Source organism: Sphingomonas endophytica (assembly GCF_014199415.1).
GTDB lineage: Bacteria > Pseudomonadota > Alphaproteobacteria > Sphingomonadales > Sphingomonadaceae > Sphingomonas > Sphingomonas endophytica.
In genome coordinates this window covers 55345-109825 of sequence record NZ_JACIJN010000009.1, presented here as the reverse complement: position 1 = coordinate 109825, position 54481 = coordinate 55345, and the positions used below count along the sequence as shown (strand labels likewise).

Annotated in this window: 58 protein-coding genes, 1 tRNA gene and 1 riboswitch (2 of these 60 running past the window's edge); of the genes, 28 read left to right on the top strand and 31 right to left on the bottom strand. The window is 69.6% G+C overall.

Going from position 1 to position 54481, the window contains the following annotated elements; genetic code table 11:
- The 11 genes from rph to FHS97_RS13560 form a co-directional block, all read left to right on the top strand.
- On the top strand, window positions 1-155 hold the 3' portion of the coding sequence (gene rph / locus FHS97_RS13610) for a ribonuclease PH (RefSeq protein ID WP_184038870.1). The gene continues 559 nt to the left of window position 1, outside the view; only the last 155 of its 714 coding nucleotides appear in the window; the start codon falls outside the window, past its left edge; it ends in the stop codon at window positions 153-155.
- The gene (gene rdgB / locus FHS97_RS13605; RefSeq protein ID WP_184038867.1) at window positions 152-778 is read left to right on the top strand and encodes an RdgB/HAM1 family non-canonical purine NTP pyrophosphatase; all 627 of its coding nucleotides are present in this window, start codon (window positions 152-154) and stop codon (window positions 776-778) included. Before rph ends, rdgB begins: the two co-directional genes overlap by 4 nt.
- Window positions 779-890: 112 nt before the next feature.
- Window positions 891-1805 carry a cytochrome c oxidase subunit II gene (gene coxB, locus FHS97_RS13600; protein ID WP_343053461.1) on the top strand — a complete coding sequence of 305 codons (915 nt, stop codon included), beginning with the start codon at window positions 891-893 and terminating at the stop codon, window positions 1803-1805.
- Complete coding sequence (ctaD, locus tag FHS97_RS13595) at window positions 1802-4327, top strand: cytochrome c oxidase subunit I (RefSeq protein ID WP_184038863.1); 2526 nt, start codon at window positions 1802-1804, stop codon at window positions 4325-4327. Before coxB ends, ctaD begins: the two co-directional genes overlap by 4 nt.
- The gene (locus tag FHS97_RS13590; protein ID WP_184038861.1) at window positions 4324-4731 is read left to right on the top strand and encodes a hypothetical protein; all 408 of its coding nucleotides are present in this window, start codon (window positions 4324-4326) and stop codon (window positions 4729-4731) included. Before ctaD ends, FHS97_RS13590 begins: the two co-directional genes overlap by 4 nt.
- Window positions 4728-5381, top strand: a complete 654-nt coding sequence (locus FHS97_RS13585) for a cytochrome c oxidase assembly protein (protein WP_184038859.1) — start codon at window positions 4728-4730, stop codon at window positions 5379-5381. Before FHS97_RS13590 ends, FHS97_RS13585 begins: the two co-directional genes overlap by 4 nt.
- On the top strand, window positions 5378-6445 hold the full coding sequence (locus FHS97_RS13580) for a c-type cytochrome (RefSeq protein WP_184038856.1): 1068 nt from the start codon (window positions 5378-5380) through the stop codon (window positions 6443-6445). The genes FHS97_RS13585 and FHS97_RS13580 overlap by 4 nt, the downstream gene beginning before the upstream one ends.
- A 102-nt stretch (window positions 6446-6547) precedes the next feature.
- Window positions 6548-8104, top strand: coding sequence for a GAF domain-containing protein (locus FHS97_RS13575; protein ID WP_184038853.1), 1557 nt, complete (start codon window positions 6548-6550; stop codon window positions 8102-8104).
- Entirely contained in the window at window positions 8008-8484 is a 477-nt protein-coding gene (locus FHS97_RS13570; protein WP_343053460.1) for a response regulator, read from the top strand. Before FHS97_RS13575 ends, FHS97_RS13570 begins: the two co-directional genes overlap by 97 nt.
- The gene (locus tag FHS97_RS13565) at window positions 8481-9197 is read left to right on the top strand and encodes a Crp/Fnr family transcriptional regulator (protein WP_184038850.1); all 717 of its coding nucleotides are present in this window, start codon (window positions 8481-8483) and stop codon (window positions 9195-9197) included. Before FHS97_RS13570 ends, FHS97_RS13565 begins: the two co-directional genes overlap by 4 nt.
- 34 nt (window positions 9198-9231) lie before the next feature.
- Window positions 9232-9807, top strand: coding sequence for a TetR/AcrR family transcriptional regulator (locus FHS97_RS13560; protein WP_184038847.1), 576 nt, complete (start codon window positions 9232-9234; stop codon window positions 9805-9807).
- Here the strand turns inward: FHS97_RS13560 and FHS97_RS13555 are convergent.
- The 3 genes from FHS97_RS13555 to FHS97_RS13545 are packed head-to-tail and all read right to left on the bottom strand — an operon-like array spanning window position 9793 to window position 13996.
- The gene (locus FHS97_RS13555; protein ID WP_184038845.1) at window positions 9793-11238 is read right to left on the bottom strand and encodes an efflux transporter outer membrane subunit; all 1446 of its coding nucleotides are present in this window, start codon (window positions 11236-11238) and stop codon (window positions 9793-9795) included. The two genes, FHS97_RS13560 and FHS97_RS13555, sit on opposite strands and share 15 nt — an antisense overlap.
- Window positions 11238-12821, bottom strand: coding sequence for an MDR family MFS transporter (locus FHS97_RS13550; RefSeq protein WP_184038843.1), 1584 nt, complete (start codon window positions 12819-12821; stop codon window positions 11238-11240). The genes FHS97_RS13555 and FHS97_RS13550 overlap by 1 nt, the downstream gene beginning before the upstream one ends.
- A gap of 2 nt (window positions 12822-12823) precedes the next feature.
- Window positions 12824-13996 carry an HlyD family secretion protein gene (locus FHS97_RS13545; protein ID WP_184038839.1) on the bottom strand — a complete coding sequence of 391 codons (1173 nt, stop codon included), beginning with the start codon at window positions 13994-13996 and terminating at the stop codon, window positions 12824-12826.
- A gap of 204 nt (window positions 13997-14200) precedes the next feature.
- Here FHS97_RS13545 and FHS97_RS13540 point away from each other — a divergent pair, with 204 nt between their 5' ends.
- Window positions 14201-14908, top strand: a complete 708-nt coding sequence (locus FHS97_RS13540) for a FadR/GntR family transcriptional regulator (RefSeq protein ID WP_184038836.1) — start codon at window positions 14201-14203, stop codon at window positions 14906-14908.
- Between the two features lie 96 nt (window positions 14909-15004).
- Here the strand turns inward: FHS97_RS13540 and FHS97_RS13535 are convergent, their stop codons facing one another.
- Both FHS97_RS13535 and FHS97_RS13530 read right to left on the bottom strand, forming a co-directional pair.
- Window positions 15005-17494 (bottom strand): ABC transporter permease, encoded by a 2490-nt coding sequence (locus FHS97_RS13535; RefSeq protein ID WP_184038834.1) that lies wholly within the window; start codon window positions 17492-17494, stop codon window positions 15005-15007.
- Between the two features lie 10 nt (window positions 17495-17504).
- The gene (locus tag FHS97_RS13530) at window positions 17505-18161 is read right to left on the bottom strand and encodes an ABC transporter ATP-binding protein (protein ID WP_311770275.1); all 657 of its coding nucleotides are present in this window, start codon (window positions 18159-18161) and stop codon (window positions 17505-17507) included.
- Window positions 18162-18256: 95 nt separating this feature from the next.
- Between FHS97_RS13530 and FHS97_RS13525 the strand changes: the two genes are divergently transcribed.
- Complete coding sequence (locus FHS97_RS13525) at window positions 18257-18853, top strand: arylesterase (RefSeq protein ID WP_311770281.1); 597 nt, start codon at window positions 18257-18259, stop codon at window positions 18851-18853.
- A 236-nt stretch (window positions 18854-19089) separates the two neighbouring features.
- On the opposite strand, the gene mobA is transcribed toward FHS97_RS13525, so the two are convergent.
- The 4 genes from mobA to cobU form a co-directional block, all read right to left on the bottom strand.
- Window positions 19090-19623 carry a molybdenum cofactor guanylyltransferase gene (gene mobA, locus FHS97_RS13520; RefSeq protein ID WP_184038823.1) on the bottom strand — a complete coding sequence of 178 codons (534 nt, stop codon included), beginning with the start codon at window positions 19621-19623 and terminating at the stop codon, window positions 19090-19092.
- 354 nt (window positions 19624-19977) lie between these two features.
- Window positions 19978-21291, bottom strand: coding sequence for an adenylosuccinate lyase (gene purB, locus FHS97_RS13515; protein WP_184038821.1), 1314 nt, complete (start codon window positions 21289-21291; stop codon window positions 19978-19980).
- Window positions 21292-21451: 160 nt separating this feature from the next.
- Window positions 21452-22543, bottom strand: coding sequence for a Gfo/Idh/MocA family protein (locus FHS97_RS13510; RefSeq protein WP_184038818.1), 1092 nt, complete (start codon window positions 22541-22543; stop codon window positions 21452-21454).
- Between the two features lie 62 nt (window positions 22544-22605).
- Window positions 22606-23121 carry a bifunctional adenosylcobinamide kinase/adenosylcobinamide-phosphate guanylyltransferase gene (gene cobU / locus FHS97_RS13505; RefSeq protein WP_184038815.1) on the bottom strand — a complete coding sequence of 172 codons (516 nt, stop codon included), beginning with the start codon at window positions 23119-23121 and terminating at the stop codon, window positions 22606-22608.
- A 63-nt stretch (window positions 23122-23184) separates the two neighbouring features.
- Here cobU and FHS97_RS13500 point away from each other — a divergent pair, with 63 nt between their 5' ends.
- Genes FHS97_RS13500 through FHS97_RS13490 form a run of 3 tightly spaced genes read left to right on the top strand, consistent with a single transcriptional unit; the run spans window position 23185 to window position 26532 of the window.
- Window positions 23185-24174 carry an aminotransferase class I/II-fold pyridoxal phosphate-dependent enzyme gene (locus tag FHS97_RS13500; RefSeq protein ID WP_184038811.1) on the top strand — a complete coding sequence of 330 codons (990 nt, stop codon included), beginning with the start codon at window positions 23185-23187 and terminating at the stop codon, window positions 24172-24174.
- Window positions 24167-25090: an adenosylcobinamide-phosphate synthase CbiB gene (cbiB, locus tag FHS97_RS13495; RefSeq protein ID WP_184038807.1), complete on the top strand. Its 924-nt coding sequence runs from the start codon at window positions 24167-24169 to the stop codon at window positions 25088-25090. The genes FHS97_RS13500 and cbiB overlap by 8 nt, the downstream gene beginning before the upstream one ends.
- Window positions 25078-26532, top strand: a complete 1455-nt coding sequence (locus tag FHS97_RS13490; RefSeq protein ID WP_184038803.1) for a cobyric acid synthase — start codon at window positions 25078-25080, stop codon at window positions 26530-26532. The genes cbiB and FHS97_RS13490 overlap by 13 nt, the downstream gene beginning before the upstream one ends.
- Here the strand turns inward: FHS97_RS13490 and cobS are convergent.
- On the bottom strand, window positions 26518-27216 hold the full coding sequence (gene cobS, locus FHS97_RS13485) for an adenosylcobinamide-GDP ribazoletransferase (RefSeq protein ID WP_184038800.1): 699 nt from the start codon (window positions 27214-27216) through the stop codon (window positions 26518-26520). The two genes, FHS97_RS13490 and cobS, sit on opposite strands and share 15 nt — an antisense overlap.
- A 364-nt stretch (window positions 27217-27580) precedes the next feature.
- Here cobS and FHS97_RS13480 point away from each other — a divergent pair, with 364 nt between their 5' ends.
- Window positions 27581-28003, top strand: coding sequence for a GNAT family N-acetyltransferase (locus FHS97_RS13480; RefSeq protein ID WP_221233298.1), 423 nt, complete (start codon window positions 27581-27583; stop codon window positions 28001-28003).
- A 112-nt stretch (window positions 28004-28115) separates the two neighbouring features.
- On the opposite strand, the gene FHS97_RS13475 is transcribed toward FHS97_RS13480, so the two are convergent.
- The 9 genes from FHS97_RS13475 to FHS97_RS13435 all read right to left on the bottom strand — a co-directional run bounded on the left by FHS97_RS13475 (window position 28116) and on the right by FHS97_RS13435 (window position 35525).
- Complete coding sequence (locus tag FHS97_RS13475; RefSeq protein WP_184038794.1) at window positions 28116-28664, bottom strand: histidine phosphatase family protein; 549 nt, start codon at window positions 28662-28664, stop codon at window positions 28116-28118.
- Window positions 28661-29668 carry a nicotinate-nucleotide--dimethylbenzimidazole phosphoribosyltransferase gene (gene cobT / locus FHS97_RS13470; RefSeq protein ID WP_184038790.1) on the bottom strand — a complete coding sequence of 336 codons (1008 nt, stop codon included), beginning with the start codon at window positions 29666-29668 and terminating at the stop codon, window positions 28661-28663. Before cobT ends, FHS97_RS13475 begins: the two co-directional genes overlap by 4 nt.
- Window positions 29668-30078, bottom strand: coding sequence for a DUF1636 domain-containing protein (locus tag FHS97_RS13465; protein WP_184038786.1), 411 nt, complete (start codon window positions 30076-30078; stop codon window positions 29668-29670). Before FHS97_RS13465 ends, cobT begins: the two co-directional genes overlap by 1 nt.
- 229 nt (window positions 30079-30307) lie before the next feature.
- A complete protein-coding gene (locus FHS97_RS13460; protein ID WP_184038783.1) occupies window positions 30308-32251 on the bottom strand; it encodes a TonB-dependent receptor plug domain-containing protein in 1944 nt (647 codons plus the stop codon).
- 164 nt (window positions 32252-32415) lie between these two features.
- Window positions 32416-32604: riboswitch (cobalamin riboswitch) on the bottom strand.
- A 170-nt stretch (window positions 32605-32774) separates the two neighbouring features.
- Entirely contained in the window at window positions 32775-33380 is a 606-nt protein-coding gene (gene cobO, locus FHS97_RS13455) for a cob(I)yrinic acid a,c-diamide adenosyltransferase (protein WP_184038779.1), read from the bottom strand.
- A gap of 22 nt (window positions 33381-33402) precedes the next feature.
- On the bottom strand, window positions 33403-33807 hold the full coding sequence (locus FHS97_RS13450) for a hypothetical protein (RefSeq protein WP_184038775.1): 405 nt from the start codon (window positions 33805-33807) through the stop codon (window positions 33403-33405).
- Window positions 33808-33861: 54 nt separating this feature from the next.
- Complete coding sequence (gene msrB, locus FHS97_RS13445; protein ID WP_184038771.1) at window positions 33862-34311, bottom strand: peptide-methionine (R)-S-oxide reductase MsrB; 450 nt, start codon at window positions 34309-34311, stop codon at window positions 33862-33864.
- A gap of 35 nt (window positions 34312-34346) precedes the next feature.
- The gene (locus FHS97_RS13440; protein WP_184038766.1) at window positions 34347-35231 is read right to left on the bottom strand and encodes an SDR family oxidoreductase; all 885 of its coding nucleotides are present in this window, start codon (window positions 35229-35231) and stop codon (window positions 34347-34349) included.
- A gap of 217 nt (window positions 35232-35448) precedes the next feature.
- Window positions 35449-35525 (bottom strand) — tRNA-Arg (locus FHS97_RS13435).
- 57 nt (window positions 35526-35582) lie between these two features.
- On the opposite strand from FHS97_RS13435, the gene FHS97_RS13430 reads away from it, so the two are divergent.
- Complete coding sequence (locus tag FHS97_RS13430; protein ID WP_184038763.1) at window positions 35583-36326, top strand: queuosine precursor transporter; 744 nt, start codon at window positions 35583-35585, stop codon at window positions 36324-36326.
- 7 nt (window positions 36327-36333) lie between these two features.
- Window positions 36334-36738 carry a GNAT family N-acetyltransferase gene (locus FHS97_RS13425; RefSeq protein WP_184038759.1) on the top strand — a complete coding sequence of 135 codons (405 nt, stop codon included), beginning with the start codon at window positions 36334-36336 and terminating at the stop codon, window positions 36736-36738.
- An 87-nt stretch (window positions 36739-36825) separates the two neighbouring features.
- On the opposite strand, the gene purQ is transcribed toward FHS97_RS13425, so the two are convergent.
- The 7 genes from purQ to FHS97_RS13390 form a co-directional block, all read right to left on the bottom strand.
- Complete coding sequence (purQ, locus tag FHS97_RS13420; RefSeq protein ID WP_184038755.1) at window positions 36826-37494, bottom strand: phosphoribosylformylglycinamidine synthase subunit PurQ; 669 nt, start codon at window positions 37492-37494, stop codon at window positions 36826-36828.
- Entirely contained in the window at window positions 37491-37721 is a 231-nt protein-coding gene (purS, locus tag FHS97_RS17560; RefSeq protein ID WP_028967004.1) for a phosphoribosylformylglycinamidine synthase subunit PurS, read from the bottom strand. The genes purQ and purS overlap by 4 nt, the downstream gene beginning before the upstream one ends.
- 46 nt (window positions 37722-37767) lie before the next feature.
- On the bottom strand, window positions 37768-38547 hold the full coding sequence (gene purC, locus FHS97_RS13410) for a phosphoribosylaminoimidazolesuccinocarboxamide synthase (RefSeq protein ID WP_159756296.1): 780 nt from the start codon (window positions 38545-38547) through the stop codon (window positions 37768-37770).
- A 99-nt stretch (window positions 38548-38646) separates the two neighbouring features.
- Window positions 38647-39471, bottom strand: coding sequence for a DUF4349 domain-containing protein (locus FHS97_RS13405; RefSeq protein WP_184038751.1), 825 nt, complete (start codon window positions 39469-39471; stop codon window positions 38647-38649).
- On the bottom strand, window positions 39471-40379 hold the full coding sequence (locus tag FHS97_RS13400; RefSeq protein WP_343053456.1) for an alpha/beta hydrolase: 909 nt from the start codon (window positions 40377-40379) through the stop codon (window positions 39471-39473). The genes FHS97_RS13405 and FHS97_RS13400 overlap by 1 nt, the downstream gene beginning before the upstream one ends.
- On the bottom strand, window positions 40358-41515 hold the full coding sequence (locus FHS97_RS13395; protein ID WP_184038748.1) for an OpgC family protein: 1158 nt from the start codon (window positions 41513-41515) through the stop codon (window positions 40358-40360). Before FHS97_RS13395 ends, FHS97_RS13400 begins: the two co-directional genes overlap by 22 nt.
- A gap of 253 nt (window positions 41516-41768) precedes the next feature.
- On the bottom strand, window positions 41769-41930 hold the full coding sequence (locus FHS97_RS13390; RefSeq protein ID WP_184038745.1) for a hypothetical protein: 162 nt from the start codon (window positions 41928-41930) through the stop codon (window positions 41769-41771).
- A 102-nt stretch (window positions 41931-42032) separates the two neighbouring features.
- On the opposite strand from FHS97_RS13390, the gene gcvA reads away from it, so the two are divergent.
- The 3 genes from gcvA (at window position 42033) to FHS97_RS13375 (ending at window position 47018) form a co-directional block, all read left to right on the top strand.
- Window positions 42033-42920: a transcriptional regulator GcvA gene (gcvA, locus tag FHS97_RS13385; RefSeq protein ID WP_184038743.1), complete on the top strand. Its 888-nt coding sequence runs from the start codon at window positions 42033-42035 to the stop codon at window positions 42918-42920.
- Window positions 42921-42972: 52 nt separating this feature from the next.
- The gene (parC, locus tag FHS97_RS13380) at window positions 42973-45222 is read left to right on the top strand and encodes a DNA topoisomerase IV subunit A (protein WP_184038740.1); all 2250 of its coding nucleotides are present in this window, start codon (window positions 42973-42975) and stop codon (window positions 45220-45222) included.
- Window positions 45223-45374: 152 nt separating this feature from the next.
- Window positions 45375-47018 (top strand): putative bifunctional diguanylate cyclase/phosphodiesterase, encoded by a 1644-nt coding sequence (locus FHS97_RS13375; RefSeq protein WP_246346671.1) that lies wholly within the window; start codon window positions 45375-45377, stop codon window positions 47016-47018.
- Here the strand turns inward: FHS97_RS13375 and FHS97_RS13370 are convergent.
- The 4 genes from FHS97_RS13370 to FHS97_RS13355 are packed head-to-tail and all read right to left on the bottom strand — an operon-like array spanning window position 46988 to window position 49889.
- Window positions 46988-48184: a CCA tRNA nucleotidyltransferase gene (locus tag FHS97_RS13370; protein ID WP_184038733.1), complete on the bottom strand. Its 1197-nt coding sequence runs from the start codon at window positions 48182-48184 to the stop codon at window positions 46988-46990. The genes FHS97_RS13375 and FHS97_RS13370 overlap by 31 nt on opposite strands.
- Entirely contained in the window at window positions 48172-48771 is a 600-nt protein-coding gene (locus tag FHS97_RS13365; RefSeq protein WP_184038731.1) for a CoA pyrophosphatase, read from the bottom strand. Before FHS97_RS13365 ends, FHS97_RS13370 begins: the two co-directional genes overlap by 13 nt.
- A complete protein-coding gene (locus FHS97_RS13360; RefSeq protein ID WP_184038730.1) occupies window positions 48768-49328 on the bottom strand; it encodes a DUF1285 domain-containing protein in 561 nt (186 codons plus the stop codon). The genes FHS97_RS13365 and FHS97_RS13360 overlap by 4 nt, the downstream gene beginning before the upstream one ends.
- A gap of 51 nt (window positions 49329-49379) precedes the next feature.
- On the bottom strand, window positions 49380-49889 hold the full coding sequence (locus FHS97_RS13355; protein ID WP_184038729.1) for a GNAT family N-acetyltransferase: 510 nt from the start codon (window positions 49887-49889) through the stop codon (window positions 49380-49382).
- A 120-nt stretch (window positions 49890-50009) separates the two neighbouring features.
- On the opposite strand from FHS97_RS13355, the gene FHS97_RS13350 reads away from it, so the two are divergent.
- Together FHS97_RS13350 and FHS97_RS13345 are read left to right on the top strand one after the other, a co-directional pair.
- Window positions 50010-50642, top strand: coding sequence for a glutathione S-transferase family protein (locus FHS97_RS13350; RefSeq protein WP_184038728.1), 633 nt, complete (start codon window positions 50010-50012; stop codon window positions 50640-50642).
- A complete protein-coding gene (locus FHS97_RS13345; RefSeq protein ID WP_184038726.1) occupies window positions 50639-51019 on the top strand; it encodes a dihydroneopterin aldolase in 381 nt (126 codons plus the stop codon). Before FHS97_RS13350 ends, FHS97_RS13345 begins: the two co-directional genes overlap by 4 nt.
- Here the strand turns inward: FHS97_RS13345 and FHS97_RS13340 are convergent.
- Window positions 50994-51881 (bottom strand): hypothetical protein, encoded by an 888-nt coding sequence (locus tag FHS97_RS13340; protein WP_246346669.1) that lies wholly within the window; start codon window positions 51879-51881, stop codon window positions 50994-50996. The genes FHS97_RS13345 and FHS97_RS13340 overlap by 26 nt on opposite strands.
- 224 nt (window positions 51882-52105) lie before the next feature.
- Between FHS97_RS13340 and FHS97_RS13335 the strand changes: the two genes are divergently transcribed.
- From FHS97_RS13335 to FHS97_RS13320, 4 genes are all read left to right on the top strand, one after another.
- Window positions 52106-52780, top strand: coding sequence for an energy transducer TonB (locus FHS97_RS13335; protein ID WP_184038724.1), 675 nt, complete (start codon window positions 52106-52108; stop codon window positions 52778-52780).
- Between the two features lie 70 nt (window positions 52781-52850).
- Complete coding sequence (locus FHS97_RS13330; RefSeq protein ID WP_184038719.1) at window positions 52851-53648, top strand: MotA/TolQ/ExbB proton channel family protein; 798 nt, start codon at window positions 52851-52853, stop codon at window positions 53646-53648.
- Between the two features lie 113 nt (window positions 53649-53761).
- Window positions 53762-54232, top strand: coding sequence for an ExbD/TolR family protein (locus FHS97_RS13325; protein ID WP_184038715.1), 471 nt, complete (start codon window positions 53762-53764; stop codon window positions 54230-54232).
- A 16-nt stretch (window positions 54233-54248) separates the two neighbouring features.
- A protein-coding gene (locus FHS97_RS13320; RefSeq protein WP_184038710.1) for an ExbD/TolR family protein crosses the window boundary here: on the top strand, window positions 54249-54481 show its 5' portion. It continues 196 nt past the right edge of the window; only the first 233 of its 429 coding nucleotides appear in the window; the start codon lies at window positions 54249-54251; its stop codon lies off the right edge, out of view.

Sequence of the window (54481 nt, the reverse complement as noted above, 5' to 3'; positions counted from 1 at the left end):
CCAATTTCGTGCTGCTCGAGAACGGCCACATCGCCGAGGCGCAGGCGACCGCCGAGCATGCCACCTATGACGAGGAAGCGCTGCTGCGCCTGCTCCGCCTCGCGCGGATCGGCTGCAACGAGATCTTCGCCGCGCAGGCGCGCGCGGTGGCATGAGCGGGGAAGGCAAGGAGCCACAGGCGATCCGCAAGCTCCAGCCCGGCAAGCTGGTGATCGCCAGCCACAACGCCGGCAAGGTGCGCGAGATCGCCGCGCTGCTGGAGGGCCGCGGGCTCGACGTCGTCTCGGCGAGCGCGCTCGACCTGCCCGAGCCCGAGGAGACCGGCACCACCTTCGTGATGAACGCCGAACTGAAGGCGCGCGCGGCGGCGGACCTGTCGGGGCTGCCCGCGCTTGCCGACGACAGCGGCTTGTGCGTCGATGCGCTGGGTGGCGATCCCGGCATCTTCTCGGCGCGCTGGGGCGGGCCGGAGAAGGACTTCGGGCACGCGATGCGACTGGTCGAGGACAAGCTCGCCGAAACCCCCGACGCGCCGCGCGATGCGCATTTCGTCTGCGCACTGGCGCTGGCGTGGCCCGACGGGCATGTCGAATGGTTCGAGGGGCGCGTCGACGGCACGCTCGTCTGGCCGCCGCGCGGCGACAAGGGTCATGGCTATGATCCGGTCTTCCAGCCGGTCGGGCATGACGCGACCTTCGGCGAGATGGACGAGCCCGCCAAGAACGAGATCAGCCACCGCGGCGATGCGTTCCGGCAGTTGGTCGACGCGGTGTTCTGACCAGCGCGCCGCCCGCCGGAAAGATGAAGTGCCGAGCAACATAACGTTACCGTCACAAAGGAACAAAGCGACCGTGCCGGACCTTCTTCCCGGATAAGGGCAGGGGGCAGAAATTTTCGGTTCGGGGCGGCAATCCGCATTCACGACATTCGGGACGGAAGCCGCATGGCTGGCCGGGCTGACCGGCTGGATGGTGCTGGGCGCGGTCGTCATCGCGGTGGCGGTCGGCGCGCTGATGTTCGTCGCGCAGCGCAGCCGCGACGGCGCGATCACCCATCAGCAAGGGATGCGGCTGGTGCTGTGGGCAGGCGGCGTCGTGCCGACCGTCGTGCTGCTGGCGCTGCTGATTTCCACGCTGCCCGCGATGCGCCCGATTGCCGTAAAAGCCGACGACCTGCGGATCACCGTCACCGGCGAGCAATTCTGGTGGCGGGTCCGCTACCAGCCCGCCGGGCAGGCGGCGATCGACGATTCCAACGAGCTGCGCGTGCCGGTCGGGCGCAATGTCGAGCTGCTGCTGGAAGCGGGCGACGTGCTGCACAGCTTCTGGGTGCCGGGACTGGCGGGCAAGCTCGACATGGTGCCGGGGCGGACGAACAAGCTGGTCGTCCATGCCACCCGCGCCGGACGGTTTCGCGGGCAATGCGCCGAATTTTGTGGATTGAGCCACGCGCTGATGGCGTTCGACGTGGTGGCGATGGAGCCGGCGGCGTTCGACGCGTGGCTGGCGGCGAGACGCGCCCCGGCGGCGGTCGGCGGTGACGGCGCGCGATTGTTTGCGGCGAACGGCTGTGGCGGCTGCCATACGGTGGCGGGTCTGTCGGACGCGACGATCGGGCCGAACCTGACGCATCTCGGCGCACGCGCGTCGCTGGGTGCGGGGATGCAGAAGCGGACCCACGCCAATCTGGTGCGCTTCATCAAGCACGCGCCGACGGTGAAGCCCGGCGCGCGGATGCCGGCCTATCCGCAATTGAGCAACGACGATGCGGCGACGATCGCGCGCTGGCTGGAGCAATCGAAATGAGCCTCCACGCGCAGGACGATCCTGCCCTCCGCGCCGCGCAGGAAGAACGGCTGCGCGCGGTATGGAAACCGCCGACCGGCTGGTTCTTCCGCTGGACCGACACCAACAACAACCAGGTCGGCGTCTGGTACACGCTGACCGCGTTCGGTTTCATGCTGTTCGCGGGCGTGCTGGCGATGATCATGCGCGCGCAGCTCGCCGTTCCCGAAAACGACCTCGTCAGCCCTGCGACCTTCAACCAGCTGTTCACGCTGCACGGGTCGATGATGATGTTCCTGTTCGCGGTGCCGATGTTCGAGGCGGTTTCGATCATCCTGCTGCCGCAATTGCTGGGCGCGCGCGACCTGCCGTTTCCGCGGCTGTCGGCATTCGGTTACTGGAGCTTCCTGATCGGGGGCGTGTTCGTCACCGGCTCGATCTTCTTCAACGTCGCGCCCGATGGCGGCTGGTTCATGTATCCGCCGTTCACCACCCGCACCGATCTGTCGGGGCTGGGCGCGGACATCTGGATGCTGGGGCTCAGCTTCATCGAGGTGTCGTCGGTGGCGGCGGCGGTCGAGCTGATCGTCGGCGTGCTGAAATGCCGCCCGCCGGGGATGCGGCTGAACCTGATGCCGCTCTACGCCTGGTACATTCTGGTCGTGGCGGTGATGATCCTGTTCGCCTTCCCGCCGCTGATCGCGGGCGACGTGCTGTTCGAGATGGAGCGGCTGCTCGGCTGGCCGTTCTTCGATCAGGCCAAGGGCGGCGACCCGATCCTGTGGCAGCACCTGTTCTGGATCTTCGGCCACCCGGAGGTCTATATCGTCTTCCTGCCGTCGATCGCGCTGTTCGCGATGATCGTGCCGACCTTCGCGCGGCGGCATCTGCTCGGCTACCCGTGGATCGTGCTGGCGGCGGTGGGGACGGCGTTCCTGTCGTTTGGGCTGTGGGTCCACCATATGTTCACGACCGGGCTGCCCAAGATCAGCCTCGCCTTCTTTTCGGCGGCGTCGGAGGCGGTGGCGATCCCGACCGGCATCCAGATCTTCGCGTTCATCGCGACCCTGTGGGCGGGGCGCGTCGTGTGGTCGACGCCGTTGCTGTATGTGACCGGCTCGCTGGCGATCTTCGTAATCGGCGGGCTGACCGGCGTGATGGTGGCGATCGCGCCGTTCGACTGGCAGGCGCACGACACCTATTTCATCGTCGCGCATCTGCATTACGTGTTGATCGGCGGGACGCTGATCCCGTTGTTCGGCGGGCTCTATTATTACTGGCCGCTGATCACCGGCAAGAAACTGTCCGACCGGCTGGGGCGCACCGCCTTCTGGTTCCTGTTCGCGGGCGCGAACCTCACCTTCTTCCCGATGCACTTCTCCGGCCTGCTCGGGATGCCGCGGCGCGTGTTCACCTATCCGGCGGAGCTGGGGATCGGCGGGCTCAACATGGCCTCGACGATCGGGTCGTGGGTGTTTGCGACCGGCGTGGCGATCGTGTGCATCGATCTGGCGCTCAGCCCGCGGCGGGAGAAGAGCGAGCGCAATCCGTGGCAGGCGGGGACGCTCGAATGGCTCGCGCATCCGGATGACGAGGATTGGGGCATCCGCTCGGTGCCGCTGATCGAGAGCCGCTACCCGATCTGGGACCAGAAGGACTTCGTGAAGAAGGTCGACGAAGGTCGCTTCTTCCTGCCCGACGCCGAGGAAGGTCGCCGCGAGTCAATCATCACCAGCGTGCTCGATGCGCGGCCCGTACAGGTCATCCGGCTCGGTGGCCCGAGCATCAAGCCGATGCTGACCGCGATCGCGCTGGGCAGCGTGTTCATCCTGACCACCTATCACCTTTATTGGGCCGCGCTGGTCGGCGCGGTGGCGACGCTGGCGATGGTGCTGTGGTGGCTGTGGACCGGCACCGCGGAAATCCCGGAGAAGGATTGCAAGCCGATCGGGCATGGCATCGAGTTGCCGCTGTATATCTCCGGCGCGTCGGCGAGCGGCTGGTGGGCGATGTTCATCACGATGATGGCGGATGCGACTGCCTTTTCGGGGCTGGTGTTCGGCTATTTCTTCTTCTGGACGCGGCACGAGGATTTTCCGCCGAGCGGGGCGGGGCTCGACGGGCCGGGGGCGTTCTGGCCGATGGTCGCGCTGGCGGTGTCGCTGGCCGGGTGGCTGATGACGATCGGCGCGCGGGAGACCAACCGCCGCGGTGCGGTCGGCGCGGCGCGGGCACTGCTGGCGCTGGGTGCGATGGCGTCGCTGGCGGCGATCGGCGCGGGGCTGGCGGGGCCGTGGCTGTCGGGGCTCGCGCCGAAGCTGCACGTCTATCCGGCGATCGTCTGGACCCTGGTGATCTGGACCACCGCGCACGCCGGGGTGGGGGCGATCATGCAGCTCTACACGCTCGCGCGCAGCGTGGCGGGCAAGATGACGCCGAAGTACGACGCCGACGTCCGCAACATCACCGTCTACCAGCATTTCATGGCGCTGACCGCGGTGGTGACCTACGCCACGATCGGCCTGTTCCCGGGGGCGGCATGAAGAACGAAACGCCTCACGGCCCCGAGCGGCGCGGCTTCCGGCACCGGCTGCGCGAGCTGCGCGTCACCTTGTGGACGCTGATCGTCCCGCCGAGCGTGTGGGCGGTGCATTTCCTGTTCTGTTACCTGTGGGTGGCGGTGAGTTGCGCCAAGCTGGGGGCCTTCCCGCGCTTCACCACGGCGTTTGTGATCGGGACGCTGGTGGCGGAGGCGATCATTTTGGCCTCGGGGTGGATCGCGTGGGTGCAGACGCACACCCCCGGTGATCCCGCGCCGCACGATCAGGGGACCGACATCGACCGGCTGCGCTTCCTTGCGGTGTCGACGTTGTTGCTGGCGGGGCTGAGCTTCGTGGCGGTGATCTTCACCGCGGTGCCGGCGTTGATGCTGACGGACTGCCGGTGATCGCGGCGGGGCTCCTGGTGGCGCTGGGCGCGACGGTGCTGGGGTTCGCCGGGCTGGGGATGACCGGGCATATGGCGGCGCATATGGGGGCGGTCGCCGTGGCGGCGCCGATGCTGGCGTGGGGCATGACGGCACCACTCCCGTCATTCCCGCAGAGGCGGGAATCCAGAACCTCTGACGTCGGCGCTTCCATCGACGGACCTGCGCGTCTGGATTTCCGCCTGCGCGGGAATGACGGTGGGGCGGGTGGGCCGCTGGCGTGGGCGACCGTCGAGTTCGTCGTCGTCTGGGCGTGGCACGCGCCGGCGCTGCGTGGGCTGGCGGACATGCATCCGGCGGTCGCGGTCGTCGAGCAGGCGATGTTCCTCGGCGTCGGCGTCGGGTTGTGGCGCGCGGCGGTCGTGCATCCGGCCGGCGGGGTCGCGGCATTGTTGCTGACGTCGATGCACATGACGTTGCTCGGCGCGCTGATCGGGCTCGCGCCGCGCCCGCTCTACGCGATGATGGCGATGCATCCCGCGCCCGGGCTGGGCGCGCTAGCCGACCAGCAACTCGGCGGTGTCGTGATGCTGGTGGTCGGTGGCGCGGCTTATTGTCTGGGCGGGCTGGCGTTGCTTGGCACGATATTGAGGGAGCGCGCGGCGGCATGACGATCCGGCTGACATGGAAGCGCGTGGCCGCCGGGCTGCTCGGAATCGTGCTGGCGGGGCTGCTCTTCGCCTGGTCGGGGGTGTTCAACATCGCCGCCTCGTCGGGGCATTGGGCGGTGACCGAGTGGTTCCTGCACTGGACGATGCGCAATTCGGTCAAGACGCACAGCTTCTTCGACTCGCCAAAGGATCCGATCGCGACCGACGGCGGGCTGGTCAGCGCCGCGGGGCATTTCGCCGCCGCCTGCGCGAGCTGCCACGGCGCGCCGGGCCAGCGGCCGTCCCCGGTGATGCAGAAGGCGATGCCGCCCGCGCCCGATCTGGCGATCAACGCGCGGCAATGGACCGACGCGCAGCTCTTCTACATCCTGCGCCACGGCGTGAAATATTCCGGGATGCCGGCGTGGGGCGCGGCGAAGCGCGATGACGAGATCCGGCGGATGGTGGCGTTCGTCCGCCGCCTGCCCGGGATGACCGCGGCGCAGTATCGCGCGCTGAGCGGACAGGCGCAGGGCGCGGGCACCGCCGACGTCCGCGCGCTGGGCGACAACGTGCTCGCCGGGTGCGTCGCGTGCCACGGGGCGGACGGGCGTGGACGCGGGCAGCCGGACATCCCGATCCTCGGCGGGCAGCATACAAGCTATCTGGCGGCGGCGCTGGCGGCCTATGCCGACGGACGCCGTGCGAGCGCGGTGATGGGCAATGCCGCCGCGACGTTGACCGCTGACGAGCGCCATGCGCTGGCGGCGCATTTCGCCGCGCTGCCGGGGCTGCGCCGCGACGCCACCCCAGCCGGCGACCCGCGCGCGCGGGTGATCGTCGAGCGCGGCCTGCCCGAACGCCAGCTCCCCGCCTGCGCAAGCTGCCATGGCGCGGGCAAGCCGCAGCCGTTGCTGGTCGGGCAGCGCGCCGACTATATCGCGGCACGGCTGCGATACTGGAAGGGCGACGGCAAGGAGATCGACGCGCGGCTCCCGCAGAACGTCATGCCGGTGATCGCACGGCGCATCCCCGAGGAGCTGATCGATCCGCTGGCGCGCTATCTGGCGGGCGGGCCGCCTTAGACTTTGGGTTCGTTTCGGAGGAAGGTCGTCATTTCGGGTCGCTAACCGTCTCGCTTTGGTCCAGAACCGCGTGCGCGAGCGGCAACCGGCAGGGAGGCGGCGGTGAGGGCCGAGACACATGACGAGACCGACCTCCTCGAAACACTGGCGCGCAAGAATGCGGTGTTGCAGGCGATCAACCGCATCTTCCACGAGGCGCTGGGCGCGACCAGCGACGAGGCGCTCGGCCGGCTGTGCCTCGCCGTCGCCGAGGACCTGACCGGCGCGTCGTTCAGCTTCATGGCGGAGCTGACCCCGGCGCGCGACCGGCTCCACGATCTGGCGATCAGCGACCGCGCGTGGAAGGTGTTCCGCGAGGTCTGGCCCGACGGGGCGGAGACGATGGTGCCGACCCATCTCGATCTCCACGGCCTGTATGGCCGCGTGATCCATGATGACGCCAGCCTGATCGCCAATGACGCCGCCGCGCACCCCGATGCGATCGGCACGCCGCACGGGCATCCGCCGCTGCAATCGTTCCTGGGCGTGCCGCTGCGCCGGCAGGGCGAGCTGATCGGGGTGATCGGTCTCGGCAACCGCAGCGGCGGCTTTCGCGACATCGACCGGCTGGCCGCGGAGGAGCTGGCGCCGGCGATCGTCCAGGCGCTGGGCGGCAAGCGGGCCGAGCTGGCGCTGCGCGAGAGCGAGGACATGCGCCGCGTGAGCATGGAGCTGGTCCCGGCGATGCTGTGGCGCACCGACCAGAGCGGCAACAACAAGATGAGCGAAAGCCAATGGGCCGATCTCACCGGGCAGGATGAGCGCACCGCCGCCGACTGGGGCTGGCTCGAGGCGGTTCACCCCGAGGACCGCGCCGCGACCGAGGCGGCGTTCCGGCGCTCCTATACGTGCAACGAGTCGCTGGAGCAGCAATTGCGGCTGCGCGACCGCGATGGCGAATATCGCTGGTTCCTGATGCGGCAGGTGCCGCGGCGCGCCGCGGCCTCGTCAGTGACGCACTGGTTCGGCGCGGCCACCGACGTTCACGACATGCATCTGCTCGAAGAACGCCAGCGGCGGCTGGTCGCGGAATTGCAGCATCGCGTCCGCAACATCCTGACGGTGGTCCGGTCCGTCTTCGCGCGCACCGTCGAGGCGGGCGGGACGCTGGACGATGTGGCCGACCATTTCCGCGGGCGGCTCGACGCGCTGGCGCGGACACAGGCGATCGTCACCCAGACCGCGAGCGGGAACGTCGATCTCGAAAACCTGATCCGCGACGAGCTGCTGAGCGTCGGCGTCGCCGATGGCGAGGCAGTGACGATCGCCGGACCGGACGTGCCGCTGCCGCCGCGCGCGGCGGAGGCGATCGGGCTCGCCATCCACGAACTTGCGATCAATTCGGTCAAATATGGTGCGCTGAAGCGCCCCGGCGCGCGGCTGCACGTCGCCTGGTCGACCTATGCCGACAAGGATGGTAAAAAGGGCGTTCGGCTGACCTGGACGGAAAAAGGTGTGCCCGCCTTGGCGATTTCCCCTTGCCGTCAAGGCTTTGGCACGGAATTGATCTGTGAGGCGTTGCCATATCAATATGGTGCGGAAACGCAGTTGACGTTCGCGGGCGGCGGGGTGCGCTGCGCGATCGCGCTGCCGCTGCAAGAGGAAGGACGACCATTCTGACCGACTCCCCCACCCTGACCGGCCGGCGCCTGCTGATCGTCGAGGACGAATATTTCATCGCCTCCGATCTGAAGCGCGCGCTCGAGGCGCATGGCATGGTGGTGGTCGGGCCGGTCGGACGCGTCGCCGACGCGCTGGCGCTGATCGAGCGCGAGCCGATCGACATCGCGACGCTCGACGTCAATCTGGGCACCGCAATGTGCTATCCGATCGCTGAGCAGTTGAAGGCGCGGGGCGTGCCGTTCCTCTTCCTGACCGGCTATGATGGCTGGACGCTTCCCGAGTGGCTGCGCGATGTGCCGCTGCTCATCAAACCCTTCGACAGCGCAGCGGTGATCGCCGCGGTGCGCGCGCTGTGTGGACTGGAGAGAGTGACATGATCCGAGGACAGCGGCGCAGCGATGCGCCCGGCATGGCGGTGACGCGCCTGATGGCGCTGGCCCCGCTCGACGGCGCGGCGCTGGATGCGCTGGATCAGGCGATGGAGGACGCCCGCGCGGTGCGCGTCCGCCGCGACATCATCACCGAGGGGCGCGAGATCGTGCAGGCGCAGCTGCTGCTGTCCGGGTGGGCGGCGCGCGTGCGGCTGTTGCCCGACGGGCGGCGGCAGTTCCTCAGCTTCCTGTTGCCCGGTGACCTGATCGGCGCGTGCGATCATCCGCACGCGCTGGCGGTGTCGACGGTGGTGGCGATGTCCGACGTGCTGGTTTGCCCGTTGCCACAGGCCGCGGCGGGGTCGCCGCTGCACGTCGCCTATGCGATCAGCCGCGCGATGGACGAGGGGCATCTGCTCGCGCAGATCACGCGGCTCGGCCGGCTGAACGCGCAGGAGCGGATCAGCGACCTGTTGCTGGAGCTGCACGAGCGGCTGACGCTCAACGGCAGCGCGACCGGCAACGGCTTCGACCTGCCGTTGACGCAGGAGACGCTGGCCGACGCGCTGGGGCTCACCTCGGTCCACGTCAACCGGATGTTGCAGCAGGCGCGGCGCGAGGGCGACCTCCAATGGCGCGTCGGACATGTAAAGCTGACCGATCCCGCCGGGCTGGCGCGCAAGATTGGGCATTTGCCGGTGCGCGTCACGGCGCAGTGACGGGAACCGCGGCGACGGGCGGTTTGCTGGACCGATGATCGAGGAAACGACCGCCAACGCCCGCGCGATGCGGCGCGATGCGCTGGAACGGCGCGGGGCGCTGATCGAGGCGGCACGCGCCTGTTTCGCGCGCTCGGGCTATTTCGTGCCGCTGGAGGAGGTGGCCGATGCCGCCGGAGTCGGGCGCGGCACCTTCTATCGCAACTTCAAGGACCGGATGGCGCTGGCGCTCGCAGTGTTCGAGCGCGAGATCGACCGGATGGCGCCGTTGATCGACCCGACGTTGCCGCTGGACCGCGCGCTCGCCAAGCTGGTCGTCGAGGGGCGCGAGGCGACCGCGCTGTTCGCGCGGCTGGCGATCGACATGCCGCTGGACGGCGAGAATCGCGCCGCCTTCGACGATCTGCGCGCGCGGCTCGAACGGCTGCTGGTGCCGCTCGCCGCGCGGGGGCATCGCGACGGGATGCTCGCGCCGACGATGGGCGCGCACGAACTCGCGATCGCGATGCGGATGCTCGGCGCGCTGGTCAATCCCGCACCGGTCTGCCGCCGCCAGACGTTGCTGGAGGAGGCGTTGGCGCTGGTGATGGCGGGGCTATCGCCGCGCTGACGCCGCCGGATCGGTCCAGCCGAGCCCGAGACTCTTCTGCACCGCGATATAATAATTGGTGAGCTGCGCACGGCCCTGTTCGGCGCCGATCGTCGCGGAGAGCCGCTGGCGCTCGATATCGAGCTGATCGACCAAGGTGCTGGTGCCGGCCCCGACGCGCTGCGCATTGAGCCCGGCAGCGCGGGTCGCGGATTGCTCGGCGAGCAGCAATTGCGCGAGCTGCTGACGGGCGTTGCCGAAGCGCGACAGGCTGGTCTCGGCATCCTGCAATGCCTCCAGCACGATCTGGCGATATTGCGCGTCGGCGGCGTCGCGCTGCGCCTCGGCCTGGCGGACCGCGGCGCGGTTGCGGCCGAAGTCGAGGAACGACCAGTTGAGCATCGGCGCGGCGACCGTCGCCAGCTTCGACGGATCGAGCACATCGCCGACCCCGGTGCCGCCGAGCCCGATGATGCCGAGCAGGTTGAGCGACGGGAATTTGCGTGCGGTGGCGACACCGATCTGCGCATTGCCCGCCGCCAGCGCGCGTTCGGCGGCGCGGATGTCAGGGCGGTGCTGGAGCAGCGCAGCGGGATCGCCGATCGGGACCTGTGCGGGCGGCAGCGGCACCGCGACGACGGTGGCGAGCGTCGGGTCGAGCGCGCCCGGCGCGCGCCCGGTGAGCACCGCGAGCTGGCCCTTGTACTCGTCGATCTGCGCGGCGAGCGGGATGGTCTGCGCGTCGGTGCTGTTGAGCTGGTTACGCAACCGCTCGACCTGCAGCTGCGAGGCGGTGCCGGCGGCGTAGCGTTGCTCGACCAGCGTCAACTGGCGGCGTTGCAGCGCGCTCGATTGCGCGTTGAGGCGCGCGCGGGCCTGCGCGTCGCGGAGCGCGACATAGGCTTGCGCGACCTGTGCCGACAGCGTGACCTGCGCGTCGGCGAGTTGCGCGAAGCGCTGCCCTTCGGTTGCGCGCTGCTGTTCGAGCGTGCGGCGCCCGCCGCCGAACAGGTCGGGCTCCCACGACGCCATCGCGCCGAGATTGTAGAAGTCGAGCGTGGTGTCGCTGTCGCCGCCGCCCTGCTGCCCGCCGCCGAGGTTGGTGCCGGGCAGCCGCGCGTTGAGATAGACAGCGCTGGCGCTGATCGAGGGCAGGCGCGCGGCACGTTGCTGGCGATATTGCTCCTGCGCAGCGCGGAGATTGGCCTGCGCAGCGTCGATCGTCGGGCTGTGCGCGAGCGCGTCGTCGACTAGCGCGTTGAGCGTCGGGTCGGCGAGCGTCTCCCACCATCGCGCGAGCCCCGGCGCGGAAGTCAGCGCCGGATCGGCGGCGCGGACGAACGTGCCGCGCGCCACCGTGTCGGAGGCGACCGCGGGCGGCCCCTTGTAATCGGGGCCGACGGTGCACGCGCCGAGCAGCGCGAGCGTGAGGAGCGGAAGAGCGTGGCGCATCAGTGCATCGCCGCCGGCGCGGCGCCCTTGGGAAGCGGACGAAGGAAGAAGACGAGCGGGAGGACGACCAACGTGCCCATGCCCATGATCCAGAAGATGTCGTTATAGGTCATGACCAGCGCCTGCCCCTGTATCTGCTGGCCGAGCGCGCGGATTGCGGTCTGCGGTCCGCCGAGCGAGCCGGCGGTAGCGGCCATATAATCCTGCACGCGCACCGAATTGGCGTTGAGCGATTCCTCGATCCGTCGCGCGTGGAACCACGAGCGCTGGTCCTGAAGGATCGCGATCCCGGCCAGCGCGAAGCTGCCGCCGAGGTTGCGCATCGCGCTGAACAGTCCGGAGGCGTCGCCGGCCTCGGCGGGCGGGACGGAGCGGATCGCGGCCTGGCTGAGGAACAGCATCGCGAGGATCTGCCCGACGCCGCGCAGCAATTGCGACTCGGTGAAGTCGCTGCCGACCGAATCGATCGTCAGATTGGCGTCGAGCAATGCCGACGCGCCCATGATGAGCAGCCCCGCACCGACCGCGAGCCGGATGTCGACGCGCACCAGCAGGATCGGGACAATCGCCATCATGAACAGGCTGGGGATGCCGGCGAGCAGCACGACCTTGCCTGATTGCAGCGCGTTGTAATTGGCGATCGCGGCGAGGAACTGCGGGATCGCATAGGAGGTGCCGTAGAGCACGACGCCGAGCACCAGGCCCATGATCGCCACCGAGCCGAACTGCCGGTCGAGCAGCAGCCGCAGCTTGATGACCGGGCGGCGCGAGACGAATTGTCCGGCGAGCAATAGCCCGAAGCCCACCACCGTCACCGCGAACATGTAGCGGATCAGCTCGGACGAGAACCATTGCTCGCGCTGTCCTTCCTCAAGGAAGACGGTCAGGCCGCCGAGCCCGAGCGCCAGCCCGGCGATCCCCAGCCAGTCGGCCTCGCGGATCAGGTGCAGCCGCGACGGTTCGTGGCGCAGCCCGATCAGCAGTAGCAGAACGAGGATGCCGCAGATCGGCACGTTGAGGAAGAAGGCATAGTGCCAGCTGATGTTCTCGGTCAGCCAGCCGCCGATCAGCGGGCCGAGCACCGGTCCCATGATCGCGGTCATCCCGAAGGCGGCGATGCCGATCGGCTGTTGCGAGCGCGGCAGCCGCTGCGCGATGATCGTTTGTGCGGTCGGGATCATCGCGCCGCCGGTGAAGCCCTGACCGATCCGGCCGACGATCATCTGCGGCAGCGTGTCGGCCGCACCGCAGATCACCGAGAAGATCGTGAACAGGATCGCAGCGATCAGCAGGAAGGTGCGCAGGCCCAGCAGCCGCTCCAGCCACGCCGCCATCGGGATGATGACGATCTCGGCGACCAGATAGGCGGTCGCGATCCACGTCCCCTCGGTGCCGCTCGCGCCGATCTCGCCCTGGATGGTGGGGAGTGCGGAGTTGACGATCGAAATGTCGAGCGTCGCCATGAACGCGCCGAGCGTGCCCGCCGCGACCGCGAGCCACGCGCCGAGATCGGCGCGCTCCGCCCCGCCGGCGGGCAGGTCGCTGCGCTTCGCGGCCGAAGCGCCGGGGGCCGCGCTGGCCATCGTCAGCGCTCCTGCCGGTTGGCCTTGCGTTGCTCGTCGCGCAGCCGCTCGATCTCGTCCTTCGCCGAGCGGGTATCCACCGTCACCTCGACCGACAGGCCGGGGACGAGCAGGCGGCGGGTCTGCGGCGTCGCCTCCAGTGCGATCCGCACCGGCACGCGCTGCGTGATCTTGGTGAAATTACCGGTCGCATTCTGCGGCGGCAGCAACGAGAATTGCGCCCCGGTGCCGGGCGAGAAGCTGGCGACGCGGCCCTTCAGCTTGATCCCGTCGAGCGCATCGACCTTGATCTCGGCCGGCTGACCGGGGCGCATCAGCGCGAGCTGAGTCTCCTTGAAGTTGGCGGTGATATAGAGCTTGTCGAGCGGCACCAGCGACATCAGCCGCGTGCCGGTGCCGGCATATTGGCCGACGTTGACGGTCTTGTCGCCGACGCGTCCGTCGATCGCGGCGCGGATCAGCGTGGCGTTGAGGTCGACGCTGGCGGCGCTTTGCTGCGCGCGGGCGGCCTGCGCCTGCGCGAGGCCCTGCTTGATCTGCGTCTCGAAGGTGGCGACGCGACGTTGCTGCATCGCGACCGCGGCTTCCTGTGCACGCACCGCCTGCGCGGACTGCTGCGCGGCGAGCTGGAGCTGCGCGAGTTGCTGGCGGGTCTCCGCGCCTGAGGCGGCAAGCGGACGATAGCGCGCGACCTCGGCAGCGTCATGCGCGGCCTTTTCGCGCGCGGAGGCGAGCTGCGCGCGCGCCTGGTCGATCGCGGCATATTGCTCGCGGACCTGCGCGCGGGCGCTGTCAGCCTGCGCGTCGGCGACCGCGATCTGCGCTTCGGCCTGCGCGGCCTGCGCCTGCGAGTTGCGGGGATCGATGCGGACCAGCGGCTGACCGGCGCGGACGTCCTGATTGTCGGTGACGAACACCTCCGCGACGTACCCCGCGACACGCGGCGCGACGACGACCATGTCGGCACGCACCTGCGCGTCGTTGGTGTCCTGCATATATTGTCCGGTCGCCTGGTAGCGCAGGTACCAGATCGTCCCTGTCGCCAACACGGCGAGCGCGACGACGATCAGGATCGTCTTGGCGCGGCCGCTCAGCTTGCGGCGGGTCGGCTGGTCGGCCGACACTGCCTTGGCGTCGGCTGCGGGTTCGTTCGAGGGCTCGGCCGCTTCTGCCATGTGTTCAATTCCGCTTGATGCCGGTCGGCGCCGCTGCGCCGTCCACGGGTTCTAACCGGACAATATGTCCGCTTATAGGCCGGCTGCAAGTTACAATGCTGCAATGCACACACATTGATGAGATTATTGCCGATTATGCTGGGCGCAGCCGTTGCGTCGGGTTACGTTACCGCCACGCGGCGCGATGATGCCGTACAGGGGAGAATGTCGTCGGTGCAGCACGCTTTCGGTCGGAACCTGACCTATGGCCTTCACGAGACGCTGGGCCGTGCAATCGTCGTCGGCGACTATGCCGACAAGCCCTTCCCCAACGAGGCCGATATCGTGCGCGAGCATGGCGTCAGCCGCTCGGTGACGCGCGAGGCGGTGAAGATGCTGGCCGCCAAGGGATTGCTGGGCGCGCGGCCGAAGCAGGGGACGTTCGTCCTTCCCGAGGAATCGTGGAACCTGCTCGACCCCGACGTGCTGCGCTGGTTGCTGGAGCGGGAAGCGTCGATCGACCTGCTGCGGCACTTCAACGAATTGCGCGTCGGCGTCGAGCCGGAGGCGGCGGCGCTGGCGGCGTGCGGGGCAAGCGAGGCACAGCAGGCAGCGATTTCGGCGGGGCTGGCGCGGATGGTCGCCGCCGAGCGCGGCGAGGACGACCCGCTCGATTCCGACATCGCCTTCCACGTCGCGGTCCTCCGCGCGTCGAACAATCCGTTCTTTCTTCAGTTCCGCGAAATGGTCAGCACCGCGCTGCGCACCTCGATCCGCTTCACCAACCAGATCGCAGGCCGCACCGCCAATATCGCCGAACATACCGCCGTGCGGGATGCGATCCTCGCGGGCGACGCCGATGGCGCGCATGCGGCGATGCGCGGGCTGATCGTCAACGTGCTGACGCTGATCGAGCCGCCAGCGGGCGGGTAGAACCTTCATCCGTCATTGCGAGCGTAGCGAAGCAAGCCAGTGCCGGATCACGACGCCCTGGATTGCTTCGCTACGCTCGCAATGACGGCGGGCGAGTCACAGCGTCCGCAGCATCTGCGCCGGACGCGCCCGCAGCGCCGGAATGCTGCCGGCGACACCGATCCCGACCGTCACCGCGCTCGCCAGCCCCAGCGTCGCCGCGACGCGTAGCGCGTCGGGCGCGAACCCCATGTCGAAAACGTGCGTCACGACATACCAGCCCGCGGCGCCGCCCGCGGCAAGCGCCACTGCCGACAACAGCACGGCGAGCAAGGCATATTCGATCGCCTGCGCCGCGAGTACCTGCCGCGTGCTGCCGCCGAGCAGCTTGAGCACCACTGCATCATAGCGGCGCGCGCGCCCGGACGCGGCGACCGCACCGACCAGCACCGCCAGCCCGGCGAGCACCGTCGCCGCGGCGGCGACGCGCACCGCGGTCGCAATCTGACCCAGCAGGGCGGACACCTGCCCGATCACGTCGCCGGTGCGGATCAGCGTCACCGCGGGCATCGCGCGTGCGACGCTGCGCGCGATCGCGCCGTCGCACGCGGGCGGCGCGTAGACGCTAGCGAGCAGGCTGTGCGGCGCTTCCTCGATATAGCCGGGCGAGAAGACGATCGCGAAGTTGAGCCCCAGCCCGCGCCAGTCGATCTTGCGCAGCGCCGCGATCCGCGCCGGCACGTCGACGCCGAGCACCGAGACGGTGATCGTGTCTCCGATACGAAGGCCGAGCGCCTGCGCGGCGCGATCCTCGATCGAGACGAGCGGCGGCCCACGATAGTCGTTGGGCCACCAGCGTCCCGCAACGACCTCGTTGCGCGGCGGGACGGTCGCCGACCAGGTCAGCGTGCGGTCGCCGCGCAGCACCCAGGCGTCGGCGGGGAGCGTCTTGAGCCGCGTGGTCGGCACGCCCTTGATCGCGACGATCGCGCCGCGCAGCGACGGCACCGCCTCGATCCGCGCGTTGGGGGCGGCGGTCAGGACCGCGCGGCGGAAGGTGGCGGCTTCCTCCGCCGGCACATCGGCGGCGAAGAAGCGCGGCGCCCGGGCCGGCGCGCTGCCGGCGAGTTCGGCGGACAGGCTGGCGTCGATCGCCGTCAGCGCGACGAACAGCGAGAAGCCCAGCCCGAGCGCGACGACCAGCCGGTCGGTAGCCGCACCGGGTCGGTGAAGGTTGGCGAGCGCCAGCCGCGGCAGCGGCGCGCGCGGCCGCGGCAACCGCGCCAGCAGGCGGCGCAGCGCGATGCCGACCAGCCAGAGCAGCAGCACCAGCCCGGCGATCGCGGCGACGAACCCGGCGGCGAGCAGATGATCCGCGGCCGACCAGACCGCCAGCCCGACCAACGCCCCGAGCAGCGCCGCCATCGCCGCGAGCACCCGCCACGACGGGCGACCGGTGTCGGCGAGCGCGTCGCGTAGTAATGTCGCGGCGGGGACGCGGCGCGCCTGCGCCAGCGCGGGGAGTGCGAACAGCAGTGCCACCAACGTGCCGAGCACGGCGGCGGTGACGAGCGGGAGCGGGTAGAACGCGAGCCGTGGCGTGATCGGCAGCGCGTCACCCGCGACCCGCGCGACGATCCACGGCACCGCCGCGCCGAGCGCCAGCCCCGGCAGCATCCCTGCCGCCCCCACCAGCGCCAGCTCGATCAGGAACAGCCGTGCGATCAGCGTCGAGCGTGCGCCGAGCACCTTGAGCGTCGCGACCATCTTCGTGCGCGCGGCGAGATAGGCGGTGACGCCGCTGCCGACCCCGACGCCGGCGATCGCCAGCGCGGCGAGCCCGACGAGCAGCAGGAATTGCCCGAGCGTCGCGATCCCGCCGCGCAGCCCGCGCCCGGCATTCTCGGTGGTGCGCGGGGTCCAGCCGGCGTCGGGAAAGCGCGCGGCGAGGCGCTTGCCGGTCGCCTCGGCGCGCGTCGGATCGGCGAGCGCGATGCGATAGCCGCTGCGATACAGGCTGCCGGGCTGGAGCAAGGCGCTGGCGTCGAGCCCGGCCATGTCGACCAGCGCCGGGCTGCCGAGCGCGAAGCCGGCGCCCAGCTTGTCGGGTTCTTCCGCGATCAGCCCGATGACGCGGAACGGCTGCGTGCCGAGCCGGATCGTGTCGCCGACGCGCGCGCCAAGCCGGTCGGCGAGCGCCGGGGCGATCGCGACCTGTGCGCCGTGCGGGCGCGCCGCCAGCGCGCCGGGCGCGAGCCGGAAGCGCCCGACCAGCGGCCAGCGATCGTCGACCCCGCGCAGCTCGACCAACGTATCCTGATCGCCCTTGTGCGCCATCGCGCGCAGCGACACGACCTCCGCGACCGGGCCGGCGGCGGTGAACGCGGCCAGTTCCGCGGGCGTGGCGCGGCGTTGCGAGACGACCAGCTCGACATCGCCGCCCAGCATCGCGCGGCCCTGCGCATCGAGCGCGGCGAGCATCGCGGCGGACAGGCTGCCGATCCCGGCGAGCGCGGCGGTGCCGAGGAACAGGCACATCGCGAGCAACAGCAACCCGCGCCCGCCGCGGCGCAGGTCGCGGAAGGCGAGGGTGGCGGCGATGCTCATGTGCGGGGGCTCACGCGCGCGGTGTATCGGCGACGATGCGGCCGTCGGCCAGCTCGACGACGCGCGCGCAGCGGGCGGCGAGCGCGGGATCGTGGGTGATGACCAGCATCGTCGTGCCGGCCTCGGCGGCGCGTGCGAACAGCAGGTCCATGATCGCCGCGCCGGTGGTCGTGTCGAGATTGCCGGTCGGCTCGTCGGCGAACAGCAGCGCGGGGCGTCCGACCAGCGCGCGCGCGATCGCGACGCGCTGTTGCTCGCCGCCGGAGAGTTGCGCGGGATAATGGCCGGTGCGTGCCGCCAGTCCGACCGCCGCCAGTTCGGCCTGCGCACGGCCGAAGGCGTCGGGTTCGCCGGCAAGCTCCAGCGGCACCGCGACATTTTCGAGCGCGGTCATCGTCGGGAGCAGGTGGAAGGCCTGCAGGACGATTCCGATCCGCCCGCGTCGCGCGACCGCCAGCGCATCCTCGTCGAGTTTGGTGAAGTCGAGCCCGACGACCTGAACCTCGCCCGCGCTGGGCCGCTCCAATCCGGCGAGCACCGCCATCAGCGACGACTTGCCCGACCCCGACGCGCCGAGCAGCGCGACGGTCTCGCCGGTTTCCACCGTCAGGTCGATGCCGTGGAGGATGTCGACGCGCGCGGGCGGCTTGCCGAGCGCGAGGCGCACGTTGCGCGCCCGGATCGGAACGCTATCTGAAGCGGATGGAAAGCCGGTCACGAACACGTCGATACGGAGGGTGGTGGTGGCTTGTCCATCCGGTCCTGCTGCTGTTGCTCGCCGCGCCGGCCTCCGCCGACCCGCGCGCGCCGCTGATATGGGCGTTCGGCGACAGTTTGACGGCGGGCTATGGCCTGCCGCCCGCGCAGGGGTTTCCCGCGCAATTGCAGGCCGAACTGCGGCGGCAGGGGGTACCGGCGACGGTGCGCAACGGCGGGGTGGCGGGCGACACGGCGGCGCAGGGGCGCGCGCGGCTGCGCTGGGGGCTGCGCGGGTTGAAGGCGCGGCCCGATCTGGTGATCGTCGAACTGGGTGCGAACGACATGCTGCGCGGGCTGCCGGTCGCGCAGGCAGAGGCGAACCTCGACCGGATCCTGACCGAATTGCGCGCGCGGAACATCCCGGTGCTGCTCGCCGGAATGCGCGCCGCGCCGAACATGGGCGGCGATTATGCGCGCGCGTTCGAGGGCATGTATCCGGCGCTGGCGAAGAAGCATCGCGTGGCGCTGTATCCGTTCTTCCTCGATGGCGTGGCAGGGCGGCGCGCGCTGTTCCAGGCGGACGGGCTGCACCCCGATCCGCGCGGGGTGGCGATCATCGTCCGGCGGATAGTGTCGGCGGTGCGCCGCGCGTTGAAATAGCGGGGATCGCTTGGGCGGTCGGTCGGTTGGTGGCGGACAAGGAGATGCGACCATGATGACCGATCCCGAAAAGCGCGACGACGACGATCAGGCGCAGGCGATGGAAGAGGCGCAGGAGGAGGCCGCCGAGGAGCGCGAGGAAGAGGGCGGCTATCAGTAGGAGTATGTTTGTCGTTCCGGACTTGATCCGGGACCCCGCTTCTTCCGTCACGTCGAAGAAAAAGCGGGATTCCGGATCAAGTCCGGGATGACGATAGGTTGGTAAGATCGTCCGGCGTGTTGATGTTGGCCAGCACCATGCCCGGTAAAATCGCCGCTGCCCCGATTGTCGCCGCCCAGCGGCGGACCGCGCGGGGTTGGTCGGCGATCAGGTGCGCGAGCAGCGCTCCTGCAAGGTGCGCGGGCCACAGGCCGACGGTCGGCGCCTCTGCCGCATAGGCCGGTGCCGCGGCCCGTAGCGCGGCAACGACCGCATCAGGCAGGAAGGGCGTGTCGCAAGCGGTGGTGAGCACCGCATCGAAGCCGTGATCGGTCGCATAGGCAAGCGCACCCGCAATCCCGCCGAGCGGGCCAAGGTCGGAGCGCGGCAGATCGGGGATGCAGGTAACCGGCGCCTCGGGCCGACCGACGACGACGATCGTGTCGCAATGTGCGGCGAGGCTGGCGATCGCGTGATCGAGCAGCGCTCGACCATCGAGCGCGGCCAGCGCCTTGTCGCTGCCGAAGCGGCTGGCGCGGCCCCCGGCGAGCACGGCGCCGAGCACTTTCATGAGGTGGAGACGAGCGGCGATCCGCCCCCCGTCAGAGGGGCGGTATGCCGATGGGTCAGAGCGTGGTGAACACGACGCCGACCACCAGCGCCTGAGCCGCCAGAACCAGCACGGTGCTGGCCGCGGTTTCGAACATACGCATGGGGTTGGTCTCCGTTTGCCGGGTCATACCGGCGAACGGGCAAATGGAGTTTATTGCTCACTTGCGCAATAATCGAACAACGCATTCGCACTTGCACAAATTGCATCGGCCGAAGTGACTGGAATTTAACGATCGTCTTCATCGGCCGTCTCGACCTCAACCTTCCTGCGTCACCCCGAACATGATCCGGGATGACGGAAACGGGGAGGGTGTCAGCCGCCGAACACGCGGTCGAAGATCGTGTCGACATGGCGGTAATGGTAGCCGAGGTCGAACTTCTCGTCGATCTCGGCGGTCGACAGCGCGGCGGTGACTTCGGGGTCGGCCTTGAGCAGCTCCTGCAACGACAGCGCGCCGTCCGATTCCCACACTTTCATCGCGTTACGCTGAACGAGGCGATAGGCGTCCTCGCGGCTCACCCCGGCCTGCGTCAGCGCGAGCAGCACGCGCTGCGAATGGACCAGCCCGCCCATCCGGTCGAGGTTCTTCTGCATCCGCTCGGGATAGACGAGCAATTTGTCGACCACCCCGGTGAGCCGCACGAGCGCGAAATCGAGCGTGATCGTCGCGTCGGGGCCGATGTAGCGCTCGACCGAGGAGTGCGAAATGTCACGTTCGTGCCACAAGGCGACGTTCTCGAGCGCCGGCGTGACGTACCCGCGCACCATCCGGGCCAGCCCGGTCAGGTTTTCGGTCAGCACCGGGTTGCGCTTGTGCGGCATCGCCGACGAACCCTTCTGGCCCGGGGAGAAATATTCCTCCGCCTCCAGCACCTCGGTGCGCTGCAGATGGCGGACCTCGGTCGCGAGCCGCTCGACCGAGCTGGCGATCACGCCGAGCGTGGCGAAATACATCGCGTGGCGGTCGCGCGGAATGACCTGCGTCGAGACGGGCTCGATCGCGAGCCCGAGCTTGGCGGCGACATGCGCCTCGACGCGCGGATCGACGTTGGCGAAGGTGCCGACCGCGCCCGAGATCGCGGCGGTGGCGATGTCCTCGCGCGCCATCGCCAGCCGCGCGCGATTGCGGCGGAATTCGGCATGCGCCTGCGCCAGCTTGAGCCCGAAGGTGACCGGCTCGGCATGGATGCCGTGGCTGCGCCCGATCGTCGGGGTCAGCTTGTGCTCCTTCGCGCGGCGCTCCAGCACCTCGAGCAAACGGTCGAGGTCGGCGAGCAGGATGTCCGAGGCGCGCGCGAGTTGCACCGACAGGGTCGTGTCGAGCACGTCGGACGAGGTCATCCCCTGGTGCATGAAGCGCGCTTCGTCGCCGACCTGCTCCGCGACCCACGTCAGGAAGGCGATGACGTCATGCTTGGTGACCGCCTCGATCGCGTCGATCGCGGCGACGTCGATCCGCGGGTTGGTCGCCCACCATTTCCACAGCGCCTCGGCGGCGCTCTTCGGGACCACGCCCAGCTCGGCCAGCGCGTCGGTGGCGTGCGCCTCGATCTCGAACCAGATGCGATAGCGCGCCTCCGGCTCCCAGATCGCGGCCATGTCGGGGCGGGAGTAGCGGGGGATCATGCGCGCGGTCCTTCAAGGAATAAGGGAGTTGGCGCGCGGTTAGCAGCGTGGCGGCGGGCGGGCAAATGGGCTTCCGCCGTCATTACGAGCGTAGCGAAGCAATCCAGGGTTTGATCAGGACGCCCTGGATTGCTTCGCTACGCTCGCAATGACGAAGGCATTAAGTCAAACGGATCGTCTTGCCCTCGCGCGCGGAGCGGTAGATCGCCTCGACGATTCGCAAGTCGCGCAGGCCCTCCTCGCCCGAGACGATCGGCTCGCGCCCGTCGATCACGCATTGCGACAGATGGTCGAGCTGCCCGGCGAATTGCGTCTTGCCGGGGCCGGGCGGGGGCGAGATTTCCTGTTCGCGCCCGTCGCGGCCGGTCCACAGCCGGTTGCCGTCATAGCGGGTGGCGGGTTCCAGCTCGACGCGGCCCTTGCTGCCCATCAACAGGATGCGGTTCTGATTGGCCGAATACATCGACTGGCAGCCCGCGAGCGCGCCGGACGGGAATTCGAGCGTCCACTCGATCATGTCCTCGACCTCGTGGAAGCGCGGATCGGTGCGGTCGGTCGACTCGCGCGCGGTGACCGCGATCGGCTCCTCGCCGGTCATGTAGCGCGCCGCCTGCAGGCTGTAGACGCCCATGTCCATCAGCGACCCGCCGCCCGCCAACGCCTTTTTCAATCGCCACGCCTTGGGATCGCCGGCATTGAAACCGTGTTCGGAGCGGACGTAGCGGATCTTGCCGGTGTCGGGCTGTTTGGCGAGCCGCATCGCGGCGATGTTCGTCGCCTCGAAATGGCAGCGATAGCCGATCATCAGCTTGCGGTTGGCGGCCTTGCACGCCGCGATCATCGCCTCGCATTCGGCGACCGAGATCGCCATCGGCTTTTCGCACATCACATGCTTGCCGGCCTTGGCGGCGCGGATCGTGTATTCGGCGTGCATCGAATTGGGCAGGCAGACATAGACGATGTCGACGTCGGGATTGTCGCGGATGCTGTCGAAATTGGCGTAGGAATAGATCGCCTTGTCCGACAGGCCGTGTTCGGCGGCGACCTTCTTCGCCTTCGCCGGGTCACCGCTGACCACCGCCGCCAGCCGGCTGTGCGCGCAATTCTTGAACTCGGGGATGATCCGGCCGAGGCCATAGCCGCCGAGCCCGACGATCGCATAGCCGAGCTTGCGCTGCGACGTTTGCGCGCAGGCGCTGCCCGCCACCAGCATGGGCGCGGCCGCGATCAGCGTGCGGCGTCCGATCTCCATCCTCACCTCCCTGTTTGTTCGCCGGGCAGGCTGAGGATCGCGGGCTCCAATGTCAACGCGGTCTATTTCAATGACATAGGTAAGCCGGCCACCAGCAGGTCGACGCGATCGGCGGCGGCGGCGACACGCTGGTTGACCCGCCCGGCGACGTCGCGAAAGCGCCGCGCGAGCGCATTGTCGGGGACGATCCCCCAGCCGACCTCATTGGATACCAGCACGATCCGCGCTGACGATCGCGTCAGTGCAGCGAGCAGCGCGTCGGTCGCGACGTCGGTATCGACCTCGGTAAGCAGCAGGTTCGAGGTCCAGAGCGTCAGGCAATCGACCAGCAGCACGCCGTCGTCGACCGCCGCGATCGTCTCGGGCAGCGCGAACGGGGCCTCGATCGTCGCCCACGCGGCGCTCCGGTCGGCGCGGTGGTGCGCGATCCGCTCGACCATCTCGGCATCGAACGCCTGCGCGGTGGCGACGAACCGCCACGGCGCGGCGCACGCCTCCGCCAGCGCCTGCGCATGGCGGCTCTTGCCCGAGCGCGCACCGCCCAGCACGAGTCGGATACGCCAGGGATCGTCGGTCATCTTGGTTCTTGCCTGTCGATACGCGATTGCCGATGGAGGCGGCCTTGCCGCAATTCGAGGCTTATGTCGCGAGATCTGACCTTTCACGGCGGCCGTATCGAGGCCGCGGCCCGGCAGTACCCCGATGCGCCGTGCCCGTGGCTGGACCTGTCGACCGGGATCAACCCTCATGCATGGACACCGCCGGCGGGGCTGGTGGTCGATCAGCACCGGCTGCCCTCCGGGGAGGCGCTGGCGTGGTTGCTGGCGGCGGCGGGGGCGGCGTTCGGCTTTGCTGGGGCGCTGGCCGCGGTGCCGGGGAGCGAGCTGGCGCTGCGGTTGCTGGCGACGCTCGATCTGCCGCGGCCGTGGCATGTGGTGACGCCCTGTTATCGCACGCATCGTGACGCCCTGCCGGGAGCGGAGGCGATTGCGGCAGAGCGGATCGGCGAGGTGGCGGCGGCCGGCGGGACCTTGCTGCTCGCCAATCCCAATAACCCCGACGGGCGGCTGATCGCGCCCGAGGTGTTGCTGGCGGCCGCGCGGACGCTGGGTGCGCGTGGCGGGATGCTGATCGTCGATGAGGCGTTTGCGGATGCGCTGGCGGGGGCAAGCGTGTTGCCGTTGCTGCGCGCGGACGATCCGGTCGTGGTGCTGCGGTCGTTCGGGAAGTTCTATGGGCTGGCGGGGGTGCGGCTCGGGTTCGTGGGCGGCGCGCAGCCGGAGGTGACGCGGATTGCGGCGCTGCTGGGAGACTGGCCTGTGTCGGCGACCGCGCTGGCCTATGGCACGGCGGCGTATCGCGACGTGGCATGGGCAGCGCGGATGCGGGGACGGCTGGTGGCGGAGGCGGTCGCTCTCGATGGCTTGCTGGCCGACTGCGGGCTGGCGGCGCGGGGAGCGTGTCCGTTGTTTCGGCTAGCCGAGCGCGACGATGCGCGAACGGTGTTCGAGCGGCTCGCCTCCGCCGGTATCCTGACGCGGCCGTTCGATGAGCGGCCGGGCTGGCTGCGCTTCGGCCTGCCGGGCGCGGGGTTCGACCGCTTGCACGCCGCGCTGGCGGCCGATGGCTGAGCCGGTCGCGCTCGCCGCGTTGGCAATCGACGTCGCGGTGGGGTGGCCGGCGTGGCTCTACGCGCGGGTCGGGCATCCGGTCGGCGCGATCGCGCGGGTGATCGGTGTGCTGGAAGGGCGGTGGAATCGTCCGGGGCTGCCGCGCCGGCTGCTCGGGCTCGCGACGATCGCGATCGTGGTGGCGCTGACCGCGCTGGTCGCAGTGCTTGCCGAGCGGGGCGTGCGGGCGGTCGGGCTCGGCTGGATTGGGGTGGCGGTGCTGGCGTGGCCGGGGCTGGCACAGCGGAGCCTCTACGAGCACGTCCGGCCGGTTGCGACCGCGCTGGCGGGCGGTGATCTGGTCACGGCGCGGCAGGCGGTGGCGATGATCGTCGGGCGCGACACCGCGGCGCTCGACGCCGCCGGGGTCGCGCGCGCGGCGATCGAAAGTCTCGCCGAGAGCTTCTGCGACGGGGTTGCCGCGCCGTTGTTCTGGTTGCTGGTCGGCGGGGTGCCGGGATTGTGGGCGTATAAGGCGATCAACACCGCCGACAGCCTGATCGGGCATCGCGAGGAACGCTGGCGCGACTTCGGCTGGGCGGCGGCGCGGCTGGACGACCTCGCCAATCTGGTGCCGGCGCGCGTCGCGGCGGTGCTGCTCTGTGCGGCGGGCGGCGGGGGCTGGCGGGTAATGTGGCGCGACGCGCGCCGCCACGCCTCGCCCAACGCCGGCTGGACCGAGGCGGCGATGGCAGGAGTGCTGGCGGTCCGGCTCGCCGGGCCGGTCGCCTATGACGGCGTGACGGTCGACAAGCCGTGGATCGGCGACGGGGAGCCCGCGGCGGGGGCGGCCGACATCGCACGGGCGCTCAGGGTGTATGGCGCGGCGTGCGGATTGTTGTGGATCATCGCGGGGATCGTCGCTTGGGCAAGCTGATGGTGCAGGGGACCGGCTCCGATGTCGGCAAGTCGGTGCTGGTCGCGGGTTTGTGCCGGGCCTATGCCAATCGCGGGCTGACGGTGCGCCCGTTCAAGCCGCAGAACATGTCCAATAATGCTGCGGTTACGGCGGACGGTGGCGAGATCGGGCGCGCGCAGGCGACGCAGGCGATTGCCGCGCGGGTCGCGCCGCATGTCGACATGAACCCGGTGCTGCTCAAGCCGCAGGGCGACCGCACCTCGCAACTGATCGTGCGCGGACGGATGCGCGGGACGCTGGCGGCGGCGCGATGGCGCGAGGGGCGGGAGGGGTTGCTCGCCGAGGTGCTGGAGAGCTTCGCCACGCTGGAACGGCAGGCCGATCTGGTGCTGGTCGAAGGCGCGGGATCGCCGGCCGAGATCAACCTGCGCGCCGGCGACATCGCCAATATGGGGTTCGCGCGGGCTGCCGGGGTGCCGGTGGTGCTGGTCGGCGATATCGATCGCGGCGGGGTGATCGCGTCGCTGGTCGGGACACGCGCGGTGCTCGACGCCGACGATGCGGCGATGGTAAAAGGGTTCATCATCAATCGCTTCCGCGGCGATCCGGCGCTGTTCGAGGATGGCTATCGCGCGATCGAGCAGCGCAGCGGGTGGCGCGGGTTCGGGGTGGTGCCGTGGCTGGCTGACGCGGCGCGGCTGCCGAGCGAGGATGGAGTGGTGCTGGAGCGCGCGCGGAGGCGGCCGGGCGGGCGGGTGCTGGTGGCGTGCCCGGTAACGCGGCACATCGCCAATTTCGACGATCTCGATCCGCTGCGGCTCGATCCCGCGATCGAGGTGGCGATGATTTCGCCGGGATCTCCATTACCTGCGGAGGCGGCGCTGGTGGTGCTGCCGGGGTCGAAGGCGACGATCGCCGACCTCGCCTTCATCCGCGAACAGGGCTGGGACATCGACCTGATCGCGCACCGGCGCCGCGGCGGGGCGGTGCTGGGGCTGTGCGGCGGGTATCAGATGCTGGGGCGGACGGTCTCCGATCCGCTCGGGCTGGAGGGACCGGCGGGGAGCGTGGCGGGGCTGGGGTTGCTGGCTGTGGATACGGTGCTCGGTGGCGACAAGATGCTGCGCAAGGTGCGCGGGGTGGCGCGCGGTGCGCCAATATATGGCTATGAAATGCACCTCGGTACCACGACCGGCGCGGACACGGCGCGGCCGGTGGCACGATATGACGACGGGGGGCACGATGGCGCGACGAGCGCCGACGGGCTGGTCGCGGGGACCTATGTCCACGGGCTGTTCGGGCTGGCGGCGCAGCGGCGCGCGTGGCTGGCGGCGGCGGGGGACGGGCCGGATCATGCCGCGTCGATCGATGCCGCGCTCGACGCGATCGCCGACGCGCTGGAGCGGCATCTCGATCTCGATGCGTTGCTGGCGGTCGCGCGCGGGTCAGCCGCAGAGTAAGGCGGCGAGCAAGGCGCTCTCGACGAGTTCGATCCCCGCGCCATGCGCGTCGCCGTTGACGCCGCCGAGCCGGTGACGGCACCACAGGCCATAAGCCGCGACGACCAGCGGCGCGGCGAGCAGGGGCGGGGCGGCGACGATCGCCAGCGCGAGTAGCGCGATCCAGCCGGTCATGTCGCGCGCGCGGACGGCGCTCGCGACCTGCGCGCCGAGACCGTTGCCGAGCGGGGGGAGCCAGCGTGCCCATGCGAGGGGGGCGATGCGCGCGGCGAAGGGGATCAGCGCGACGCGCCAGTCGCCGGCGAGCGCGTGGAGCAGGACGAGCTTGGCGATGAGCTGAAGCGCGATCGCGACGACCGCGAAGCTGCCGACATGCGGGTCGCGCATCACCGCGAGCAGCCGCGTGCGGTCGCCGTGCGCCGCGCCGACCCCGTCCGCGACGTCGCCGAGCCCGTCGAGATGGAGCGCGCCGGTCACCGCGACCCACACGACCAGCCCGGCGAGCGCGCCGGTCCACGGATCGTGCCGCGCGCCGAGCCACGCCACGCCCGCGACCAGCGCGCCGATCACCGCGCCGACCAGCGGGTAGAAGCGGATCGCGGCGGCGAAATCCTGCTGGGTGCCGGCGGTGCGCGGCACGGGCAGGCGGGTGAGGAAGGCGAAGGCGAGCCAGAGGCGGGTCATGGGTTTAGCTCAGGTGAGGCGGATCGCGGCGCATCAGGGCGCTGCGCTTGTTTTGGATTGCAGCCACTGCGGCCCGCTTCATATCGGTGTTCTGCCTCGATCGGAGGTTACGCCTTTCGGAATAGCTCATCTTTGATCGACCGTTGCAGGGAAATGCATTTGGGTCCACATTCCGGTGAACCTCGCCTTGCTGTGTAATGCTGCGGCGAGCGGATGGCCCTTTTCTCATGCTGATCCGCAAACGGGAATGAGTCCCTATCTGAATTTGCAGGTCGCGCCCATTGGCGCATAAAGATCTGCACCGGGGGACAGGGGTTGGGGATATATGGACACCCGCATAGCGTCACTCGATGATGCGGCAGCAATGAGCCGAGTTCTGCGCGAGATCATCGCCCATACAGGTCGAGAACGGCCCAACGATGAAGCGTTCGTTGCCCGGCAATACATCACCAATCCGGCCAGTATCCGTTGCACCGTCGCGATTGATGACGGAGGGGTTGCTGTCGGCTTTCAGTCTTTGATTCGAGCCGAAGCGGGCAACCGGTACGATGTACCGGCGGGCTGGGGAATTATCGGCACCCACATCAGCCCGCGTGCGCATAGACAAGGCGTTGGCAGCGCGCTGTTTCGATCCAGCCGGGAGGCGGCAGAAGAAGCGGGACTAGAGAAAATCGACGCCTACATCGGTGCCGATAATCCTTCGGGCATAGGCTATTATGAGGCGATGGGCTTCCGAACTTACCGAGCGCAAGAAGGCATTGTGCAAAAGGTCTATACGGTCGGTTAGCATCACCCGGCACGCCCCTCTCCTGATAGTCGATCGTCTCCGGGCAATTGAAAGACGGCCGTCAGCCGGTCGCAATTTAACTTCCGACCGGCAAACCGGCTGAGACCACCGCTCACGTCCGCAACCCGGCGACCTGCGCGGTGTCGGGCCAGAGCCGCAGCGTCAGCAACGCCGCGCAGGGCAGGTCGAACGCCCAGACCTGTCGCGCGTCGAACCCGCAGGCGCTGGCGAGCGCGGCGCGGATCGCACCGCCGTGCGTGACGACCAGCGTCCCGTCGGGGAGGTCGGCGAGTGCGGCTGTCACACGGGTGACCAGCCCCGACCAGCGTTCGCCCTGCGGCGGCGGGTTGGAGTCGGGATCGCGCCAGAAGGCCGCCAGTGCATCGGTGGGGAGGGTCGCCGGATCGCACCCGTCCCACGTGCCGAAATCGAGTTCGCGCCAGCGTGGGTCGTGGCGGACCGGGGCGCCCAGCGCGGCGGCGCAGTCGGCGGCGCGCGACAGGTCGGAGCTGACGATCTGCGTGAACGCCGCACCCGCCACGACGCGGACGCAATCGGCGATGCCCTGCGGCGTCACCGCGACGTCGAGATGTCCGAGCAACAGCCCCGGCCGCACCGTCGCGCCGTGGCGCAGCAGGTGGACGGTGCGCGCGCCGCTCACGCCTCGGCCACCCCCGCCTGATCGAAGGTCGCCATCTGGTCGTGCGCGGTCAGTGCGGCGCGGACGATGCCGGCGGCGACCGCGGCGCCGCTCGCCTCGCCGAGCCGCATGTCGAGCCGGAGCAGCGGTGCCAGCCCGAGCCGGTCGAGCAGCCGCGTATGACCCGGCTCGGCGGAGACATGGCCGGCAAGGCAATGGTCGACGATCCGCGGGCGCGCGGCGGCGAGCGGGGCCAGCGCGGCGCCGACGATGAAGCCGTCGAGCAGCACCGGAATGCGCGCGTGGCGCGCGGCGAGGATCGCGCCGGCGATCGCGGCGATCTCGCGCCCGCCGAGCCGGCGGAGGCGCTCGAAGGGGGTGGTCGCGTCGGCATGGCAGGCGAGCGCGGCGTCGACCGCGGCGATCTTGGCGGCGAGCGCGGCGCCGTGGACGCCGGTGCCGGGGCCGACCCAGTCCACCGCGGTGCCGCCGAAGCTGGCGGCGCACAGAGCGGCGGCGGGGGTGGTGTTGCCGATCCCCATGTCGCCGGGGACCAGCAAATCGGTGCCTCGTCGCACCGCCGCCGCGCCGGCGTCGAGCGCGTCGAGACATTCCGCCTCGCTCATCGCGGGCTCGCGGGTGATGTCGCCGGTCGGCTGGTCGAGCGCGAGCGGCACGACGGTCAGCGACAGGCCGGCGGCGGCGGCGAGCGCGTTGATCGCCGCACCGCCGGCCGTGAAATTGGCGACCATCTGCGCGGTCACCGCCGGCGGAAAGGCGCTGACCCCGCGCGCCGCGACGCCGTGATTGCCCGCGAAGATCACCACTTGCCCGTCATCGATCCGGGGGCGCGCGTCGCGCTGCCAGCCGGCCATGAACAGCGCGATCTCCTCGAGCCGGCCGAGCGAGCCGGCGGGCTTCGTCAGCTGCGCCTGTCGCGCCGCCGCCGCGGCGCGCATCGCGGCGTCGGGGGCGGGCAGCTCGGCGAGCGCGGCATCGAAGGCGGCGACGGAGTCGAGGCGCATTACGCCACCACCTGCCCGGCGGGCGGGACGCGGACGATGAAATGGCCCTTCACCGCCTGCGGCCACAGCGCATAGGGCACCTGGCCAGTGGCGCTTTCGACATAATGGCGCATGAAGGTCATGATCCCGGTTGCGGCGTCCTCGTCGGGGGTGAAGCCGCCGAGCACATAGCCGATCTTGCCGGGCGCGCGCAGATGGATCGTGCAATGCCGATCGCAGGCGAACAGGCACGGCATTTCCTGCACGGCGATGCCGGCGAACAGCGGGTCGCCTGCCTGCACGATGCGGAGCGCGGCGGCGAGCGCCGCGCCGCCGCGTCGGCCGTCCGCCCCGTCGCGCGCGGTCGCCGAATGGCGGCAGCTGTTGCAGGCCACGACGGCGGGGCCGTCCTCGACGGGGATGAGGGTCATGTCAGGAGCTGGGGCATGAGGTGATCCGATCGAAGGTCGTCATTGCGAGCGGAGCGAAGCAATCCAGGGCGTCCTGGTCCGGCACTGGATTGCTTCGCTGCGCTCGCAATGACGGAAGAGCGGTTCATTTCACCGCCATTCCGCTTCTTACGTCGACCAAGAAGAAGCGGGGCCCCGGATCACGTCCGGGGCGACGGAGGGAGAGGGGCGGCGCGGCCGTCATGCGCGATCAGAAACGCCCGCGCAGGCCGGCATAGACGCTGCGGCCGAGCGTGCCGTAGCGGGCGATCGTCTCATAGCGCTCGTCGAACAGATTCTCGACGCGCGCAAACAGCCGGACGGTGCCCGACAGCGGCAGCTCGCCGCGCAGATCGACCAATGTATAGCCATCGAGCCGGGTGGCGTTGCTGGCATTGTCGAACGACTTGCCCGCAAAGCGCGCCGCGACGCCGAGCGAGCCGGCCTCCGCGAAGGTGTAGGTCGCCGACACGTTCGCGGTGTCGCGCGGGCGGCGCGGCAGCCAGTTGCCGAAGGTGCGGCCCGGCGAGCGATCCTCCGACAGCACCCAGCTGTAATTGCCGTCGAGGCTGAGGTGCTCACCGACCTGTGCGCGCGCGACCGCCTCGACGCCGCGCGCGAAGGCGCGCGCGACGTTCTGGTAATAGCCGAAGCGCTGCTCGGTGGTCGAACCCGGCACGAAGCACAGCGGATCGGCGGTGCCGGGGTTGCAGCCGGTGTAGACGATCTGGTCGCGGCTGCGGCGCTCGAAATAGGTGCCGCCGAGCGCGAAGCGACCGTCCATGAAGCGCTGTTCCGCGCCGGCTTCCCAGCCCTTGGCGCGCTCGGGGTTGAGCGCCTGATTGCCGTATTCGGAGAAGAGCTGGTACAGGGTCGGCGCCTTGAAGCCTTCGCTGTAGCTGGCGCGCAGCACGGTGCCGGTCGGCAGCAGCCAGTTCGCGCCGCCCGCGAACAGGGTCTGCGCGCCGAAGCGGCTGTGATCGTCGTGGCGCACGCCGCCATTTATGGTCAGCCCGTCGAACGGCGAGACGTTGAGCTGGCCGTAGAAGCTGGTCAGCTCGGCCCGACCGCGCGCGGGGGTGCCGAGCGCATAGGGCGGCACGAAGTCCGACGAGGCGGTGCTGAAGCGGCTGACCTCGTTCTCGACGCCGAACACCGCGTCGACCCCCTTGGTGACCGCGAGCGTGCCCTGATATTCGAGGCGATGGTTGCGACCGAGCGCGGCGAAGGTCTGTGTCTGCTCGACCTGATCGGGGTTGTAATTGTCGCGGTCGGTGTCGGTATAGCCATAGCCGAAGCGGTTGCGCAGCCGCGCGTCGAACAGGTCGATGTTGAGGCCGGCATAGCCGACGAACTCGCGGGTCAGGCCATATTCGGGGGTGTCGCCGCTGAAGCCGTCGAAGTCGTTACGGCCGTTGGCGTAGGAGCCGCGCAGGTCGGCGCTGATGCCGGGCGCGATCGTCAGGACGGCGCGCGCCTGCACGTTCTGGTTGGTGTAGCCGTCGCGTTCCGTACCGGCCTTGAGCGCGGAGATGCCGTCGGTGGTGAAGCTTTGCGCGCCGACGCGCCACGCGAGCGGGCCGGTGGTGCCGCCGAGCGCGGCGCGCGCACTGACTGTCTCGCGCGAACCGCCCTCGAGGTCGATGCTGCCCTCGAGCGCGGCGGTCGGCAGCGGGGTGACGATGTTGACGACGCCGCCGATCGCCTGGCTGCCCCACAGGATCGACTGCGGCCCGCGCAGCACCTCGATCCGCGAGGCGTCGCCGATCAGCAGGTTGGCGAAATTATAGCCGCCGCCCGGCGAGGACGGGTCGTTGATCTTCACGCCGTCGATGACGACGACGGTCTGGTCCGACTCGGCGCCGCGGATGCGCAGCGAGGTGCTGGTGCCATAGCCGCCGTTGCGCGACAGCGAGACGCCGGGGGTGCGCAGCAACAGGTCGGCCACCGACAGGTCCTGCGCGCGGTCGATCGCGGTCTTGTCGAGCACGGTGACCGCGGCGGTGACGCGATCGGCGTCGACCGGGGCGCGGTTGGCGGCGACGACGATGTCCGCGCCGGTGTCGGTGGCAGCGGCGTCGGGGCGCGGCGCTTCCTGCGCGAGCGCGGCGGTGGAGCAGAGCAGCAGCGGAAGCGCGGCGAGACGATGGAACATGCTTGGTAACCCCTTGTGACGACGTGAAGCCGGGGGCGTGCCGCCGCGCGCGGGCGCACCCGCGGCGTCGACCGCCCACGGCGGTGGTTATCGTCACGCTGGGTTCGTCCGCCGGCTTTGCGCCGTGCGGCCTTCCCGTCCGTTCGGCGCACCCTGGCCGAGCGAAGGACGATCACGAACAGGCAGGTCTCCTGGCTCACGGGTCATCGCCGATGCGCGCCGCCTTCTCAGCCCGGTGCGGGGCCAATGGCGTGTGGCGCGCGGGCTCGCCGCTTACAGTTGCAGGGGCAGCCGGGGTTCACCCGTTCCCTTTTGATCCCCGGTCAGGGGGAACCTGTCGCGGCGCGCGCCCTAGCCGGGGGCGCGGCGCGGGTCAATCGGGGCGGTGTTGCCGTGCCACGAGAACCGTCATTCCCGCGAAGGCGGGAGTCCAGAACTCTGACGTTTCGCTTCTATCGACGTACCTGCGCGTCTGGATTCCCGCCTGCGCGGGAATGACGATAGGGCCGGCGGACGAGCGGCGTCAGAACTCCACCCCGGCCTGAGCCTTCACGCCGGCGCGGAACGGGTGTTTGACCTGCGTCATCTCGGTGACCAGATCGGCGGCCGCGATCAGCGCGTCGGGCGCGTTGCGGCCGGTGACGACCAGATGCTTCATCGGCGCGCGCGCGGTCGCCACCGCTACCACCTCGTCGATGGGAAGGTAATCGTAGCGCAGTACGATGTTCAGCTCGTCGGCGATCACCATCGCGATGTCCGGGTCGGCGAGCATCCGCTGCACCTCCTCCCACGCCGTGCGCGCCATCGCCACGTCACGCGCGCGGTCCTGCGTGTCCCAGGTGAAGCCCTCGCCCATCGCGCGGAACTCGATCAGCTCGGGAAAGGCGTCGAAGATCGCCTTCTCGCCGGTGGTCATCGCGCCCTTGACGAACTGGACGACGCCGACCTTCATCCCGTGCCCCATCGCGCGCACCGCCATCCCGAAGGCGGCGGTCGACTTGCCCTTGCCCGCGCCGGTGTGGACGATCAGCAGGCCCTTCTCGACCGTCTTGCTTTCCATCATCACGCGGCGCGCGGCCTGCACGCGGCGCATCTTGTCATTGTGGCGGGCGTCGCGATCGTCGGTCATGCGCAGCGGCGTAGCGGCAAGATCACACCTCGGCCAGCACCGCCGCGATCTCGGCGACCGGTACGCCGAACACCGCCGCCAGCGCCTCCGGGGTCGCGCCGCGCGCTGCGAGCGTGCGGATGCGCTCCGGATCCCTGTCGGTGGCATAATGGCGGGTGTCGCGCTCGACGCGCTGCTCGCCGGTGCGGGCGAGCGCGCCGGTGCTCTGACGGCGGCGGGGGCGCGCTTCGCGCTCCTCGACCAGCGTGGCGCGGCGCTGCTCCTCCTCGGAGCGGCGGGCGGTGCGCGCTTCCTCGCGCAGCCGCGACGCCGCCTCGCGGTCGACCGCGCGCTGCTCGGTGCGGGCGAGCGAGCTGGCGACCCGCTCCTGCGCGCGGCGTTCGCGATCCTCGGCGCGGCGTGCCGCGCGCTCTTCCCAGTCGTTCATGCCAGCCCTCATCGAAAGCGCGGCGTCAAAGCGCCGCGCGTCGATCAGGTCAAGTCAGCGCACGTCCTCGACCTGGTCGAGGTACGCGCCATAACCTTCCGCCTCCATCTCCTCGCGCGGCACGAAGCGCAGCGCGGCGGAGTTGATGCAATAGCGCAGGCCGCCGCGATCGCGCGGGCCGTCCTCGAAGACGTGGCCGAGGTGGCTGTCGGCACCCGCCGAGCGCACTTCGGTGCGGACCATGCCGTGCGTGGCGTCGTGCAGCTCGGTCACGCGCGCCGAGTCGATCGGGCGCGTGAAGCTCGGCCAGCCGCAGTGCGACTCATATTTGTCGGTCGAGGCGAACAGCGGCTCGCCGGAGACGATGTCGACATAGATGCCGGCGCGCTTGTTGCCGAGATACTCGCCGGTGCCGGGGCGCTCGGTGCCGCTCTGCTGCGTCACATAAAATTGCTCGGGCGTCAGCTTCGCCAGTGCCTCTTCGGTCTTGGTGTAATCGGTCATGCTGTCGGTCCTTGCTGGCGGCCCGGCGCGGCGCTTCATCGGAAGAGCGACCGATGCCGCCGCGCCCACTCGGCGATGGAGATGGGGTGGAAGCCGGGCAGCCGCAACGGGGCGGGCGTTGCGCCGAGTATGCGGTCGGCGTCGTCGCGATGTTCGGCGAAGTAGCGGAACCGTGCGGCGATGCGCGCTGCCAGGTCGGCCCCCAGCGCCATCGCCACATCGTGTTCAAACAACGCGACCGGCTCGGCACGGAAGGCGATCGGACGAGCGAGCCCGATCGAGAGCTGTTCGGCCAGCCCGTCTCCGGTGACCGCCTGCGGTCCGCAGACGAGATGATCCTCGCCGTGGCGTGCCTGTTCGAGCAGCAGGATCGCCACATGGGCGGCATCGTCGACGCACGTCCATGCGATCCGCTGGTCGCGCGCGATCGGCGGCGAGACCAGCGCGCGGTCGACGATGTCGGCGCGGGCGGACGGCTTGAGCAGATTGTCGAGGTACATGGTAGGGCGCACGACGGCGAACGGAATGCCGGCGTGCCGGACAAGCGCCTCGATCGCGGCATTCGCGACGAAGCTGGCGTCCGGGCAGGGTGCCGGGCGGCTGGCGCTGCTCAGCTTGAGCACCAGCGAGCGCGTCCCGGCGGCCAGCAGCGCGTCCAGCGCCGCCTGCGCCTGCGCCATCATGCGCGGCTGCGGGCCGGCGGGTATCTGCAACACCGCGTGCGCGCAGCCGTGCGCCGCCGCCCGCAGGCTCGCCGGATCGTCGAGGTCGCCGACCACCGCGTCGCGATCGGTGGCATGGTCCGGCCGGGCGCGCATCAACGCGCGCGCGACGTGCCCACGCCGGCGCGCGGCACGGACGACGGCGCTGCCCTGAACGCCGTTCGCAAGGAAGACGAGGATGGGACCTGAGATCGACATGGCATGCTCCTGCGAGAGCCTGCCGGGAAGCCGCGTCCTGTTGGCACCCCGACAGACCCGATGATGCCGTTCGGCACCGGGACTGTCGGGGGATCACGGCACGTGCCGGACCAGAGCCTCCTGGCGGAGGGGCTTGGGCCTACCCAGACCAAGCCCGCCATTTTCGACGCGAATATGGTAGCAGCGGAAGCCGGCGGGGCAAAGCGGAGCTGACGGGTGGCGCGCCCGGAGGGATTCGAACCCCCGACCAAGGAGGTAGAAGCTCCTTGCTCTATCCAACTGAGCTACGGGCGCCCGCCGACGCGCCTAGCGCGGATTGTCGCAGGAAGAAATGGGGGGCATGATCCGCGCATGACCGAACCGATGCGCATAACCCCGATCGCGGCCGATCGGGTCGAGGCCGGGCGGCTGCGCTACTATGACATCGTCATGGCGGCCTTCGTCGCGATCCTGTTGCTTTCCAACGTGCTGGGTGCCGGCAAGGTGGCGCAGGTGTGGCTGCCGGGCATCGGCGACTGGCCGTTCGGCGCGGGCATCCTGTTCTTCCCGATCAGCTATATCATCGGCGACGTGCTGACCGAGGTTTATGGCTATGCGCGGGCACGGCGGGTGATCTGGGTCGGATTCGCCGCGACCCTGTTCATGGCCGGGATGGCGTGGGTGGTCGTCGCGCTGCCGCCCGCACCCGACTGGCGCAACCAGGCGGCGTATGAGACGGTGTTCGGGCAGGTGCCGCGGATCGTCTTCGCCAGCATGTGCGCTTTCTGGGCGGGCGAGTTCGTCAATTCCTATGTGCTGGCGCGGATGAAGGTGCTGACCGCGGGACGGCATCTGTGGATGCGGACGATCGGGTCGACGGTGGCGGGGCAGGCGGTCGACAGCCTGATCTTCTATCCGCTGGCGTTCTGGGGTGCCGAAGGGTGGACCCCGCATCTGGTGGTGGTGGTGCTGTTCACGCAATGGGCGTTGAAGGTCGGCTGGGAGGTGCTGCTAACGCCGCTGACCTATTGGGTGGTCGGCGCGTTGAAGCGCGCCGAGGGGCTGGACGTCTACGACCGGGGGACGGACTTCACGCCGTTCCGGGCGCGGGTGTGAGCCGGTGGTGGAATTACGCTGGACCGGGCGAAGCGCTGCCGACCCGGTGAAAGGCTGGGTGCCGACCGAGGATTTCGCGATCGTCGCCGCGGACGTGACGGTCGGCGCGATCGTCCTGCGGCTCGGCGATACCGAGTCGCTGCGTCGCTATGGCGGGCAGGTCGGCTATTGCGTCGCGCCGGCGCATCAGCGGCGTGGTTACGCGACCGAGGCGCTGCGGTTGCTGATGCCGATCGCGGTGACGCATGGCTTTGCGGAACTGTGGGTCACCTGCCGCCCCGGCAACATCGCGTCGCGGCGCGTGCTGGAGAAAGCGGGCGCGCGCTTCGTCGAGGTGGTGGAGACGCCCGCCGGCAGCGATCTGTTCGCGCGGGGCGATCGGGAGATGTGCCGGTATCTGCCCGAGCTGTGATCCGGCGAGGCGGAAGCGTTGGTCGCGACCTGACCGGCGAAGAGGCAGCATCGCCCCGGATCGGGTCCGGGGCGGCGGCCGCAAGGTTTACGCCCCGACCGTCTCCAGCAGCCCGGCGAACATCCGCTTGCCGTCATCGCCGCCATGCGCGGGTTCGATGCGGCGCTCGGGGTGCGGCATCATGCCGAGCACGTTGCCGTCCGCGCTGACGATCCCGGCGATATTGCGCGCGCTGCCGTTGACCGGCTCGGCATAGCGGAACGCGACCCGGCCTTCGCCTTCCAGCTGGTCGAGCGTCTCGGGGTCGGCGACGTAATTGCCGTCATGGTGCGCGACCGGGAAGCGGACCTGCTCGCCCGACTGATAGCCGCGCGTGAAGACGGTGCCGGCGTTCTCGACGGTCAGCGCCACGTCGCGGCAAACGAAGTTGAGTCCGGCGTTGCGCATCAATGCGCCCGGCAGCAGTCCGGCCTCGGTCAGCACCTGAAAGCCGTTGCAGACGCCGAGCACCTTCAGCCCGCGGGCGGCCTGTTCGCGCACCGCGGTCATGATCGGCGAGCGTGCCGCCAGCGCGCCGGAGCGCAGATAGTCGCCGTAGGAGAAGCCGCCGGGCACCGCCACCACGCCGATCCCGGCGGGCAGTTCGGTGTCGCGGTGCCACACCATGTGCGGCGCGGTGCCGGTCGCCTGCTCCAGCGCCACCGCGATATCGCGGTCGCAGTTGGAGCCGGGGAAGACGATGACCGCGGTCTTCACGCGCGCTCGATCCGGTAATTTTCGATGACGGTGTTGGCGAGCAATTGCCGGCACATCGCGTCGACGTCCGCATCGGCGGTGTCGTCGGCGACCTCCAGCTCGATCAGCTTGCCGACCCGCGCGCTGTCGACGCCCGAGAAGCCGAGCCCCGAAAGGGCGTGTTCGATCGCCTTGCCCTGCGGGTCGAGCACGCCGGGCTTGAGCGTCACGTAGATGCGAAGTTTCATGGCCGCGCGCTATGCCCCGGCGCGCGCGCCGGGGCAAGCGTGGCGGTTACTTGCCGCGGCTCTTGCGATGCTCTTCGAGGTCGAGCACCGCGGTGTCGCCACCCTCCGGCAGCAGGCCGAGCCGGCGCGCGACTTCCTGATAGGCCTCGACCTCGCCGCCGAGGTCGCGGCGGAAGCGGTCCTTGTCGAGCTTCTCGTTGGAGACCATGTCCCACAGCCGGCAACCGTCCGGGCTGATCTCGTCGGCGAGGATGATCCGGCCGTAGTCATTGTCCCAGATGCGGCCGAACTCGAGCTTGAAGTCGACCAGCCGGATGCCGACGCCCGCGAACAGCCCCGACAGGAAATCGTTCACGCGAATCGCCAGATCGGCGATGTCGTGCATCTCTTCCTGGCTGGCCCAGCCGAACGCCGCGATATGCTCGTCGGAGATCATCGGATCGCCGAGCGCGTCGTCCTTGTAATAATATTCGAGGATCGTGCGCGGCAGCTTGACGCCTTCCTCGATCCCGAGCCGCTTGCTGATCGAACCGGCGGCGACGTTGCGGACGACGACCTCGATCGGCACGATCTCGACCTGCCGGATCAACTGCTCGCGCATGTTGAGGCGGCGGATGAAGTGCGTCGGTACGCCGATATGATCGAGCAGCGTGAAGATGTGCTCGGAGATCCGGTTGTTGAGCACGCCCTTGCCGTTGATCGTGCCCTTTTTCTGGGCGTTGAAGGCGGTGGCGTCGTCCTTGAAATACTGGATCAGCGTGCCGGGCTCGGGACCCTCGTAGAGGATCTTCGCCTTGCCTTCGTAGATCTGCCGCCTGCGTGCCATGCTTGCCCTCGAAAAGAAGCGCCCCGGCGGCGCAGGTTTGCGGACGGCCGGGGCGGGGAATCAGGCTCGGCTATAGGGGAAGGGGGCGGTGGCTGCAAATCAGGCGCGCACCCAGTCTGCGCGCCAGCGACGGAAGCGCCGCCAGCCGAGGATCAGCAACCAGACGGCGGGACCGACGATCACCAGCCACGGTGTCGCGGCGATGACGAAGGTGATCGCCGACGCCGCACTGACCGCGAACGAGTCGCCGCTTTGGCCGAAGGCGGTACGAACAGGCGCCCAGACCCCACCCGCCGGGGTGACCGCATAGCCGATCGTCAGCTCGGACATGGCGACGCGCCGCTGGAGTTCGGCGCGCAGTGAGCGGGCGGCGTCGAGATCCTGCTGCACCTCGGCATAGGCTTTCTCGGCGGCGACCAGATCGCCGACGCTGCCGCCGCCGTTCTGGATGAGCCTGAACAAGCGGTCGGCGAGCGCCTGTTTGGCGCGCAACCGCGCCTCGACATCGACGACCTGCTTGGTCACGTCCTCGGCGGTGACGCGCCGCGTCTGCAAGGCGCCACCCGCGGCGGTGACGCGCGCATCGAGTTGCTGCCCGAACGTGCCGGCCAGCCGCGCGTCGACCAACAGCCGAAGGTTCCCCGCATCGTCGCCGCGCGGATTGTGGGTGACCGAATCTTCCATGACGATGCAGCGCTCGCGGGTCAGCTTGCGGCACAAGGCGAGGTGTGCGCGATGGACGGCGTCGAGCGTACCGGGATCGAGGCGATAGGCGAGATCGTAGCTATAGGCGATCTGCGGGCCGCCATCGTTCTTTGGCGCGGCGGTAGGTTCCTCGACGTCGAAGGTGCTGAGCTTGTTGCTGGTCGTCGGGCTGCCGCAGCTTGCCAGAAGCAGCGCGACGCCAAGAAGCCAGCGCTTCATCATCGACGCTCTTCCGATGTGAATGCCTTCGCAATCAACCGCTTGGTCTCCGCCCACGCCGCGGTGTCGGGCGTGACCAGCTCGACGTGGCCGGTATCCGGCACCTCATGCAGCGTCGCCGGATCACCGGCGGCGCGTGCTTTGGCGACATAGTCGGTCGCCATGCGGAACGGGATGATGCGGTCGGCGCGACCGTTGACGAGGTCCTGTGGCACGCCGAGCGGAAAGAGCCGCGGAACCGAGGTGTCGGCGTAGGGGTCGGCACGGCCGGAGCCGACCAGCTTCGCCACCACCTCGGTGCCGCAGCCGTTGTCGGGGCTGGCGGCGGTGGCTTCGAGATCGGGGAGGCCGCCGAGGCTGATGACATGCGCGATCTTGAGCGGGTCGCGGGTGGCGAGCGGACTGGTCGCGGGGAGGCGGGGGCGCGCGGCGAGCCACAGCGCGAGGTGCCCGCCCGCCGAATGGCCGACCGCGACGATGTGCGAGGTGTCGAGCCCGATGCGCGCGGCGTGGGTGCGCAGCGCGTCGGCGGCGGCCGCCGCATCGGCGAAGGTGCCGGGATAGCCGCCGCCGCTGCGGTCGACGCCGCGATAGTCGATGTTCCACACCGCATAGCCGCTGCGGCGCAGGTCGTCGGCGACCCAGTCCATCAGCCGGCGGTCGGCGATTTCGGTCTGCCAGCAGCCGCCGTGTACCATCAGCACGGTGCGATGCGGTCCCGGTCCCGCGGGCAGCCAGACATCGACCTTCTGCATCGCGTCGCTGCCATAAGCGATCGTCGCGTCGGGCGTGGCGCGCGGGCGGGCGCTGAGATCGGCCCAGGTAAGCGGCGTCGGCGGCATCGCGGTCGTACATGCCGTGGCGAGCAACGCCGCGGCAAGCGCGATCAGCTGCGGCGCTCGCGCCACAAGGCTGGCAGCGCGAGGATGGCGATACCGGCGAGGGCGATGGCGGTCTTCAGCCATGTCGCGAACGGTCCCTGGGTCTGGTCGACATAATAGACCGCATAGACGATCGCGACGTGCCAGACATAGACGTGGAGCGAATGCCGCCCGAGCAGCCGCAGGAACGCCAGCGAGAATAGCGCGCGCGCCATTTCGGCGATGCGCCGGACGCCGAGCCGGGGGTGATCCTTTCCGGCGATCAGCAGCCACGTCAGTCCGATGGTCGCGGCGACGAAGTTGATGAGGTAGATCGGCCCGAAGTCGCCGCGGATGCCGAGCAGGTCAATCTTCTCGATCAGCCATTGCGGCAGCATCCCGTAGGCGCTGAGCAGCCGCAGCGGCGCGAAGAACAGGCAGATCGCGAGCGCGACCTTCGCGGGGGTGGCGACATCGGCGCGGAACAAGCGTCGCCAGTTGACGCGTCCGGCGGCGGTCAGCGCGCCCGCGATCATGCCTGAGAAGAACACCAGCTGCCAGCCGAGCAGGTTGAAGCTGGCGCGCAGACCCTGCCCGTCGCTGGCGGTGACCAGCTGTCCTAGCGGGTCGGTGACGAAGCGCTGCATGGCGAGCTGTCCGGCGATCCACAGGATGATCGACGCGGTGGCGACCGGCACGACCCGCCCGTCGAGGCACCAGCGCACCAGTGGCGGCGCGACCAGCATGTAGAGAACATATTGCGGCAGGATGTCCATGACGGTCGGCTGGAACAGGAAGGTCGCGATCGCCGCGAGCCGCAGCGGATCGCCGGTCAGGCTGGTATGGCCGAGCCAATTGCCCCACGCCTGTGGTGCGCCGGGCAGCAGCGCGCGCGCGATCAGCACGGCGACCACGATCCCCATCGCGTATCGGTAGAGCTGAAAGGCACGCCGCCAGACCTGCGCGCGCCCCTCGTCATACCCCAGCTTGAGCATCTTGCGGCCATAGACCAGCCCGATCATCAGCCCGGACAGGAAGACGAAGCCCTGCGCATCCTCGACGAACGCCAGCTTGTTGTGATTGACGTTCTGCATCCAATACCCGCCCGTGAAGACGAGATGGTTGATGAGCATGAAGACGAGGAAGAAACCGCGCAGCCCGTCGATCAATCCGTAACGTGGCAAACGGCGGGCTCCATGGCTGTTTCAGACGGCGGCGGGACGCAGCTGCGGTGCAGTGCAGCATGACCGTGATAGCGGCCCATGCCGCCGCCGCGAACCCGTCGCGCACGCCCCGCCGCTTTTTCGCGCCGCCACGTCCCGGTTCATTCCCGTCGTCCCGCACCTGATCCGGGATCCCGCTTTTTGCGCGGGTCGTCGAACAAGCGGGGCCCCGGATCAAGTCCGGGGCGACGCAGCAGGGGTTCGGCGAGCGATGCTAATCGTGGCAGGCGCGCGGCGGAGCCTGCCACGGCGCGGCGAATTGCCGGCGGTGGAGACGCGCCATGCCCGCCAGCGTGCGCTGAACGAAGCGGTGAATGATGCGGGAGAGTTGCCGGTGATGGGCGACGTAGACCTGGCTTTCGAACTCGGCGTTCATGTCCATGCTCCTTCGCTAGACCCCAGGGATGATGCGCCGCAGCACCGATCCGCGCCAACAAAGCGATGGACGAAGTTGATAAGTGCGCCTTATCGTTGAGAGATGCGCCACCTGCCGCCGCTCGCCGCCGTCCGCGTGTTCGAGGCGGCCGCGCGCCACGAGAATTTCACCGTCGCCGCGGCGGAGCTGGGGATGACGCAGGCGGCGGTCAGTTATCAAATTCGCCTGCTTGAAGAACGGCTTGGCCTGCCGCTGTTCCGGCGCGAACGGCGGCGCGTGGTGTTGACCGAGGCCGGGCGTCGCGCCGCCGCGCAGCTTACCGCGGCGTTCGACTCGATCGACGCCGCCTTCGCCGGGCTGCGCGTCGAGGACGAGGCGGTGCTGACCGTCTCGACCACCAACACCTTCGCGAACCTGTGGCTGGCGTGGCGACTCGGCGGCTTCCAGCTCGCGCATCCCGACACGGCGGTGCGGATGCTCACCGACAACCGGCTCGCCGACTTCGCCGCCGACGAGATCGATGTCGCGATCCGCTCCGGCGCAGGCGGGTGGCCGGGGCTCGCCGCGCACCGGCTGATGACGCTCGACTTCACCCCGATGTGCGCGCCCTCGTTCCTTGATGACCATGGCGGGCGACTCGAACCCGCCGATCTGCTCCAGCTGCCGCTCATCAGCGCGCACGATCCATGGTGGGCGACATGGCTGCGTGACGCCGGGCTGGACGTGGTCGCGGCGCGGCACACCGGCATCCGGCTCGATTCGCAAGCGCACGAGGGACGCGCCGCAATCGCCGGGCAGGGGGTGGCGATGCTCACGCCGCTGTTCTGGCAGAACGATCTCGCCGCCGGGCGGCTGGTGCAGCCGTTCGCGCGTGTCGGGCGCGACGGCGAAGCCTATTGGCTGGTCTATCCCGAGGCGCGGGCCAGGGTGGTCAAGATCAAGCGCTTCCGCGAATGGCTGCTCGCCACGCTCGGCGATTCACCGCGCTGACGCGCGGAACGGTTGTGGAACGTCGCCCCGCGCTGCTACCACCCGCGCCGACATGGCCACCGACCTCTCCGACAACCCTCCGATCGGCATCCTCGACGCCCCGTTCGACAGTGCGCTGAGCGAGCGGTATCTCGTCTATGCGCTGTCGACGATCACCGCGCGGTCGTTGCCGGATGTGCGGGACGGCCTGAAGCCGGTCCACCGGCGGCTGCTGTGGGCGATGCGGCTGCTCAAGCTCGATCCGGCTTCGGGCTACAAGAAGTGCGCGCGCGTCGTCGGCGACGTGATCGGTAAGTACCATCCGCATGGCGACCAGTCGGTCTATGACGCGATGGTACGGTTGGCGCAGGATTTCGCGCTCCGCTATCCGCTGGTCGACGGGCAGGGCAATTTCGGCAACATCGACGGCGATAACGCCGCTGCGTACCGTTACACCGAGGCGCGGCTGACGCAGGTCGCGATCGACCTGATGGACGGGCTGGACGAGGACGCGACCGAGTTCCGCCCGACCTATAACGGCGAGGAGCAGGAGCCCGAGCTGTTCCCCGGCGCCTTCCCCAATCTGCTCGCGAACGGCGCGAGCGGGATCGCGGTCGGGATGGCGACCAGCGTCCCGCCGCACAATGCCGCCGAGCTGATGGACGCCGCGATCATGCTGATCGACCGGCCCGACGCCGACGATGCCGCGATCCTCGAACATGTGAAGGGGCCGGACTTTCCGACCGGCGGCTTGCTGGTCGACCCGCCCGCAATCATCGCCGAATGTTATGCGACGGGGCGCGGGGCGTTCCGGGTGCGCGCGCGGATCGAGAAGATCGCCGAGAAGGGCGGCGGCTGGCATCTGGTCGTTTCCGAGATTCCGTATGGCGTCGCCAAGGGCAAATTGATCGAGCAGCTCGCGGCGCTGATCGAGGACAAGAAGCTGCCGATCCTCGCCGATGTCCGCGACGAATCGGACGAGCAGGTGCGGATCGTGCTGGAGCCGCGCAGCCGCACCGTCGACGCGCAGGTGTTGATGGACGGGCTGTTCCGGCTGTCCGACCTGGAGACGCGCGTCCCGCTCAATCTCAACGTGCTCGACAAGGAGCGGACGCCGCGCGTGATGTCGCTGCGTGCGGCGCTGGCGGCGTGGGTCGAGCATCAGTTCGTGGTGCTGCAACGCCGTACCGAGCATCGGCTGGGCAAGATCGCCGACCGGCTGGAATTGCTAGGCGGCTATATCGTCGCCTTCCTCAACCTCGACCGCGTGATCGAGATCATCCGCACCGAGGACGAGCCCAAGGCGGTGATGATCGCCGAGTTCCAGCTGACCGACCGCCAGGCCGAGGCGATCCTCAACATGCGGCTGCGCAGCCTGCGGCGGCTGGAGGAAATGGAGCTGAAGCGCGAGCAGGCGGCGCTGGAGAAGGAGCAGGCGACGCTGACCGCGTTGCTCGGCTCCGAGGCGAAGCAGCGCACGCGGCTCAAGGCCGATTTCCGCAAGGTGCGCGACCGCTACGGCCCCGAGACCGCGCTGGGCAAGCGGCGGACCGAGCTGCGCGAACAGGCGGCGGCGCGCGACATTCCGCTGGAGGCGATGATCGAGCGCGAGCCGATCAGCGTGATCCTGTCCGCGCGGGGCTGGATCCGCGCGATGAAGGGGCATGTCGACCTCTCCGCGCCCGAGACGCTGAAGTTTAAGGAGGGCGACGGCCCGGCCTTCGCCTTCCATGCGCAGACCACCGACAAATTGCTGCTCGCCGCGGGCAACGGGCGGTTCTTCACGCTGGCGGCCGACAAATTGCCGGGCGGGCGCGGGTTCGGCGAGCCGGTGCGCGCGTCGATCGATCTCGACGGCAGCGTGCCGATCGTCGCCTTCCTGAGTGCGGCGCGCGCGGCGCGGCTGCTGGTCGCGGCGAGCGACGGGCGCGGCTTCATCGTGCCGGTGGCCGAGGTGATGGCGGAAACGCGCAAGGGCAAGACGGTGGTGACGCCGCGCCCCGGCGCGACGCTGGTGGTCGTCCGTCCGGTCGCGCCGGCCGACGATTTCGTGGCGGTGATCGGCGACAATCGCAAGCTGGCGCTGTTCCCGATTGCCGATCTGCCCGAGATGACGCGCGGGCAGGGCGTGCAATTGCAACGCTATCGCGACGGCGGGTTGGCGGATGCGCGGACCCTGGTGTTCGCCGAGGGGCTGAGCTGGGCGATGGGCGGGGGCAGCGGGCGGACGCGTACCGAGGCGGACCTGTCGCAGTGGCGCACCGCGCGCGGCGCGGCGGGGCGGATGCCGCCCAACGGCTTTCCGCGCGACAATCGATTCTGACCCTGCCGACGCGTTAACCATCCGATCATCACCGCCGCCAGAGGTCGTACCGGCAGCGTATCGATTACCCCGCGTCATTTCGCGGTCTTAAAGCCGCCCTTAACCCTTCGGCCCTAGTCAAGACCGTGATGGCAACGCGTGCGACTTGGCTGATGCGGCAAACGGCGACTCTGCGCGAGTCGCCCGGTCTGACCGCGCAGCAGGGCTCGATGGAGCTCGTGCCGATCCCGCTCGCGCTGGCATCGCTGGCGGAGGGGCGCGCGCGCTTCGAGGTCCACAACCGCGCCTTTTCCCGCGCGCGGCTGCTCGACGAACCGAACCTCAAGCCGATCGTCGAAACCTTCCTCGCCTCGGCAGCCGAAAACGAGGAACGCGATTGGCAGACCGGCGCGGCGGTCGAGCGGCGGCATTACCGCCTGACGCTGTCGCGCCTGCCGCAACGCGCCGATCCGGCGTGCATCGTGTCGTTCGTCGACCAGACCGCCGAGGTGCGCACCGAGGAAACGTTGCGCCGCGAGATGTCGACCGACAGCCTGACCGGGCTGCCGAACCGCGGCGGCTTCACCGACGCGCTGGAGGCGAGCATCGCGCAGGGCACCGCCTGCTGGGCGGTGCTGATGATCGACCTCGATCGCTTCAGCCGCTTCAACGCCTGCCTGGGCTCGCTGACCGGCGACGAATTGCTCATCACCGTTGCGCGGCGGATCAAGGGCGCGCTGCGCCACCGCGATACGCTCGCGCGGACCGGCGGGGACGAATTCGGCGTGCTGCTGACGATCGATGCCGGGCGCGAAGAGGCCGATCAGGTCGCGCGCCGCATCCGCGACGCGCTGGCGACGCCGTTCCGGCTGAGCGAATATGAGCTGCGCGTGTCGTGCGCGATCGGCATCGCGTTCGGCGACGCCGGGGTCAGCGATGCCGAGGACGTGATCCGCCACGCGCAGGTCGCGATGAAGAAGTCCAAGGCGACCAAGAACGCCGAAGCCTATCAGACGCGCGCGCTCGACTCGGCACGCGCCGAATTCGCGATGGAAACCGCGCTGCGCCGCGCGATCGAGAGCGAGCAGCTCAACCTCGTCTACCAGCCGATCTGCGATCTGGGCACCGGGCGCGTCAACGGCTTCGAGGCGCTGGCACGCTGGACCGACGAACAGGGTGTCCGCCACGAACCGGGCCGGTTCATCCCGGTCGCCGAGGAATCGGGGCTGATCGTGCCGCTCGGCCGCTGGGCGCTCGACAGCGCACTGCGCACGCTGGCGGACTGGGACCGGCGCGCCGGGGGCGATTGCGGGGTGACGGTGGCGGTGAACCTGTCGCCGATCCAGTTGCAGCGCGATTCGATCGCGGGCGTCGTGCGGCGTGCGCTCCACGACAGCGGGCTGGCTGGCGCACGGCTCAAGCTGGAGATCACCGAGAGCGCGCTCATCAACGATCCCGACCGGATCGCGCGCGTGCTGACCGGGCTGAAGGAAACCGGCGTCTCGATCGCGATGGACGATTTCGGGACCGGTTTCTCGAATCTCGCCTCGTTGCAGAAGCTGCCGATCGACGTGCTCAAGATCGACCGCAGCTTCGTCACCGGGCTGCTGACCGACCGAGACAAGGTGGCGATCGTCCGTGCGATCCTCGGGCTGGCGCAGGCGCTGGGGATGGACACGGTCGCCGAGGGGATCGAGGCCATCGACGTCGGACAGACGCTGGCCGCGCTCGGCTGCACCCTCGGGCAGGGCTATGCCTATGCGCGGCCGCTCGAACTCGATGCGGCCTATGCGTTCCTGCGCGAGCGCAACGCCTGAGCCACTTCCTCGTCCGCGATCGCCTCGACGCGGTCGCCGGCCGGGAAGCCCTCCGCGATCCAGCGATCCTCGACCGCGCGTAGCGTCCGCGCGACGTCCGGCCCCTTCGCCAGCCCGCGCGCGACCAGCGCGCCACCGCCGATCGGCAGCGCCGGGCGCTCCCACCCGACGAGCGGGCCGGGATCGGCCCCGGCGAGCAGCAGCCGGTCGATCGCGCTGTCGATGCCGACCCGGTAGCCGAGCGCACATGCGCCTTCGTCGCCGGGGCCGGCACTGGCCTGGACCAGCCGCTTGCGATCGTTGTTCGACAGCTTGAGCCGTGCGCCGACGCCCTCGGCCGCCGCCGGCGCGACCAGCGCCGCCAGCCGCCGGATCGCGTCGGGCGCGATCCCGGCCGCCGATTCGCGTGTCGCCAGCGCCGCGAGCCGCGCGACACCTGCCGCATCGATCTCGGGGAGCACCGGGCGAAAGATCCCGCGCGCCTCCATCAACGTCACCACCGGCACCGCGCCGGGCGCGACGAAGAGCTTGAGCAATTCGGCGGCGATCCGCTCGCGGCTGAGCGCCATCAGGTCATTGGCGCGCGCCACGCACGCGTCGAGCCCGTCGGCATTGATCGCGTCGCCGAAGCGCGCATGGAAACGGAAGAAGCGCAGGATGCGCAGGTGATCCTCGGCGATGCGGCGATAGGGATCGCCGATGAAGCGCACGCGCCGTGCGGCGAGATCGTCGAGCCCGCCGAACCAGTCGAACACCTCGCCGGTCAGCGGATCGGCGTAGAGCGCGTTCATCGTGAAGTCGCGCCGCGCCGCATCCTCACGCCAGTCATCGGAAAAGGCGACCACGGCATGACGGCCGTCGGTGGCGACGTCGCGGCGCAGGGTCGTGACCTCGACGACCGTCCCGTCGCTGACCGCGGTGACGGTGCCGTGCGCGATCCCGGTCGGCACCGCCTTGATCCCGGCCGCCTCGAGCCGGCGCACCACTTCCTCGGGGGCGAAGCGCGTCGCCAGATCGAGATCGGCGACCGGTAGCCCCAGCAACGAATCGCGGACGGCGCCACCGACCCAGCGCGCCATGCCGTGCGCGCCGTCGAGCGCGTCGATCAGCCGGTCGAGCCCCGGCCGCGCGCGCCAGTCGGCGGCGGGCAGCGTCACGCCGGCCATTGCAGCCGCCGCGAAAGGTTCACGATCATCCCCGCCGTCGCGCCCCAGATCCGCCGGTCGTTCCACATCATCTCCACGTAGCGGCGCTCACGGCCCTGATAGAAAGCGGTCGCCGCGCGCTGGTTGGCGGCGTCGAGCAGAAAGGCGAGCGGCACCTCGAACACCGCCGCGACCTCCGCCTCGCTCGCCACCAGCGGCAGGTCGGGGGGCACGACGCCGACGACCGGCGTGATCGCGAAGCCGGTGCCGGTGCGATACGGATCGGAGGTGCCGATCACCCGCACCGCGGCGCGGGGCAGGGCGATCTCCTCCTCGGCCTCGCGCAGCGCGGCGGTGACCGCATCCTCGCCGGGGTCGACGCGCCCGCCGGGGAACGCCACCTGCCCGGCATGACGGCGCAGCGTCTCGGTCCGCTGCGTCAGCAGCACGCCGGGGGCGGGGCGGTCGGTGATTGCGACCAGCACCGCGGCGGGGGTCAGCGTCGCATCGGCGGGATGGTCGTGATCGTCCCCCGTCAACGCGGCCCCCGTCGACGCGGCCCTCGTCGGCGCGGTCAAGGCGGCGGCGAGCCGCTCGGCGAGCGTCACGCTTGCAGCGCGAAGAACGTGCCGGCGCTCCAGACGCCGGGGCCGGCGTCGTCGCCCGCCAGCGCGCGCTCGGCGAGTTCGTAATAGACCGGACGTGCGATCAACGCTTCCAGCCCGCCACGCACATGCAGATAGGGGTGCGGCCCGTCAGCCTGCTCCGCGAAGCGCAGCGGATGCGTGGCGGAGGCGGTCACCAGCTCGCCGGTGTTGAGCCGGAACGCCAGCGTCGCATCGCGGCCCTCGCCTTCGGCCTTCATCTCCACGGCGACGAACGGCGCGTCCTCGACCGCAATGTCCAGCTTTTCGACCGGGGTGACCAGCACATAGCCGCCATCGGACTCGCGGCGCAGGATACGGCTGAACGCGCGCACCATCGCCGGGCGGGTGATCGGCGCGCCCTGATGATACCATGTGCCGTCGCGCGCGATCCGCATCTCGCTGTCGCCGCAATGCGCCGGGTTCCAGCGCTCGACCGGGGGTAGCCGGTCGCCGTCGGCGAGTCGCGCGATGTCGGCGATGGTGAGCGTGTCGAAATCGGGGGGCGGCGCCATCGGCATCGCGCCCACCTAGGGTGCGGGCGGCGTGGGGTAAAGGTCCGGGGGGAGAGGTCAGGCCGCCGCGCTGGCGTGGTGGCGCGGTCCGAGCAGGCCGGCTGTCGCGGGCACATTCGCACCGCGCGCGAGCAGCCGATGGCGCTCGACCGGGCCGGGCAGCCGCCACAGCGCGGTCGCGGCGGCGTCGAAGCCGAAGAAGCGGCCATAATATTCCGGGTCGCCGATCAAGGTCAGCGGCGGGCCGCCCGCCGCGGCGGCGAGCGCCGCCTCCATCAACCGCCGGCCCAGCCCTTCCTGCTGGCGCTCGGGCACGATCGCGACCGGGCCGACCAGCACCAGCGGCCAGACCGTCCCGTCGTCGCCGTCGAACTGCACCGGCCAGCACTGGATCGAGCCGAGCAGCGCCTCGCGCTCGATCAGCGCGAAGCTCAGCGCGGGGAGCGCGCGCGTGCCGGCGCGAAGGCGATAGGCGGTGCGGACGTGACGGTCGCGCCCGAACGCGCGGTCGAGCAATTGCTCCACTGCTTCGTCGGCGATCGTGTCGATCGGCACCATCTGGATCACGCGCGCGCTGCCTCCTGCCCGCGATCGAGGTGGACGCCCGGGCGCGGGCGCTTTAGGGCGAGCCCCGCCGCTCGGCAACGGACACGTTTCGACGGCAGCGATGGCAACCGGAATGACCGAATGAAGCTCTACGACGCCGAGCGCGCGCCCAGCCCGCGGCGCGTGCGGATCTATCTGGCGGAGAAAGCAATCTCCGTCGAGCGCGTGCTGGTCGACCTGCCGGGCGGCGCGCATCTGCAGCCCGGCTTCCTGGCGATCAATCCGCGCGGCACCGTGCCGGCGCTGGCGCTCGACGATGGCGAGGTGATCGGCGACTCGACCGCGATCTGCCGATTCTTCGAGGCGCTGCACCCCGACCCGCCGCTGTTCGGCGCGCGTCCGGTCGAGGTCGCGCGCGTCACCGCCTGGACGCGGCGGGTCGAGGCCGAGGGCTATGCCGCGTGCGTCTATGCGCTCCGCAACGTCGCGACGCGATTCGCCGATCGCGCCGAACCCGGCATCTGGCCCGCCTTGCCGCAGCTCCCCGATCTCGCCACGCGCGGCACGGTGATGTGGGAAGCGTTCGTCGCCATGCTCGACGCGCGGCTCGGCGAGACGGAATGGGTAGCCGGCGATCGGTATAGTTATGCCGACATCACCGCGCTGGTGACGGTCGATTTCGCCGCCATGGCGAAGCTGGCGCTGCCCGACGGGCTGCCGCACCTGCGCCGCTGGCACGAAGCCGCGACGGCACGGCCGAGTGCCGCCGCATGAGCTACGCGCCCGATACGCTCGAGCTCGAGGTCCATGACCTCGAGGTGCAGGTGCTGACCGGCATCTATTCCGAAGAGACGCACCTGCCGCAGCCGTTGCGCATCTCGCTGACGGTGCTGCTCGATGCGCCGGCGCATTATGCGCCGGACACGCCGCTGTCGGCATCGAAGAATTACCTCGACCTCAAGCACGCCGCGACCGACGCGCTGTCGACCGCCGGGCATTTCACGCTGATCGAGGCGGTGGCGGATCACATCGCCGACACGCTGTTCCTCCAGGACCAGCGCGTGCGGCGCGTAAAGGTGAAGATCGTCAAGCTCGCCATCGCCGAGGCCGGCGAGGCGATCGGCATCACATTGGTGCGACACCGGCGCTGACCGCGGCAGACGGCGGCGCGGCGCGGCATGGGCCGAGCTGTTCCATGACGAAGCCATAGTCGGCCTGCGCCTGTGTCGCGTCATCGGGCGAGAGCGAGGCGGTGCTCCGCTCGGGCAGCGTCGCGGGCAACGCGCAGGCGAGCCGATACCATAACAGGGTGTTGCGCTGCGGCGTCGGCGCCGAATCGTCGATGATCTCGCTCAGCGCGATCGACCAGCGCGGCTGCTCGCCGGGCCGGCGCAGGATCGACAGCGCCGCCGGGCGATTGTCGCGGGTGCGCAGGAAAATCTGCGTCTCGCCTTCGCCGGGCAGCGCGCCGGGGACGTGAAAGGCGTTGCCGATGTCGGTGATGACCGGCGGCGCATCGGGCGCGGCGAGTTCGGACGCGATCGCGCGCACGCGTTGCTCCAGCGCGGCGCTCCAGTCGTGCTGCGCCCCCGGCTCGACCAACTGGATTTGACCCGCCTGTCCCGCAACGGGACGCGCAAAGGCGAGGACGCGGCGCTTCTTGAGCGAGGGGACGCGGCCGCGCCAGTCGGGCGACACGTCGACCACCCAGCCGACCCGCGCCGGGATCGCGCTGGCCCCGCGCACCAGCGTGATGACGTCGGCCTCGACATAGAAGCGGGTCTTGCCGGGCGCGAGGCCGGCGGCCTCAGCCCCCTTGATTCGCGAGGCGGAGCGAATCGTCGCGTCGACCACCAGCGGGCTGGCGATCACCAGATCGGCGAGATCGGCATAGCCGAGCGAAGGCGCGGCCGGCGCGGCGGCGGGGGCCTGCTGGGCGAGGGCGGCGCCGGGCGCGAACGCCGGCGCCAGCAGCGCCGCGGTGGGAAGCAGGAAAAAAATGCGCTTGGTCATGACGCATGGGATAGACGCGGGCGCACAAACGATACAGAAATAAAAACGTCGCAGTCCTGCTGTACGTTTGTTGCGTCCGACAAAGCGTTTGCGCTCCCAAAAGGGGCGAGATAGGACTTGTGTGTCTGTAGGTAGCCTATTGGCGCTACGGAAAGGTTAACAACCCGGCCGGATTCCGATCCGGTCACGCCACGGGCCGCAGGATGAGGGAGTTTCGTTGCTGAATGGCCTATTCTGACCAGAAGATGAGCGGGGGCAAGGTTGGCGCGCTGGTAATCGTCGCGTTGATCCACGTTGCCCTCGGCTATGCCTTCATAACCGGCCTCGCGACGAATTTCGTCAAGAAGCAGGTCGAGAAGCTGAACACGTTCGACGTCGAGGAGCCACCGCCCCCGCCGCCGGAGGAGCCGCCGCCCCCGCCGCCCGACACGCCGATGACGCCGCCGCCGGTGGTGTCGCCGCCGCCGATCGTGCAAAATCCGAATCCGCCGCCCGTGACGGTCGCGACGGTGCCGACTCCGCCGCCGGTCTATGTGCAGACGCCGACGGTCGCACCGCCTGCTCCGCCTGCGCCGCCCGCCCCGCCGGCTCCGCCTGCGGTCAGCAAGGCTGCCGGTCTGAAGGGTAACCCCGGCCAGTTCTTCGGTGCCGACAACTATCCGCCCTCGGCCATCCGCGCCGAAGAGCAGGGACGTGTCGTGGCGAAGCTGACGGTGGGCACCGACGGGCGCGTCACCGACTGCGTGGTCACCACGTCGAGCAATTCCTCGGCGCTCGACCAGGCGACCTGCCGTATCGCCAAGAGCCGCGTGCGGTTCTCGCCGGCACAGGATGCGACCGGGAACCCGATCGTCTCCAGCTATACGCTGCCGGTGCGATGGGTGCTGCCACAAAACTGATCCGCGTGACCCTGGCCGCGCGGACCAAAATCGCCGGCCGACAACTTATCTGGCTTAAGGAAGAAACCGAATGATCATCAACATCCTCGCCGCGGGTGGGACCGCGGCAGCCGAGAACCAGTTCGGCCTGCAGCAGGCGCTGAAGGAAGGCGGCATCATCTCGCAGTCGGTTTTCACCATCCTGGTGGTGATGTCGGTTGTCTCCTTCTACATCCTCTTCTCGAAGCTGTTCGAGCAGCAGAAGATCATCAACCAGGCGAAGCGCGTCCGCTCGCAGTTCTGGAACAGCAACTCGCTGCGCGAGGGGTCGGCGAAGCTGGAGAAGAACTCGGCCTACAAGCAGCTGGTCGATGACGGCCTGGCCGCGCAGGAGCAGCACTCGAAGCTGACCGATCCGATCGAGGCGCACGACTGGCTGCACGGCTCGCTGGCGCGTTCGGAAGCCGCGATCAACTCGAAGCTCGGCGGTGGCCTGGCGTTCCTGGCGACCGTCGGCGCGACCTCGCCGTTCATCGGTCTGTTCGGTACCGTCGTCGGCATCTACCGCGCGCTCATCAAGATCGGCGCGTCGGGCGATCCCTCGATCGACAAGGTCGCGGGTCCGGTCGGTGAGGCGCTGATCATGACCGCGCTCGGCCTCGTCGTCGCGGTTCCGGCGGTGCTGGCGTACAACTGGCTGCAGCGCCGCAACAAGTCGATCTCGGAAGACCTGTCGGCCTTCTCGAACGACGTGCTGGGCTTCCTCGCCTCGAACGGCGCGGTGCGCCCGTCGACCGGCGCGACGACCACCACCGCCAAGGCACCGGTCAAGCCGGCCACGGCGACCACGACCGCCGGCCAGGCCGGTGGCGTGCAGACCCGCCCGTAAGGCGAAGGGATAAGCGGGGCCGTCGCTTCAGGCGGCCCCGTCGATCACCTGCCGCCGCCCCGATGCCGCGCCACGCGGCCCGCTGCGGCGGAACGAGAGAATAGGATAGCCTGATGGCGATGAGCGTTGGCGGTGATTCCGCTGAAAAACCGATGTCGGACATCAACACGACGCCCCTCGTGGACGTCATGCTGGTGCTCCTCATCATCTTCCTGATCGCGGTGCCGGTCGCCATCCAGACGGTGAAGGGCATCAAGCTGCCCAGCGTCGTCTTCGACCCGACCACGACCAAGCCCGAGAACGTTTCGCTGTCGGTCGCCGGCAACAACGGCGCCTGCCAGGTTTACTGGGGCATCACCCCGGTGACCCATCAGGAACTGCTGGACCGTGCGGTCGCCAAGCTGAAGACCGAGATCGACCGTCAGGGCGGCCCGGGCAACCCGGACCTCGAATTGCCCGAGGCGCACGTCCGCGCCGACGTCAATACGCCGTGGCGCTGCGTCGCGGGGACGATCTACAACATGCAGATGGCCGGCTTCGCCAAGGTCGGGTTCATTTCGCAGCCCAAGGGCGGCGGCGCCTGAGCGAGGAGTAGCTGACATGGCAATGAGTGCAGGCCGCGATGACGGCGAGCCGATGATGGAAATGAACACGACGCCGTTGATCGACGTCATGCTCGTGCTCCTCATCATGTTCATCATCACCCTTCCGGTTCCGACGCATGCGGTGAAGGTCGACCTGCCGGTCAACGATCCCAATGCGCGCAAGCCTCCGGTCGACCCGATCAAGAACAAGATCGCGATCGATGCCGCGGGCGGAATCACCTGGAACGG

Excerpts from the sequence above, each read along its gene's own strand:
- FHS97_RS13510 (WP_184038818.1), bottom strand. The coding sequence starts at position 22,543 with ATGGAGATCGGACGCCGCACGCTGATCGCGGCCGCGCCCATGCTGGTG.
- FHS97_RS13330 (WP_184038719.1), top strand. The coding sequence starts at position 52,851 with ATGATCATCAACATCCTCGCCGCGGGTGGGACCGCGGCAGCCGAGAAC.
- gcvA (WP_184038743.1), top strand. The coding sequence starts at position 42,033 with ATGCGCCACCTGCCGCCGCTCGCCGCCGTCCGCGTGTTCGAGGCGGCC.
- purS (WP_028967004.1), bottom strand. The coding sequence starts at position 37,721 with ATGAAACTTCGCATCTACGTGACGCTCAAGCCCGGCGTGCTCGACCCG.
- FHS97_RS13565 (WP_184038850.1), top strand. The coding sequence starts at position 8,481 with ATGATCCGAGGACAGCGGCGCAGCGATGCGCCCGGCATGGCGGTGACG.
- FHS97_RS13540 (WP_184038836.1), top strand. The coding sequence starts at position 14,201 with ATGTCGTCGGTGCAGCACGCTTTCGGTCGGAACCTGACCTATGGCCTT.
- cobT (WP_184038790.1), bottom strand. The coding sequence starts at position 29,668 with ATGCGCCTCGACTCCGTCGCCGCCTTCGATGCCGCGCTCGCCGAGCTG.
- FHS97_RS13430 (WP_184038763.1), top strand. The coding sequence starts at position 35,583 with ATGACCGAACCGATGCGCATAACCCCGATCGCGGCCGATCGGGTCGAG.
- FHS97_RS13555 (WP_184038845.1), bottom strand. The coding sequence starts at position 11,238 with ATGCGCCACGCTCTTCCGCTCCTCACGCTCGCGCTGCTCGGCGCGTGC.
- FHS97_RS13340 (WP_246346669.1), bottom strand. The coding sequence starts at position 51,881 with ATGACCAAGCGCATTTTTTTCCTGCTTCCCACCGCGGCGCTGCTGGCG.
- FHS97_RS13360 (WP_184038730.1), bottom strand. The coding sequence starts at position 49,328 with ATGCCGATGGCGCCGCCCCCCGATTTCGACACGCTCACCATCGCCGAC.
- FHS97_RS13405 (WP_184038751.1), bottom strand. The coding sequence starts at position 39,471 with ATGAAGCGCTGGCTTCTTGGCGTCGCGCTGCTTCTGGCAAGCTGCGGC.
- cbiB (WP_184038807.1), top strand. The coding sequence starts at position 24,167 with ATGGCTGAGCCGGTCGCGCTCGCCGCGTTGGCAATCGACGTCGCGGTG.
- msrB (WP_184038771.1), bottom strand. The coding sequence starts at position 34,311 with ATGACCGATTACACCAAGACCGAAGAGGCACTGGCGAAGCTGACGCCC.
- parC (WP_184038740.1), top strand. The coding sequence starts at position 42,973 with ATGGCCACCGACCTCTCCGACAACCCTCCGATCGGCATCCTCGACGCC.
- FHS97_RS13590 (WP_184038861.1), top strand. The coding sequence starts at position 4,324 with ATGAAGAACGAAACGCCTCACGGCCCCGAGCGGCGCGGCTTCCGGCAC.
- FHS97_RS13350 (WP_184038728.1), top strand. The coding sequence starts at position 50,010 with ATGAAGCTCTACGACGCCGAGCGCGCGCCCAGCCCGCGGCGCGTGCGG.
- FHS97_RS13450 (WP_184038775.1), bottom strand. The coding sequence starts at position 33,807 with ATGAACGACTGGGAAGAGCGCGCGGCACGCCGCGCCGAGGATCGCGAA.
- rdgB (WP_184038867.1), top strand. The coding sequence starts at position 152 with ATGAGCGGGGAAGGCAAGGAGCCACAGGCGATCCGCAAGCTCCAGCCC.
- cobO (WP_184038779.1), bottom strand. The coding sequence starts at position 33,380 with ATGACCGACGATCGCGACGCCCGCCACAATGACAAGATGCGCCGCGTG.
- mobA (WP_184038823.1), bottom strand. The coding sequence starts at position 19,623 with ATGAAAGTGCTCGGCGCCGTGCTCGCCGGGGGCCGCGCCAGCCGCTTC.
- FHS97_RS13500 (WP_184038811.1), top strand. The coding sequence starts at position 23,185 with ATGTCGCGAGATCTGACCTTTCACGGCGGCCGTATCGAGGCCGCGGCC.
- FHS97_RS13545 (WP_184038839.1), bottom strand. The coding sequence starts at position 13,996 with ATGGCAGAAGCGGCCGAGCCCTCGAACGAACCCGCAGCCGACGCCAAG.
- FHS97_RS13465 (WP_184038786.1), bottom strand. The coding sequence starts at position 30,078 with ATGACCCTCATCCCCGTCGAGGACGGCCCCGCCGTCGTGGCCTGCAAC.
- purB (WP_184038821.1), bottom strand. The coding sequence starts at position 21,291 with ATGATCCCCCGCTACTCCCGCCCCGACATGGCCGCGATCTGGGAGCCG.
- FHS97_RS13550 (WP_184038843.1), bottom strand. The coding sequence starts at position 12,821 with ATGGCCAGCGCGGCCCCCGGCGCTTCGGCCGCGAAGCGCAGCGACCTG.
- FHS97_RS13375 (WP_246346671.1), top strand. The coding sequence starts at position 45,375 with ATGCGGCAAACGGCGACTCTGCGCGAGTCGCCCGGTCTGACCGCGCAG.
- FHS97_RS13345 (WP_184038726.1), top strand. The coding sequence starts at position 50,639 with ATGAGCTACGCGCCCGATACGCTCGAGCTCGAGGTCCATGACCTCGAG.
- FHS97_RS13325 (WP_184038715.1), top strand. The coding sequence starts at position 53,762 with ATGGCGATGAGCGTTGGCGGTGATTCCGCTGAAAAACCGATGTCGGAC.
- cobU (WP_184038815.1), bottom strand. The coding sequence starts at position 23,121 with ATGACCGACGATCCCTGGCGTATCCGACTCGTGCTGGGCGGTGCGCGC.
- FHS97_RS13480 (WP_221233298.1), top strand. The coding sequence starts at position 27,581 with ATGAGCCGAGTTCTGCGCGAGATCATCGCCCATACAGGTCGAGAACGG.
- FHS97_RS13535 (WP_184038834.1), bottom strand. The coding sequence starts at position 17,494 with ATGAGCATCGCCGCCACCCTCGCCTTCCGCGACCTGCGCCGCGGCGGG.
- FHS97_RS13370 (WP_184038733.1), bottom strand. The coding sequence starts at position 48,184 with ATGGCCGGCGTGACGCTGCCCGCCGCCGACTGGCGCGCGCGGCCGGGG.
- ctaD (WP_184038863.1), top strand. The coding sequence starts at position 1,802 with ATGAGCCTCCACGCGCAGGACGATCCTGCCCTCCGCGCCGCGCAGGAA.
- FHS97_RS13440 (WP_184038766.1), bottom strand. The coding sequence starts at position 35,231 with ATGTCGATCTCAGGTCCCATCCTCGTCTTCCTTGCGAACGGCGTTCAG.
- FHS97_RS13335 (WP_184038724.1), top strand. The coding sequence starts at position 52,106 with ATGGCCTATTCTGACCAGAAGATGAGCGGGGGCAAGGTTGGCGCGCTG.
- FHS97_RS13560 (WP_184038847.1), top strand. The coding sequence starts at position 9,232 with ATGATCGAGGAAACGACCGCCAACGCCCGCGCGATGCGGCGCGATGCG.
- FHS97_RS13580 (WP_184038856.1), top strand. The coding sequence starts at position 5,378 with ATGACGATCCGGCTGACATGGAAGCGCGTGGCCGCCGGGCTGCTCGGA.
- cobS (WP_184038800.1), bottom strand. The coding sequence starts at position 27,216 with ATGACCCGCCTCTGGCTCGCCTTCGCCTTCCTCACCCGCCTGCCCGTG.
- purC (WP_159756296.1), bottom strand. The coding sequence starts at position 38,547 with ATGGCACGCAGGCGGCAGATCTACGAAGGCAAGGCGAAGATCCTCTAC.
- FHS97_RS13390 (WP_184038745.1), bottom strand. The coding sequence starts at position 41,930 with ATGAACGCCGAGTTCGAAAGCCAGGTCTACGTCGCCCATCACCGGCAA.
- FHS97_RS13460 (WP_184038783.1), bottom strand. The coding sequence starts at position 32,251 with ATGTTCCATCGTCTCGCCGCGCTTCCGCTGCTGCTCTGCTCCACCGCC.